Origin of the sequence: Bacillus sp. BS1807G30 (assembly GCF_040047675.1) — a bacterium.
In the GTDB taxonomy this organism is placed as follows: Bacteria; Bacillota; Bacilli; order Bacillales; family Bacillaceae; genus Bacillus; species Bacillus altitudinis.
Genome location: NZ_CP157353.1, coordinates 3,398,045 through 3,455,715 on the forward strand (window position 1 = coordinate 3,398,045; position 57,671 = coordinate 3,455,715).

The 57,671-nt window shown below is 42.7% G+C and carries 59 protein-coding genes and 1 pseudogene (1 of these 60 cut by a window edge); 19 read left to right on the forward strand and 41 right to left on the reverse strand.

The annotated features are described in order from the left end of the window. The 4 genes in view from ABG082_RS17540 to ABG082_RS17555 are tightly spaced (at most 17 nt apart) and all read left to right on the forward strand, a layout consistent with a single transcriptional unit that may run on beyond the window. Nucleotides 1-241, forward strand: partial view of a cupin domain-containing protein gene (locus ABG082_RS17540; protein ID WP_008343606.1) — the 3' portion only. It extends 467 nt beyond the left edge of the window; the window shows 241 of its 708 coding nt (coding positions 468-708); the start codon falls outside the window, past its left edge; the stop codon is at nucleotides 239-241. Next, nucleotides 238-999 carry an SDR family NAD(P)-dependent oxidoreductase gene (locus ABG082_RS17545; protein WP_008343608.1) on the forward strand — a complete coding sequence of 254 codons (762 nt, stop codon included), beginning with the start codon at nucleotides 238-240 and terminating at the stop codon, nucleotides 997-999. The genes ABG082_RS17540 and ABG082_RS17545 overlap by 4 nt, the downstream gene beginning before the upstream one ends. 14 nt (nucleotides 1,000-1,013) lie before the next feature. Continuing rightward, nucleotides 1,014-2,435: an ATP-grasp domain-containing protein gene (locus tag ABG082_RS17550; RefSeq protein ID WP_348936320.1), complete on the forward strand. Its 1,422-nt coding sequence runs from the start codon at nucleotides 1,014-1,016 to the stop codon at nucleotides 2,433-2,435. 17 nt (nucleotides 2,436-2,452) lie between these two features. After that, nucleotides 2,453-3,646 (forward strand): aminotransferase class I/II-fold pyridoxal phosphate-dependent enzyme, encoded by a 1,194-nt coding sequence (locus ABG082_RS17555; RefSeq protein ID WP_213407064.1) that lies wholly within the window; start codon nucleotides 2,453-2,455, stop codon nucleotides 3,644-3,646. Nucleotides 3,647-3,661: 15 nt separating this feature from the next. Here the strand turns inward: ABG082_RS17555 and ABG082_RS17560 are convergent, their stop codons facing one another. The 12 genes from ABG082_RS17560 to ABG082_RS17615 all read right to left on the reverse strand — a co-directional run bounded on the left by ABG082_RS17560 (nucleotide 3,662) and on the right by ABG082_RS17615 (nucleotide 14,699). Further along, complete coding sequence (locus tag ABG082_RS17560; RefSeq protein ID WP_348936321.1) at nucleotides 3,662-4,453, reverse strand: SDR family oxidoreductase; 792 nt, start codon at nucleotides 4,451-4,453, stop codon at nucleotides 3,662-3,664. A 92-nt stretch (nucleotides 4,454-4,545) separates the two neighbouring features. Further along, nucleotides 4,546-5,001 (reverse strand): dTDP-4-dehydrorhamnose 3,5-epimerase family protein, encoded by a 456-nt coding sequence (locus ABG082_RS17565; RefSeq protein ID WP_008343612.1) that lies wholly within the window; start codon nucleotides 4,999-5,001, stop codon nucleotides 4,546-4,548. After that, nucleotides 4,994-5,848 (reverse strand): dTDP-4-dehydrorhamnose reductase, encoded by an 855-nt coding sequence (gene rfbD / locus ABG082_RS17570; protein ID WP_213407066.1) that lies wholly within the window; start codon nucleotides 5,846-5,848, stop codon nucleotides 4,994-4,996. Before rfbD ends, ABG082_RS17565 begins: the two co-directional genes overlap by 8 nt. Nucleotides 5,849-5,851: 3 nt before the next feature. After that, entirely contained in the window at nucleotides 5,852-6,817 is a 966-nt protein-coding gene (rfbB, locus tag ABG082_RS17575; protein ID WP_348936322.1) for a dTDP-glucose 4,6-dehydratase, read from the reverse strand. Continuing rightward, entirely contained in the window at nucleotides 6,814-7,554 is a 741-nt protein-coding gene (locus ABG082_RS17580; protein WP_058213476.1) for a sugar phosphate nucleotidyltransferase, read from the reverse strand. Before ABG082_RS17580 ends, rfbB begins: the two co-directional genes overlap by 4 nt. 2 nt (nucleotides 7,555-7,556) lie before the next feature. Beyond that, nucleotides 7,557-8,585: a glycosyltransferase gene (locus tag ABG082_RS17585; RefSeq protein ID WP_348936323.1), complete on the reverse strand. Its 1,029-nt coding sequence runs from the start codon at nucleotides 8,583-8,585 to the stop codon at nucleotides 7,557-7,559. Continuing rightward, nucleotides 8,582-9,322, reverse strand: coding sequence for a glycosyltransferase family protein (locus tag ABG082_RS17590; RefSeq protein ID WP_212357102.1), 741 nt, complete (start codon nucleotides 9,320-9,322; stop codon nucleotides 8,582-8,584). Before ABG082_RS17590 ends, ABG082_RS17585 begins: the two co-directional genes overlap by 4 nt. Continuing rightward, a complete protein-coding gene (locus tag ABG082_RS17595) occupies nucleotides 9,312-10,436 on the reverse strand; it encodes an N-acetylneuraminate synthase family protein (protein WP_243824675.1) in 1,125 nt (374 codons plus the stop codon). Before ABG082_RS17595 ends, ABG082_RS17590 begins: the two co-directional genes overlap by 11 nt. A gap of 1 nt (nucleotide 10,437) precedes the next feature. After that, nucleotides 10,438-11,313, reverse strand: a complete 876-nt coding sequence (locus ABG082_RS17600) for a GNAT family N-acetyltransferase (RefSeq protein ID WP_348936324.1) — start codon at nucleotides 11,311-11,313, stop codon at nucleotides 10,438-10,440. Next, entirely contained in the window at nucleotides 11,310-12,488 is a 1,179-nt protein-coding gene (locus ABG082_RS17605) for a DegT/DnrJ/EryC1/StrS family aminotransferase (RefSeq protein ID WP_076821308.1), read from the reverse strand. Before ABG082_RS17605 ends, ABG082_RS17600 begins: the two co-directional genes overlap by 4 nt. Before the next feature lie 21 nt (nucleotides 12,489-12,509). Continuing rightward, nucleotides 12,510-13,922, reverse strand: coding sequence for a CDP-glycerol glycerophosphotransferase family protein (locus ABG082_RS17610; protein ID WP_348936325.1), 1,413 nt, complete (start codon nucleotides 13,920-13,922; stop codon nucleotides 12,510-12,512). 6 nt (nucleotides 13,923-13,928) lie between these two features. Then, on the reverse strand, nucleotides 13,929-14,699 hold the full coding sequence (locus ABG082_RS17615; RefSeq protein ID WP_035702641.1) for a glycosyltransferase family 2 protein: 771 nt from the start codon (nucleotides 14,697-14,699) through the stop codon (nucleotides 13,929-13,931). 175 nt (nucleotides 14,700-14,874) lie between these two features. Here ABG082_RS17615 and ABG082_RS17620 point away from each other — a divergent pair, with 175 nt between their 5' ends. The 3 genes from ABG082_RS17620 (at nucleotide 14,875) to ABG082_RS17630 (ending at nucleotide 17,064) form a co-directional block, all read left to right on the forward strand. After that, the gene (locus ABG082_RS17620; RefSeq protein ID WP_017360120.1) at nucleotides 14,875-15,549 is read left to right on the forward strand and encodes a YIP1 family protein; all 675 of its coding nucleotides are present in this window, start codon (nucleotides 14,875-14,877) and stop codon (nucleotides 15,547-15,549) included. 223 nt (nucleotides 15,550-15,772) lie between these two features. After that, a complete protein-coding gene (gene gerQ / locus ABG082_RS17625; RefSeq protein WP_007497781.1) occupies nucleotides 15,773-16,315 on the forward strand; it encodes a spore coat protein GerQ in 543 nt (180 codons plus the stop codon). A 131-nt stretch (nucleotides 16,316-16,446) separates the two neighbouring features. After that, nucleotides 16,447-17,064: a cupin domain-containing protein gene (locus tag ABG082_RS17630; RefSeq protein WP_007497783.1), complete on the forward strand. Its 618-nt coding sequence runs from the start codon at nucleotides 16,447-16,449 to the stop codon at nucleotides 17,062-17,064. 42 nt (nucleotides 17,065-17,106) lie between these two features. On the opposite strand, the gene ABG082_RS17635 is transcribed toward ABG082_RS17630, so the two are convergent. The 3 genes from ABG082_RS17635 to ABG082_RS17645 all read right to left on the reverse strand — a co-directional run bounded on the left by ABG082_RS17635 (nucleotide 17,107) and on the right by ABG082_RS17645 (nucleotide 19,222). Then, nucleotides 17,107-17,478 (reverse strand): DUF423 domain-containing protein, encoded by a 372-nt coding sequence (locus tag ABG082_RS17635; RefSeq protein WP_003215282.1) that lies wholly within the window; start codon nucleotides 17,476-17,478, stop codon nucleotides 17,107-17,109. A gap of 67 nt (nucleotides 17,479-17,545) precedes the next feature. Next, nucleotides 17,546-18,856 (reverse strand): purine/pyrimidine permease, encoded by a 1,311-nt coding sequence (locus ABG082_RS17640; RefSeq protein WP_007497786.1) that lies wholly within the window; start codon nucleotides 18,854-18,856, stop codon nucleotides 17,546-17,548. A 33-nt stretch (nucleotides 18,857-18,889) separates the two neighbouring features. After that, on the reverse strand, nucleotides 18,890-19,222 hold the full coding sequence (locus tag ABG082_RS17645; protein WP_017360122.1) for a YwdI family protein: 333 nt from the start codon (nucleotides 19,220-19,222) through the stop codon (nucleotides 18,890-18,892). Between the two features lie 172 nt (nucleotides 19,223-19,394). Here ABG082_RS17645 and ABG082_RS17650 point away from each other — a divergent pair, with 172 nt between their 5' ends. Further along, nucleotides 19,395-20,753, forward strand: coding sequence for an aldehyde dehydrogenase (locus ABG082_RS17650; protein ID WP_348936326.1), 1,359 nt, complete (start codon nucleotides 19,395-19,397; stop codon nucleotides 20,751-20,753). Between the two features lie 26 nt (nucleotides 20,754-20,779). Here ABG082_RS17650 and ABG082_RS17655 read toward each other — a convergent pair whose 3' ends face one another. Then, entirely contained in the window at nucleotides 20,780-21,466 is a 687-nt protein-coding gene (locus ABG082_RS17655; RefSeq protein WP_348936327.1) for a uracil-DNA glycosylase, read from the reverse strand. Next, the gene (locus ABG082_RS17660; protein ID WP_007497795.1) at nucleotides 21,463-22,290 is read right to left on the reverse strand and encodes a glycosyltransferase family 2 protein; all 828 of its coding nucleotides are present in this window, start codon (nucleotides 22,288-22,290) and stop codon (nucleotides 21,463-21,465) included. The genes ABG082_RS17655 and ABG082_RS17660 overlap by 4 nt, the downstream gene beginning before the upstream one ends. A gap of 127 nt (nucleotides 22,291-22,417) precedes the next feature. Here ABG082_RS17660 and ABG082_RS17665 point away from each other — a divergent pair, with 127 nt between their 5' ends. Together ABG082_RS17665 and ABG082_RS17670 are read left to right on the forward strand one after the other, a co-directional pair. Next, nucleotides 22,418-22,723, forward strand: a complete 306-nt coding sequence (locus tag ABG082_RS17665; protein WP_348936328.1) for a general stress protein — start codon at nucleotides 22,418-22,420, stop codon at nucleotides 22,721-22,723. A 126-nt stretch (nucleotides 22,724-22,849) separates the two neighbouring features. Continuing rightward, complete coding sequence (locus tag ABG082_RS17670; protein ID WP_060832744.1) at nucleotides 22,850-23,659, forward strand: bifunctional hydroxymethylpyrimidine kinase/phosphomethylpyrimidine kinase; 810 nt, start codon at nucleotides 22,850-22,852, stop codon at nucleotides 23,657-23,659. Between the two features lie 45 nt (nucleotides 23,660-23,704). Here the strand turns inward: ABG082_RS17670 and ABG082_RS17675 are convergent, their stop codons facing one another. The 10 genes and pseudogenes from ABG082_RS17675 to ABG082_RS17720 form a co-directional block, all read right to left on the reverse strand. Beyond that, complete coding sequence (locus tag ABG082_RS17675; RefSeq protein WP_046344729.1) at nucleotides 23,705-24,781, reverse strand: chitobiase/beta-hexosaminidase C-terminal domain-containing protein; 1,077 nt, start codon at nucleotides 24,779-24,781, stop codon at nucleotides 23,705-23,707. Between the two features lie 227 nt (nucleotides 24,782-25,008). Continuing rightward, complete coding sequence (locus ABG082_RS17680) at nucleotides 25,009-26,571, reverse strand: hypothetical protein (RefSeq protein ID WP_348936329.1); 1,563 nt, start codon at nucleotides 26,569-26,571, stop codon at nucleotides 25,009-25,011. Between the two features lie 59 nt (nucleotides 26,572-26,630). Continuing rightward, a pseudogene (locus ABG082_RS17685) lies at nucleotides 26,631-27,344 on the reverse strand (IS3 family transposase); the annotation flags it as partial. A gap of 130 nt (nucleotides 27,345-27,474) precedes the next feature. Next, a complete protein-coding gene (locus ABG082_RS17690) occupies nucleotides 27,475-27,729 on the reverse strand; it encodes a hypothetical protein (protein WP_008359596.1) in 255 nt (84 codons plus the stop codon). 426 nt (nucleotides 27,730-28,155) lie between these two features. Then, the gene (locus ABG082_RS17695) at nucleotides 28,156-29,274 is read right to left on the reverse strand and encodes a hypothetical protein (protein WP_008345471.1); all 1,119 of its coding nucleotides are present in this window, start codon (nucleotides 29,272-29,274) and stop codon (nucleotides 28,156-28,158) included. Between the two features lie 65 nt (nucleotides 29,275-29,339). Continuing rightward, nucleotides 29,340-30,149, reverse strand: coding sequence for a hypothetical protein (locus tag ABG082_RS17700; protein ID WP_008345472.1), 810 nt, complete (start codon nucleotides 30,147-30,149; stop codon nucleotides 29,340-29,342). A gap of 347 nt (nucleotides 30,150-30,496) precedes the next feature. Next, nucleotides 30,497-31,954, reverse strand: a complete 1,458-nt coding sequence (locus tag ABG082_RS17705) for a sucrose-6-phosphate hydrolase (RefSeq protein WP_348936829.1) — start codon at nucleotides 31,952-31,954, stop codon at nucleotides 30,497-30,499. Nucleotides 31,955-31,974: 20 nt separating this feature from the next. Continuing rightward, nucleotides 31,975-33,363: a sucrose-specific PTS transporter subunit IIBC gene (locus tag ABG082_RS17710; protein WP_007497804.1), complete on the reverse strand. Its 1,389-nt coding sequence runs from the start codon at nucleotides 33,361-33,363 to the stop codon at nucleotides 31,975-31,977. 255 nt (nucleotides 33,364-33,618) lie between these two features. Continuing rightward, nucleotides 33,619-34,452, reverse strand: a complete 834-nt coding sequence (locus ABG082_RS17715; protein WP_008345476.1) for a PRD domain-containing protein — start codon at nucleotides 34,450-34,452, stop codon at nucleotides 33,619-33,621. Nucleotides 34,453-34,503: 51 nt separating this feature from the next. Further along, on the reverse strand, nucleotides 34,504-34,782 hold the full coding sequence (locus tag ABG082_RS17720; RefSeq protein ID WP_348936330.1) for a hypothetical protein: 279 nt from the start codon (nucleotides 34,780-34,782) through the stop codon (nucleotides 34,504-34,506). Nucleotides 34,783-35,283: 501 nt separating this feature from the next. Between ABG082_RS17720 and ABG082_RS17725 the strand changes: the two genes are divergently transcribed. After that, complete coding sequence (locus ABG082_RS17725) at nucleotides 35,284-37,707, forward strand: S8 family serine peptidase (protein WP_048001147.1); 2,424 nt, start codon at nucleotides 35,284-35,286, stop codon at nucleotides 37,705-37,707. Nucleotides 37,708-37,788: 81 nt separating this feature from the next. Next, nucleotides 37,789-38,016 (forward strand): hypothetical protein, encoded by a 228-nt coding sequence (locus ABG082_RS17730; RefSeq protein WP_249669975.1) that lies wholly within the window; start codon nucleotides 37,789-37,791, stop codon nucleotides 38,014-38,016. 11 nt (nucleotides 38,017-38,027) lie between these two features. Here the strand turns inward: ABG082_RS17730 and ABG082_RS17735 are convergent, their stop codons facing one another. From ABG082_RS17735 to ABG082_RS17745, 3 genes are all read right to left on the reverse strand, one after another. Continuing rightward, on the reverse strand, nucleotides 38,028-39,032 hold the full coding sequence (locus tag ABG082_RS17735) for an LLM class flavin-dependent oxidoreductase (protein WP_348936830.1): 1,005 nt from the start codon (nucleotides 39,030-39,032) through the stop codon (nucleotides 38,028-38,030). 54 nt (nucleotides 39,033-39,086) lie between these two features. After that, nucleotides 39,087-39,836, reverse strand: coding sequence for an oxygen-insensitive NADPH nitroreductase (gene nfsA, locus ABG082_RS17740; protein ID WP_348936331.1), 750 nt, complete (start codon nucleotides 39,834-39,836; stop codon nucleotides 39,087-39,089). Nucleotides 39,837-39,946: 110 nt separating this feature from the next. Next, the gene (locus tag ABG082_RS17745; protein ID WP_008345489.1) at nucleotides 39,947-41,158 is read right to left on the reverse strand and encodes an FtsW/RodA/SpoVE family cell cycle protein; all 1,212 of its coding nucleotides are present in this window, start codon (nucleotides 41,156-41,158) and stop codon (nucleotides 39,947-39,949) included. Nucleotides 41,159-41,635: 477 nt separating this feature from the next. Here ABG082_RS17745 and ABG082_RS17750 point away from each other — a divergent pair, with 477 nt between their 5' ends. Continuing rightward, nucleotides 41,636-41,899, forward strand: a complete 264-nt coding sequence (locus ABG082_RS17750) for a spore morphogenesis/germination protein YwcE (protein WP_008345491.1) — start codon at nucleotides 41,636-41,638, stop codon at nucleotides 41,897-41,899. A gap of 77 nt (nucleotides 41,900-41,976) precedes the next feature. Here ABG082_RS17750 and qoxD read toward each other — a convergent pair whose 3' ends face one another. The 8 genes from qoxD to ABG082_RS17790 form a co-directional block, all read right to left on the reverse strand. Beyond that, the gene (qoxD, locus tag ABG082_RS17755; RefSeq protein ID WP_007497818.1) at nucleotides 41,977-42,357 is read right to left on the reverse strand and encodes a cytochrome aa3 quinol oxidase subunit IV; all 381 of its coding nucleotides are present in this window, start codon (nucleotides 42,355-42,357) and stop codon (nucleotides 41,977-41,979) included. A 1-nt stretch (nucleotide 42,358) separates the two neighbouring features. Beyond that, nucleotides 42,359-42,976, reverse strand: coding sequence for a cytochrome aa3 quinol oxidase subunit III (gene qoxC / locus ABG082_RS17760; protein ID WP_007497820.1), 618 nt, complete (start codon nucleotides 42,974-42,976; stop codon nucleotides 42,359-42,361). Continuing rightward, entirely contained in the window at nucleotides 42,976-44,934 is a 1,959-nt protein-coding gene (qoxB, locus tag ABG082_RS17765) for a cytochrome aa3 quinol oxidase subunit I (RefSeq protein WP_008345496.1), read from the reverse strand. Before qoxB ends, qoxC begins: the two co-directional genes overlap by 1 nt. A 27-nt stretch (nucleotides 44,935-44,961) precedes the next feature. Continuing rightward, nucleotides 44,962-45,918 carry a cytochrome aa3 quinol oxidase subunit II gene (gene qoxA, locus ABG082_RS17770; RefSeq protein ID WP_089374137.1) on the reverse strand — a complete coding sequence of 319 codons (957 nt, stop codon included), beginning with the start codon at nucleotides 45,916-45,918 and terminating at the stop codon, nucleotides 44,962-44,964. A 514-nt stretch (nucleotides 45,919-46,432) separates the two neighbouring features. Then, nucleotides 46,433-47,515 carry an aminopeptidase P family protein gene (locus ABG082_RS17775; RefSeq protein ID WP_348936332.1) on the reverse strand — a complete coding sequence of 361 codons (1,083 nt, stop codon included), beginning with the start codon at nucleotides 47,513-47,515 and terminating at the stop codon, nucleotides 46,433-46,435. Nucleotides 47,516-47,522: 7 nt separating this feature from the next. Then, nucleotides 47,523-49,043: a UDP-glucose--hexose-1-phosphate uridylyltransferase gene (galT, locus tag ABG082_RS17780; protein ID WP_348936333.1), complete on the reverse strand. Its 1,521-nt coding sequence runs from the start codon at nucleotides 49,041-49,043 to the stop codon at nucleotides 47,523-47,525. A gap of 31 nt (nucleotides 49,044-49,074) precedes the next feature. Then, nucleotides 49,075-50,067 (reverse strand): UDP-glucose 4-epimerase GalE, encoded by a 993-nt coding sequence (gene galE / locus ABG082_RS17785; RefSeq protein WP_348936334.1) that lies wholly within the window; start codon nucleotides 50,065-50,067, stop codon nucleotides 49,075-49,077. Continuing rightward, nucleotides 50,067-51,251 (reverse strand): galactokinase, encoded by a 1,185-nt coding sequence (locus tag ABG082_RS17790; protein ID WP_348936335.1) that lies wholly within the window; start codon nucleotides 51,249-51,251, stop codon nucleotides 50,067-50,069. The genes galE and ABG082_RS17790 overlap by 1 nt, the downstream gene beginning before the upstream one ends. Before the next feature lie 175 nt (nucleotides 51,252-51,426). Between ABG082_RS17790 and ABG082_RS17795 the strand changes: the two genes are divergently transcribed. Continuing rightward, the gene (locus ABG082_RS17795) at nucleotides 51,427-52,272 is read left to right on the forward strand and encodes an AraC family transcriptional regulator (protein ID WP_008345501.1); all 846 of its coding nucleotides are present in this window, start codon (nucleotides 51,427-51,429) and stop codon (nucleotides 52,270-52,272) included. Nucleotides 52,273-52,306: 34 nt separating this feature from the next. Here the strand turns inward: ABG082_RS17795 and ABG082_RS17800 are convergent, their stop codons facing one another. Together ABG082_RS17800 and ABG082_RS17805 are read right to left on the reverse strand one after the other, a co-directional pair. Then, a complete protein-coding gene (locus tag ABG082_RS17800; RefSeq protein ID WP_008345502.1) occupies nucleotides 52,307-52,564 on the reverse strand; it encodes a hypothetical protein in 258 nt (85 codons plus the stop codon). A 26-nt stretch (nucleotides 52,565-52,590) separates the two neighbouring features. Then, a complete protein-coding gene (locus ABG082_RS17805) occupies nucleotides 52,591-52,974 on the reverse strand; it encodes a GtrA family protein (protein WP_024719496.1) in 384 nt (127 codons plus the stop codon). 458 nt (nucleotides 52,975-53,432) lie between these two features. Between ABG082_RS17805 and ABG082_RS17810 the strand changes: the two genes are divergently transcribed. The 5 genes from ABG082_RS17810 (at nucleotide 53,433) to ABG082_RS17830 (ending at nucleotide 57,179) form a co-directional block, all read left to right on the forward strand. After that, on the forward strand, nucleotides 53,433-53,573 hold the full coding sequence (locus ABG082_RS17810; RefSeq protein ID WP_008345506.1) for an anti-repressor SinI family protein: 141 nt from the start codon (nucleotides 53,433-53,435) through the stop codon (nucleotides 53,571-53,573). A 298-nt stretch (nucleotides 53,574-53,871) separates the two neighbouring features. After that, entirely contained in the window at nucleotides 53,872-54,561 is a 690-nt protein-coding gene (locus ABG082_RS17815) for a class I SAM-dependent methyltransferase (RefSeq protein ID WP_348936336.1), read from the forward strand. Further along, nucleotides 54,554-55,222 (forward strand): glycosyltransferase family protein, encoded by a 669-nt coding sequence (locus ABG082_RS17820; protein ID WP_046526772.1) that lies wholly within the window; start codon nucleotides 54,554-54,556, stop codon nucleotides 55,220-55,222. The genes ABG082_RS17815 and ABG082_RS17820 overlap by 8 nt, the downstream gene beginning before the upstream one ends. Nucleotides 55,223-55,329: 107 nt before the next feature. Beyond that, nucleotides 55,330-55,644, forward strand: a complete 315-nt coding sequence (locus ABG082_RS17825; RefSeq protein WP_024719499.1) for a DUF485 domain-containing protein — start codon at nucleotides 55,330-55,332, stop codon at nucleotides 55,642-55,644. Then, nucleotides 55,641-57,179, forward strand: a complete 1,539-nt coding sequence (locus ABG082_RS17830; RefSeq protein WP_041091531.1) for a cation acetate symporter — start codon at nucleotides 55,641-55,643, stop codon at nucleotides 57,177-57,179. The genes ABG082_RS17825 and ABG082_RS17830 overlap by 4 nt, the downstream gene beginning before the upstream one ends. Nucleotides 57,180-57,209: 30 nt before the next feature. On the opposite strand, the gene ABG082_RS17835 is transcribed toward ABG082_RS17830, so the two are convergent. Continuing rightward, complete coding sequence (locus ABG082_RS17835; protein WP_008345523.1) at nucleotides 57,210-57,584, reverse strand: nuclear transport factor 2 family protein; 375 nt, start codon at nucleotides 57,582-57,584, stop codon at nucleotides 57,210-57,212. Nucleotides 57,585-57,671 lie beyond the last annotated feature (87 nt).

Here is a 57,671-nt window from a genome sequence, read left to right on the forward strand (position 1 = left end):
CGGAGAAATGCCTTTTCATAAACATAGAAATGAACAAATCGGCATTTGCATCAGCGGAGGGTATGATATGACAATCGAAGGCTTTACAGAAAAGATGGAATTTGGCACCACCTATTTCTGTGATCCAAGGGAAGATCATGGGGCCATCAATCCAAAGCCAGAAGCATCAAAGTCTATTAATCTCTTCTTCCCTCCTCGCTATAATCGCTTAAAACCAAAGGCATCTAAGGTGAAGAAATGAAGCTGGACGGAAAGGTTGTCCTTATTACAGGAGGTGCGTCGGGGATTGGGCTTGCTGCTGTCAAGCTCTTCCTCGAGCATGGAGCAAAAGTAGCTGTCGCTGACATCAATGAAAGTAGCGGCAACCAACTCATTGAATCATTGCCGCATGAGCACCTTGCATTTTTTAAAACAGATATTACGAAGGAGTCTGACTGTCACCAAACCGTTCAGAGCGTGTTGAGCCGATTCGGTGCCATTGATGTCCTCATTAACAATGCAGGCATCGAAATTGTCTCACCCATTCATGAGATGGCACTGGAGGATTGGCATCGTATTCTTCAGGTCAACCTGACCGGCGTCTTTCTCATGAGTAAGCATACATTGCCGCATATGCTTGAAAAGAAGAGTGGAAGTATTATCAATACCGGATCTGTCGGAGGTCTTGTGGGCTGGCCTGACATTCCGGCATACAATGCAACAAAAGGCGGTGTCATTCAGCTCACCAAATCAATGGCCATTGACTATGCCGCTCATCAAATCAGGGTAAATTGTATTGCCCCTGGCATCATTGATACACCATTAAACGAGAAGTCCTTTTTAGACAACCACACAGAAAGTCTCGAGATCGTCAAAAAGGAAAAAGCAAAGGTGAATCCTATGTTACGACTTGGAAAACCTGAAGAAATTGCTGGCGTGATGCTGTTTCTCGCCTCTGACCTATCCAGCTATATGACTGGAAGTGTCGTCACTGCAGATGGCGGTTACACCGCTAGATAAAAGGAGTGCTTTCATTGAGTAAAAAAACTGTACTTGTCATTGCTGATCTAGGTGGGTGCCCGCCCCATATGTTTTATGAAAGCGTGGCGGCATCATACCATATCGTTTCTTATATCCCAAGACCCTTTGCGATTACAAAGGGACATGCCAAGCTAATCGAAAAATACTCCATTGCCGTCATCAAAGACCGTGATTATTTTGAGACACACCCTTCTTTTGAACACCCTGATTCTATTTACTGGGCACATGATGATTATCCAAAATCAGAAGAAGAAGTTGTGGAAGACTTCATTCGAGTGGCTTCCTTTTTCAAAGCAGATGCAATCACGACCAATAATGAATTATTCATTGCACCGATGGCAAAGGCCGCTGAACGTCTTGGGCTACGAGGCGCCGGTGTCAAGGCAGCCGAAATGGCGCGTGATAAAAGCCAAATGAGGGCTGCATTCAACGCCTCTGGTGTCAAAGCGGTGAAAACTCAGCCTGTCACGACTTTATCTGATTTCCAAAAAGCCATTGAGTCTATCGGAACACCGCTCATTTTAAAGCCTACATATTTAGCCAGTTCTATTGGCGTCACCTTGTTTCATGACAAAGCCGGAAGTGATGACTTGTTTTTACAAGTACAATCGTATTTGGAAACCATACCAGTCCCAGACGCTGTCACGTATGAAGCACCGTTTGTCGCTGAAACGTATTTAGAGGGTGCTTACGAAGATTGGTATGAAGATGAAGGATATGCTGATTATGTCAGTGTAGAAGGGCTGGTCGTAGAGGACGAATATCTCCCTTTTGTCATACATGATAAAACCCCTCAAATCGGCTTTACAGAAACGGCTCATATCACTCCGACAATCTTAGACAATGAAGCCAAGCAAATCATCATTGAAGCAGCAAGGAAGGCAAATGAAGGGCTAGGTCTTGAACATTGTGCAACCCATACAGAAATCAAACTCATGAAAAATCGAGAAACTGGACTGATCGAATCAGCGGCTCGATTCGCTGGCTGGAATATGATCCCGAATATTAAAAAGGTCTTTGGCGTCGATATGGCCAAGCTATTGATTGATGTATTAGTTGATGGAAAAAAGGCTGTACTGCCAAAACAGCTGCTTTCTGGACATACATTTTATGTAGCGGACTGCCACCTGTATCCTCAGCATTTTAAAGAGAGTGGGCACATACCACCTGAATCCACACATATCACCATTGATCATGTGTCTATTCCGCAGGAAGCATTCGTTGGAGATACTGCGATTGTCAGTCAATCATTCCCTGCCAAAGGGACTATGGTGGATCTTGATTTATTTGAAGCTTTTAATGGAATCGTATCTCTTGAATTAAAAGGATCATCCTCACAAGATGTTGCCGCGTCCATCCGCAACATTCAGAAACAGGCAACGATTCAGTTAATGGATGAATTAGTGAAGGGATAGAAAGAGAGGCTGCTGTGGTGAAAATGTTAGCATCTAAAATGATTGAACGGCTGCCTGAACAGAAATTCGGCACCGTCTTTGAAAAAATAGCTCAAAAGACAAAAAACGGAGCAAACATCATGAATCTAGGTCAGGGAAACCCTGATCTACCAACTCCTCCCCATATCGTGAGTGCCCTACAGGAGTCAGCGGGTGTTTTGCCATTTCAACAATATGCCCCTTTTAGAGGCTTTGACTTTTTCAAACAAGCCATTGCAGATTTTTATAGATCGGAATTCGGTGCTGAGATTGATCCGCAGAAGGAAATTGCTCTTTTCACTGGCGGAAAAACGGGGCTGTATGTCATGAGTCAGTGTCTGCTTGATCCAGGAGATATCGCACTCGTTCCCGATCCAGGATACCCTGAATATCATTCAGGCATTTTGATGGCGGACGCCAAGCCATACAGTATCAAACTTGAAGAGAAAAATGGCTATTTACCAGATCTCTCCTCAATTGATCCTGACATAGTCAAAAAAGCAAAAGTACTGTTCTTGAATTATCCGAATAACCCCACGGGTGCTGTTGCAAATGAGGCATTCTTTGAAGAGGCTGCTGCCTTTGCGGCCACTCACGAGCTGTATGTTATTCATGATTTCGCCTATGGTTCATTTCATTATGAACAAACACCCGTGAGCTTCATGAATACTCCTCTCGGGAAAAGTGTAGGAGTGGAATTATATTCTCTATCAAAGACTTTTAATATGGCAGGATGGAGAGTCGCTTTTGCTGTTGGAAATGAGGAGATCATCCAAGCCATCAACACCTTCCAAGACCACGTGTTTGTCAGTATGTATGGCGGATTTCAACATGCAGCGACTGCTGCCTTGCAAAGTGATGACCGTCATATTCAATCATTAAAGGCGATATACCTTGAACGAATCAATTTCTTCATCCGGCAAGCGGCGAGAAAGCTTGGCTGGACAATCGAACGTCCACCCGGCGCCTTTTATTTATGGGCTCCGATTCCTGATGACTTTGAACATTCTCATGCCTTTGCTGACTATTTACTCGAACATGCCGATGTTGTCGTCACGCCCGGAGGAGTATTTGGAGCCAATGGAAGCCGTCATGTACGCATTTCAATGGTTGCCCCGATTGAGGAGCTTGCTCTCTTTATCGACCGCCTGTCCATCCTCCCCATTCGATTTCATCAAAAAACCCGCCTATAGCGGGTTTTTTTCAGTTTATATACTTTTCATCGTTCCACCGTCTACGGAGATTTGTTGACCTGTGATATAAGAAGCTTCCTCTGATGCCATAAAAGCTGCCAATGACGCCATCTCACTCGCTGAGCCCACTCTTTGCATTGGAATACCTGATGCGACAGCTTGTACAGCCTGCTCTCGTGACAATCCCTGATTCGTCATCATATTGCCGATAAATTGTTCATACCGATCGGTTGCAATAAAACCTGGATTTAAACAATTTACCGTAATACTAGACGACGCGAGCTGTGTCGCTGCATTTTTACTGGCATTAATAATCGCTGCATTCATCATACTATTCGTAAACATTTGTTCACCAGGTTCCTTCCACAGGTTCCCGACAATTTGAATGATCCGTCCATATTCATGTCTTTTCATCAATGCTGCTGCACGCTTCATTGTATCGACGTAAGCGATGGCTTTTTGGGAGAAAGCAGCCAGCATCTGGTCAGTTTCACATGAATCAAATGTATCTGGCTTTCCTCCTGGAATGTTATTGATCAGCACATCGAGTCTGCCAAACTCCTTTTCTATTTGTTCAAAGGCTTCTGACCTCACTGCTTCAAGCGACATATCTCCACAGAATAGAGACAGCGGTTCCTTTGTTTCTGTCATATCTTGAATGTGCTGTTTCGTCTGTTCAAGTGAGGCCATATTTCTAGAGTTGATGATCACCTTCACATCGCTCTGAGCGGCAAGTTTTATTGCGATTGCCTTTCCAATGCCTGTACTTGCCCCTGTTACAAATGCAATTCTTTTAGACAAACTCATCCACATCCCTTTTCATCAATATACATAAAATGACACATATAGAATGTATTTCAACAAAAAAAGACCTTTCTCCTGCGAAAGGCCTCTCTTCTCTATTTAAATGTCGTTTCCCAGTTAAATCCGATCGCCTCATCATTCCACGCAATTCTCTTCTCATCTGGGTTTTTTGGGTCGTACGATTCTGTTGTAAAATAAACAATCTGCAGCGGCGTCTCCCCTAATACGCGGTAGCCATGTGCAACTCCCTTTGGGATGAGGAGCAGCATCGGATTATCTTCCCCCATATAATACACATCGGTTTGACCCTTTGTCGGGGAATCTTCTCTCAAATCGTATAAAACGACCTGTGCATGACCTGCTGGGAAAAACCAAACATCGTCTTGTTTTTCATGATAATGAAAGGCTTTGATGACTCCCGGGAAACTTTTCGACCACGACGCCTGCCCAAAGCGCTTCAGCATCGGTTCGTCGTCTCGAATAAGCTCTGCGAAAAAGCCGCGATCATCACAATGTTTCATGAGTTTTTTCGTTTGTACACCATCAATCATGCTGCTCGAATCTCCCTTCTTTCTGCAAGTATTCGTGAAGTGCGTCTTTCCAGTGTCTTGGCTTCCAGCCTGTCGCTTCAATCGCTTGCAGATCTAAAACAGAGTAGGCGGGCCGAGGTGTTTGGTATCCATACTCTTCAGTGGAAATGGGTTCAATTGTCGTAGACAGACCGCTTGCTGCCACAATTTCTGTCGCAAAGTCAAACCATGAACAGCTAGCTCGGTTACTGACATGATAAATACCTGCTTTCTGGTCAAACAAGTGAATCAAAGCTTCTGCGGCATCCTTTGTATAAGTAGGAGACCCTAACTGATCATTGACGATGCGCAAATGATCCTTCGTTTCAGCCAGTCGAAGAATGGTATTCACAAAATTATGTCCCTCATGTCCATAGAGCCACGATGTCCGAATGATCTTCACTTCATCTGACACAAGATGAATCAATTCTTCTCCAAGTTTTTTACTCTTTCCATAAATGGTTTGCGGATCTGCTTGTGCATCAACTTGGTAAGGGGTATCCGCTTGCCCATCAAATACATAATCTGTGCTGACATGTAACACATCTGCCCCTACGTTCTTAGCCTCCAGCGCTGTATAGTAGGCGCCAATCCCATTCACAAGATAGGCTTTTTCCGTTTCTGTTTCGCATTGATCCACAGACGTATAAGCAGCCGCACTGACAACAATATCCGGACGGAAATGTCTCATTGCATGTCTGACTGCCTGTTGATCTGCGATATTCAGCATACTCCTTGTTAAAGCAATGACGGTGATGTCTTTTTCTTTCAGCTGTTTCGTCAATTCTTTCCCTAATTGGCCGCCTGCACCGGTGATTAAAACTTTCATCGGTCACCCTTCTTCACTTTGATCATATTTGGCACGATACCAATCGATCGTTTTTTCGATACCTTTTTCAAATGAAGTTGCCTGCACCCAGCCGAGCTCTTCTTTTAGCTTACTGGCATCAATGGCATACCGCCTGTCATGCCCTTTCCGGTCTTGAATAAACGCGATTTGGTCATGAGAGATGCCTAGATGTGTGAGAATGGTTTTGGTTAAATCAAGATTTGTTTTCTCGTTGCCTCCGCCAATATTGTACACCTGACCGACTGTTCCGTTTTCTACTACTTGTTTTACGGCTCTCGCATGATCCTCTACATAGAGCCAATCGCGAATCTGCTGGCCGTCTCCGTAAATCGGAATCTTTTCACCATTGACCGCTTTTCTAATAATGGTTGGGATTAATTTTTCTTCATGCTGATAAGGTCCGTAGTTGTTGCTGCATCTTGTGATCATTGCGGGTAATTGGTGGGTGTGGATATAAGATTTCACAAGCAGGTCTGAACTTGCCTTGCTTGCTGAATAAGGATTATTCGGTGAGAGTGGTGTTTGTTCTGTGAAAGCAGGATCATCCGGCTCCAAATCTCCATATACTTCATCTGTGGAAATATGAATGAGTTTATTCGCCTTTCCCTTTAAGACAGCTTCAAGCATACGATAGGTACCAAGGACATTTGTTTGGATAAAGGGTTCTGCTGACTCAATACTGCGATCGACATGTGATTCTGCTGCGAAATGAATGATGGCATCATAGGCTTCATCAAATACTTGATCTAGTTCGTCTTGCAGCGTGATATCTCCTTGGACAAAACGGACATGAGGCAGCTTTGATAAATGTTCCATCTCCTCTGGATGACTGGCATATGTTAATTTATCAAACACGGTCAGCCGGACATCGGATTCTTGAAGCAGCAGCTTCACAAAATTCAGTCCAATAAACCCTGCTCCACCTGTAATTAAATAAGACTTCGTCATTCGTATCCCTCTTTTTCCTTCATCGTTTCAAACATTTTTGTTGATGCTTCGTGGAGAGATTCATGTGTTCCTGCATCAATCCACCACCCTTTTAACATATCATAGGTCAGCTGGCTATTTGAGATGTAGAGATTGTTCACATCAGTAATCTCTAGTTCACCTCGATCTGACGGCGAGATTTCCTCGATATATTGAAAGACGTCTTGATCATAAAAATAGATGCCCGTGACGCAGTAAGATGACGTCGGATGCTCTGGCTTTTCTTCTATTGATAAAATTCGATGATGAGCAGGATCAATTTCTGCAATGCCAAACCGTTTTGGATCTGCCACCTCTTTCAATAGAACCTTGGCTCCGCTTTCTTGCTGCCGAAAGACGTCAACAAAAGGGCGTAATGAATCTTCAAATACATTATCACCAAGCATCAGCACAAATTTTTCCCCTTGAGCAAAGGGCTTTGCATAGGATAAACCATCGGAAATACCAGACGCTTCTGGCTGTACTTGATACACAATGTTCATCCCAAGTTCACGATCATCTTCCAATAACTTTTGAAACAACGGAATTTGTTCTTCCTGTGAAATCAGCATCACATCTACAATTCCTGCTTCTTTCAGTTTGAATAATGACCAATAAATCATCGGATATGGACCAACCGGCAGCAAATGTTTGTTGAAAATCTTCGTTAATGGTGCCAGCCGTGATCCCTTTCCTCCTGCTAAAATAACTCCCTTCACATCTACACATCCTTATGTTCTTTTTGGTGTGAATTCATGAGGTGTATAAGAATGTTTTTCACTCGTTCGATTCCTTTTCCATCAATGAGTGAACGTCCATTAAGATGAATGCTTCTGCGGAGAAAATAGCTGTCAGACAGTTTTTGAACAGCTTGCAACAGGTCTTTTTCTTCCACAAGGTCACCTAATCCAAGGTGAAAACAAGCTCCTTTTTGCGCAAACATGCTCGCTGTCACTGCTTGGTGGTCTACTTGCGATAGGACAATGCTGGGCACCCCGATACAAATTACCTCATATAACGTCATACCGCCTGCTACGATAGCCACATCAGCTTCTGATAAAAGAACCGGTAGTTGATCTGTATGTTGAATGAATTGGATATGTTCCGCCTCTACTCGCTCTTTGATGTGAGAGGCTTTTCCTGCGACCGCTAAAATGTCTAGGTGATTTGTTTGAAGAAGCGCCGATACAGCCTTTGATAACAGGCCGCACGGATCACTACCGCCAAGACTGATGACCACCTTTTTACATTCTTTCCGAACCTCATATGTGTCTTTGAATCGTTTAAACTCGTGATCTAACAATAAATAGGGCGTTCCATGATAATAAGCCGTGCCATTAAGCTGCTCGTGCTTCCCGTCCAGACCGCCATAAATGCCGTTTATGACCGTGTCCGCAAGCTGACAGGCTTCCTCTCTTTTTTCCTCAAATAAGACAAGCCTCGCACTGCCACAGGAGTCTTTGATCGTTTGAAGAAACTGAAGATCACAATCAAGCACATCTATGACTAAAAGGTCAGGCTTTAGCTTTTTGATGTCTTGTTGGACCTGGAGAAGCGCATTCGACTCATGCACCATGTGAACGTACCACTCTGGGTGCGAAAGCATTTCTACACAAATCTGATCATTTGTATAGAAATATAGGTCGTTCCCTTCTTGAAGCAGTTCTTTTGCCAAACGTTTCATTCTGACGACATGACCCATTCCTCTTAAAAAACCACCATAAACAACAATCATGATTTTTTTGTTCATTCAGCATCCTTCTGTCTCACAGATTGATTCAAACGAACAATGTCTGGATGTTGTTCACAGATGGAAATGAGCTCAGCTGTCGGCACAGCAATAGAACCACCAGCTTTCTCTAGTAAACGGGTAGCAAACACATAATCTTCTTCTGTATCAATCGTGAATCGATAAGCAGGATATGCAAGTTCTTTGGGCGGTGTGAATAATTGAAGGGAAAATTGCTCGGGATGCTTTCTGATATACAGCGTGACATGCTCACGTTCTGAATAAGTGAGGGGAAATTTGTCGATTTCACATAAAATAGATGCTTCAATCATTTCCCCGGAAATACCGAGTGGTGTTCCGTTCGTATATGTGTAATCAGCCTTTTCCTGTCTATGTTTTTCAAGCATTTTCGACAAAAGCGAAGGATCTATAAATGGATTGTCTCCCGTTAAACGTACAACCGTTTTAGGTTCAAACTGGCGGACAATCTGCGCAAACCGCTCAAGCACATCTGCCTCACTGCCTCGAAACACCTTATAGCCCTTTGACATACAATATTGAGCCAAATAGTCATCCTCTGGCTCGACCGTTGTGGCAATCATAAGGTTTTGCATTTTGTGATGGTAATTATCTGATTGCTTCACCCGCTCCACAATCCAATCAATCAGCGCCATGCCGCCGATCGGTTTCATCACTTTTTTGGGCAGTCTTGTTGACCCCATCCTAGCCTGAATGACAAAAAACACATCATGCATCATCATGAGACTCCTGCGTGAGTACGTCTTTCCACGAAACGCCTGTATGAGCTGGGATGTCTCTCACAGCCTTTGTGCCAAGTAAAATTGGCATATATCGCGGATGCAATCCCTGATTTTTTTGTCCGGGGCGCAGCACGGCTACATTTTCTGACGTGAGGGTCTCACCCTTTGCAATGCCTTTTGTCGTAAAAATTCCTCGATACGCAAATTCTCGAATCTGCCCTTCAATGGCTGTTGTCGTTTTATAAGAACTGCCAAGAAGCTCCTCTGGTAATGAATGAACGTCTATTTCTGCTTGATTCCGCTGCTTTTCTGCCGCTCGAATGTGCTGAACCATTTCCTTTAATTCTTCAGGATCAAGAGCAAATGAATGATCCGCTCCGGGTAATGTTTTATCTATTGTAAAATGTTTTTCAATCATTGCTGCCCCGAGCTTCACAGCGGCTACTGGCGCTTCCGTCGGGTGTTCACTATGATCTGAAAAGCCAATGACTGCTTCAGGGAAAGCGGATCTTAAGGTTTGAATCACCCGCAGGTTCGTATATGCTCTAGGCGCTGGATACTTTGCCACACAATGCATGATGGCGACTTGCTTATTTTGCTGGCTCGTAATCGTTTCGTATGCTTCATGAACATCTGCAATGGTGGCTCCAGCTGTTGAAAAAATGATCGGCTTTTGAAAAGAAGCCGTATGACGCAAAAGAGGCAAATGGTTGATTTCATAGGATGCCAGTTTAAAAGCAGGCGGATTCGTTTGATTCAATAAATCAGCCGATTCTTCGTCACACACGGTGCTTAAAAACATCAGTCCTTTTTCCTTACAACGTGTCAATAAGACAGGCAGCCATTCAGGCGGCAGCTCCATTTGTTCCACTAAAGAAAAAATAGACACTTCTTCTCCTTTGGCCGTTTCGTATAACCCCGGTTCCTTTTGATACATCCGATCCGCTTGAAACATTTGAAACTTCACCGCATCAGCCCCTGCTTCTTTTGCCACATCAATTAAAGCAAGTGCCTGATCCAGCTTGCCATCATGGTTAATGCCTGCCTCTGCAATGATAAAGACAGGCGAACCATCTCCCACTTTGCGATCTCCGATATAGAAATGCGCCATCTTACCTCTCTCCTTTTTTCGGCCACACATGGTAATACAAAAAGGCATTTGTTGTCCTAAACCCCATCTTTTCGTACAGCTGGATGGCTGTTGTATTATGAAGCTGTGTCCCCGCAGAAATGAAGTGATGCCCTCTGTCATGAGACACTTTCATCATCTCAATAAACAGCTTTTTTCCGATCCCTTTTCCTTGAACATCCGGTCTAATCGCAAAAAGCTCAAGCCCCATCTCATGACCCTTTGTCATACCTTGAATCAAACCAACCACTTCATCATTCACCTTGGCAACGAGGTTGATATCTGCGCGTCCAAGTAGGTTGTTTCTCATCCATTCTTGATAAAAATGCTGAACAACACGCTGGTCTAAATATGGGTCAAGGGCATAACGGCTTTTCACAAAAGCCTGATCACCTAGTAAGACCGCCTCATCGTAATCCTTCTTATCTGGCACACCCATCACCACATCTTGATCTGATAATGGCATCTCCATGAGGGCAGGCGGTGCCTCAAGCCTAGTCAGACCACCGACATAATACACATGTGATAGTTTTTGAACAATGCGGTTTTTTTCAAGATCAGCCGCCTCAAGCCGTAAAAAGAAAAAATCACATTTTTCTGTTCTCATCCAATTGATGAATCTCTCCATCAATTCTTTAAAGAGCAGCGCTGATTCAGCTTCCACAAACTTCACATGAAAAATATGCTTGTCAAAAATGCCGCTCTCCCATTTGGACCATTCGTATAACAGCACTGCTTTGAGCTTAGCGCCGCTGACAAGAGCAAACTGCTTGAATCCTGCCATGCGTTCCGCTTCATGATCATATGTTTTCAGCCAAGATGCGAGCACCTGATCGTCTATTGCATGAACGACTTTCATGAAGAGGCCTTCTTGTCTTTTAAAATAGACACGACTGCCGTGATGACATCCTGCACATCTTCATCTGTCATACTTGGATAGAGCGGAAGCGAGAGCGTTCGTTTGTAATAAGTGAGTGCCTCAGGGAAATCCTCTGGTGAATAGTTGTAGGTCTTCTCATAATATGGATGCAAGTGAACGGGAATAAAATGAACACTCGTGCCGATTTTATATTCCTTTTGCAGCTGATCAATCATGTCATCGCGTGTGATCAGTGCTTCTTTTGGATCAACTTGTAGCACATATAAATGCCACGCATGTCTTCCCTCATCATGTACAGGCGGCAAGATGAGACCAGCTTCATGTTGAAATGCCTGATTGTATGTCTTCGCAATCTGTTCTCTGCGTGTCTGCATCTCCTTCAACCGGCTTAGCTGAACGAGCCCTAACGATGCTTGCACGTCAAACATGTTCATTTTATAGCCCGGTTCCTCGACCTCGTAATACCATGTTCCCTTTTCTCCATAACGATTCCACGCTCCCTTACTCATGCCATGGAGCGCCAGCCTTCTGATTCTAGCTGCAAGGGCATCATCATTTGTCGTCAGCATGCCGCCTTCACCAGTCGCTATGTTTTTCGTTGCATAGAAGCTAAAAGCGGTCGCATCACCAATTGATCCAATCGGTTGATCGTGATAGGTCGTATAAAGGGCATGAGCGGCATCCTCCAGCACGAACAAATCATACTTTTTGGCAATCGCTAAAATTCGGTCCATATCACACGATTGACCAGCAAAATGTACAGGGACAACCGCTTTTGTATGTGGTGTAATAGCCGCTTCTAATTTTTTCGCATCTAGATTGAGTGTCGCCGGATCAATATCCACGAAAATAGGGGCTGCCCCCGTATGGATGATCGTATTGGCTGTTGCGCAGAACGTCAGAGGCGTTGTGATGACCTCATCACCAGCTCCAATGCCTCTCGCCTTTAACGCTAAAAATAGAGCAGCTGTACATGAATTGACTGCTATTGCGTGCTTCGCTCCAGTCAGCTGCCTAAACTCTTCTTCAAACTGTCTAACTTTTGGTCCGGTGGACAACCAGCCGGACTTTAATGTTCCAATGACTTCATCAATTTCTTCCTGTTCAATAAAAGGCAGTGCATAAGGAAGAAATTGTGCTCTCTTTTGTCCCATATCGCTTGCACACCCCTATCTTCATCTCTGAAAATCCATGCCTGTTTTTGTTTTGAGCAGAGAAAGCAGAACATCGGTCGATTGTGCATGCGGATAATGTTCTTGAATGAAACGAGCCCCTTGCTGTTTCGCCAGCTTTATTTCTTGTTCATCCGATAAAATACGGATCGCTTTCTCGGCCAGCTCAATAGGGTTTTCCATGTGGCAGCTGCCAAGCGACTCGTAATAAGGGTATCTTCTGCCTTCTGTCATTTTTCCAATCAGTACACTCTTTTTAAAGAGCATTGCTTCCAGACCAACTGTTGATGTGAGCGTTATGACCATATCCATATACGGCAGGAGGTCATACAAGTCGATCTCTTTTTTAATTAATCTCACATGGTTCCCCGCGCGCTCAATCGCTGTATAGTCATTTAAACGATTTCGAGCGATTTCCCACGGGTGCGGCTTCATAATCAGCTGAATGTCTTTCCGTTTTGCAATCGTTTTAAGAACATCACCGTAAAAGGCTTCTGAAAACGGCTGTGTTGCCACAAGCACAGTCTTTTTGGCAGGATTGAAGTTCAATTTACGAAAGACCACTTCCTGTTGAAGCGGTGTTCGCTCCTGCACCAAATCAAATCTCGGGTGACCTGTGATCTCCACCTGCTCAGGCTGACAGCCTTTGTCTACATACCAGTCCTTTTCATATTTTCCAAACACTCCGTGGCAGGTGGTGAAAATCGGCAAAAAGGCTTCGTCTCCCATGAGCGCACCGTGCTGAAGACAAATACTTGTGAGATGGCGCTTCACGGTTTGCAAGGCGAGCACACGGCTATAAGCATCCTCCGTCGTACCAACCACTACAGCTGCAATAGGCTGCATCTCAAATAGCGTTTCTATTTGGTCAATCACATCAATAAATTGCACAATGTCCTTCCGAAGCTTTTCTCTAAAAAAGACATTACCAAAGACAGGATGCTGGGCGTAAGGTTTCAATAGAGCATTTGCTTTTTCAATATATTCAACATGGGCTTCTTTATTAACCTCTCTGGCTAATTCAGGCTTACTGATCACTGGTAATCCGAAATAATCAGCCTTCTTCCAGCGCGCGAGCACCACTGTTTGGTTCGGATGGAACCGCGTGTAATTTTGTTCAGTAAAACGTAAGTGTTCAAAGTGAAGAAGCACCTTTCCATGACTCGGACGATAAGGGGTACGCTTGATCTGCTGTTTATGCTGATCAAAAAAGGGCTGAATGTCTTGCGGCTTTGGACAAGTCGTTGACAGCTCTTCACCAAACGCCTCATCTTCCATACGTTCTCTCACTTCTGGGCTGATGTATTGATAAAAATTACTGATTAACCCAAGGGGTATATGGCGATAGGATAAGTCTTTCATCAGATTCACATACTCAAAGTACACTTGCCAATAATGATGAATATAATGCGACACTTAAGGTCACCTCCCATGTCTCTGTTTTAATATATGGCGGAGCTCCCTGCAGGTAGACTGCGGAGGAAGTGCTTGAATAAAATCGCTTTTCTCATCTTCTGCCAACTGATAATGAATAGACTGTTCTGTGATGTAGTTTGTATCCAATACCTCATCAAAAGGGTAGAACGGATAAAAGTGATTTAATCTAAAAAAGAACCGGGCATCTCCTATTCGATAAAAATGCGGACTCTCGTCCCAGTAGGATCCAAACTCAGCACGAATCTTTGTTAAAATGGATGCACGATGTACAACCGAGCAGTGATCAATGGCACAAGGTGCATTCCACTGCACCGTTTGCGCAGGTCGAATCGTTTCCTTTACTGGCTCTTTTTCGCTATTTAAATAGATAACTTTTGAACTAGAATAGACAATTTCTTCATTCGGACGAGCATCTAAATATTTCGTGAGCTTCTCTAAACGGTCTGGTGCATAGACATTGTCATCTGTGGCATAGGAAATATACTCGCCCTTTGCCTGTTCTAATGCTTGATTAATGAGGACGGCATAGCGTGTTTTCGCCGTTCTTTCCTCCAGCGTTTTCACCCCGCTTTGGATAAAATGGACGCGTGGATCTTTACGGAAAGGCTCAATAGCAGCAAGGGTTTGTTCGTTTGATCCATCATCCATGATAAAAAGTTCAAGGTCTGACAAGGTCTGCTGCAGCACCGCTTCAATTGATCTGCCAACGTAGGCCGCTTTGTTGTAGCTCGTCATAATGACCGTTACTTTCGTCAATTTTTCCACCTCGGTCTCTTTTAAACTATGGTTATCATATGTGTCTCCTCTTAAAGAGACTGTAGAGTGACCTATTTTTTATAAAATTGGATTTTTTTCATGATCTATCTTTGAAAAACGTAAAAATTTTGGTAATATAAGTAATCATTTATGTGTATTAAAGGAGTAAAGAACATTGGAGTATATGAAGAGTGATCTCTCCCAAGAAGAGGAAGCAAAAGGTTTTTTTCGATTCTTTAAAATTTTTGTCGCGACAAAAACGATTATTCGCTCATATGAACATACCTCTATTCCCATGTGGCTGATGATACTCCTTGCAAGTATCGCTGGTACAAGCTGGATGTACGAAGGGTATTTTAGTGAGTATATGGGCAATCATATTCCATATCCTTTTATTCTGTTACACGGAGCAGGTTTTGGTATTTTAGTAGGCAATTTTCTTCTATTTTTTGGTTCATTCATTTTACAGTGGTTAGGACGACTGTTTTTTGGCAGTAAAGCGCCGTATCGAGATGTGCTCAAAGCTTGCACACTGACGGTCATTTTCCCTTCCACCTTATTTGCTCTTACTTGGATTTTTACTGTGGGGTTGCTTGGTCCGTATACATTTGTGAAAATCTCACCCTATTTAGACCAGCACTATGAAGTATGGTATTATCTCAGTGTTTTACCACTGGTTGATGCGTATACCAAAGCATGGATATTTGGGATGGCTGTTTTAGGCCTTGTTGCTGTGATGAAGCTGAGAATATGGCAGGCCTTTATCATTGCCATCACACCGATCGCCTTATTTTTTCTCATCATGACCCTTCTCTATGACGTCCAGCGGGCTATGAATTGGTTGATGTAAAGAGGCATTCCTTAGATTGTTGAAAACCTTTGCAGTCTAGGAATTACGAGTACGGGGTTTGCCTGAACACTGAGGAACTGCACAAAGCAGTTCCTTTTTTTCGTTCAATGTACATATTCTCTCTTCCTGTCTCATAGTGTGAAAGAGAAAAAGAATGCTATGGAAACAACAGGCGCTTTTCTGCCTTCTGTTTAGAACACCATGAGGAAAGAGGAGGAACGTTATGAAATTGAAAAATCAATTTGGGCAAGGTTCGGGTTTCGAAGGTCAAGATTTTCGCCAGCAACAATATGGAGCAAATCCGTATCCTGCGCAGCAGATGGGTTATTCAGTCCCTCCCCAAACGCAGGGTCAAATGCAAGGTCAAATGCAGCAGGGGTATTCGCCAATGCCGTCTACTGGTACTTCACAAGGAGGCCAAGGTGGGCAAAGTGGCGGGCAGCCCTATCAAATTCCTTCTGGACCGATTTATCAGCAGAACGTCACCGGTCAACTGCCGCTTGAGCAGTCCTATATTGAAAATATTTTACGATTAAACCGCGGCAAAGTAGCCACGATCTATATGACGTTTGAGGCAAGTAAAGAATGGAACTCAAAGATTTTTAGAGGAGTCATTGAGGCCGCGGGACGTGATCACATTATCATTAGTGATAACAAAACAGGGACACGATACTTATTGTTAACAATCTATCTTGATTACATTACGTTTGATGGGGAAATTCAATATGACTATCCATACTCGATGTCTACGTATTCCCCAAGATAACCTCAAGGTCATATCAGCAGCAAGGTGCAGACGCCCTTGCTTTTTTCTTTTGTCTAGGTTTTTGACACACCTTCGGGGGAAGGCTCATAAGATGCCTAGTAGTTTTTATTAAACGCCTAGAGGTGACATCAATGACTGTTGAGCTGGATTATACATCGCCGAATGTCAAATATTCATTTGATTTGAATCAAAGCCCCCTTGTGAAATATGACCAACACAACCTGATTAATGTTTTAGGAAAAAAACAATTAAATTCGCTCGATCAAGTATCTCTGCTGGATATATATTTGAGTAAAAGCAAAGTAGTAGAGCCTCATTATCATCAAAATGCTGCCGAGCTTGTTTATTGTATCGCCGGCTCTGCTGCTGTATCCATGCTGAACCCTTTTACAAAAAAGCTGTCCACCTACACCATTACCCCCGGGCAGGTAGCCAATGTGCCACAAGGCTGGTGGCATTACGAAGTCGCCTTACAGGACAAAACCCATTTGTTAGCCATTTTTAACGCATCGACACCAGAAGTCATCTTAGGTTCAGACCTTCTAACCCTCACGCCTTCTCACATCATGGCACATACTTATTGCATGAACGAAACGCAGTGGAAACAGGCGACGCAGCCTGTGAAACCTGGTGTGTTTATCGGACCTTTCTGCCATCGGGAGGAAGAGGCACAAACGCACCCTGTCCCCCCTTCTCACTATGTACCTTATTATCAAGCACCTCCGAACTATTCTCCTTATTGGAGTTAAGAAAAAAACCGATGCCCCTATGAGAGCATCGGTTTTCCTAGCTTATAAATTTTTTGCTGCTGCAATCACTAGCATGATCCAAGAAGCGATAAATGCCACTCCGCCAATTGGTGTAATGGCACCTAGAATCTTCACCTGAGTCAAGGCAAGCACATAAAGGCTTCCTGAGAAGAAAAGAATGCCTGCCAGCATCACCCAGCCAGCGGTCGGCACTAGGGAAACACCTGACAGCTTATCTGCCAGAAAGGCGACAATAAACAGGCCAATTGCATGGAACATCTGATATTGAACCCCTTTATTCCATATCTCAATATACTTTTCAGGAATTTTCCCTTCCAGTCCATGTGCACCGAAGGCTCCAAGACCAACCGCAAGCATGGCGTTAATGGCACCTAATATGAAAAATAGTTTCATTCGTCATTCTCCTTATCTCATCAATTATGTTTATCATAGCGCGGGTCTTATCCAACATTCAACTTTCCTATGATGCTGACACGAGATTGTCGGATTTCTTCTTCTTTCGCAGCAGCACTTGATCGACCACAATCGCAATCAGTGTGCCAAGAACAAGACCATTGCTCAATAAAGAAATCAGCACAGGATGCATGCCTTTCAATGCCCCTTGTGGCACAAACATTGCGCCCACGCCTGCTAAAACAGCGATGCCAAGCACAAATCGAATGCGCGGGATGTCTTCTTTTTCATACTGATCGAATTCTGACATGGCAATCCCAATCATAGAAGAGAACACTACAAAGTTCACAGCAAGCCCCACAGGTGACGGCAATGCAGAGAAAAAGCTCATCAATAATGGAAATAAACTAATGAGGACAATGAGCAGACTGCCAAGAAAAAATGGCTTTCTCGATGGAATTTTTGTTGTTTGTATAAAGCCCGCTGCCCCTGAAATAGGAACAGGCGCAATCGCACCAATCAGTCCGCTCAGCAAATGACCAAATGCGGCGACAAAACCAGCCGGTCTGGCTCGTTTCCGCTCACGCAGTTCACCAAATGCCTTGACGGAACTTTCCACAATTCGAATACTTGCCAGCATATTCACAATGAGTAAGATCGTAATAAAAAAGGACGTGACAAGCAGGCCACTGTCAAAGACCGGCATGCCAAACGGAAACAGTTTTGGAAACTCAATGATCTGCTCAGGAATGCGAACAGGCTTCGCTAGTCCGAGTAAAGCAAATAACAACCAGCCGCCTGCAAGTGCGAATAACACAGAAAACTGTCTTAAATAATGCCATTTTGAGCGGCTGATCATGAAGGTGATGACAATAATCAAGATCGATAGACAAAAGACAAGCCCATCTACCTGATTTCCCCGATAACCGATCCCCATCAGCCCTTTCATGATTGGCTGACTTAACTGCACAACAAGCAGCAGCAAATAAATACCTGTGACAACCGGCGTAAATAAAGACGCAAGCCAATTAATGATTTTAAAAAGACTAAAAATAAAAAAGAACGCCGCACTAAAAATTAACGCCCCTTGTAATGCTTGCAAGGTTTCAGGATATGTGGCAAAAATTGTCCCTGTCATGCCTGCATAAAGGGTATATACCCCCCACCACAGCCCTGCTGGACTTTCATTGATTGGCAGCATATGACCGCATAAACACTGCACCATCGCCACAAGTCCAAGTGAAAAGAATGTACTCTGAATCAGTTCCGCCGACTGCACTTGATTTAATTCAAATGCTTGTGCAATCGCAATCGGCACAGCAATAGAAGCTGCGATAAAAAATGCCATCCACTGAATGGCGCCCAAAAATAGTTTCAACCCGATCACCTTCCCTTTGTCGTGACAAGACCATTAAAAATCAAAAATAGAGTCACCGTTGCCCTCTTTCTCTTGTTGACCCTCTTCTTTATGCTGAAATTTCTTTGCACCGCTAGTGCCCATCAATTTCTCTAACATAGCTTGATCCGTAGACACAGCCGGAGCAGATGGTGTCTGTATAGATGGAGGTGGTGAAATAACCGAAGACTGCGGCATTTGCACCTGTGATGATGTGTCGAGAATGACATCACATAGTGAAGAGATGACCGCCGCTTGACGTTTCACCTCTTCATCATTTCCACTTTGTTTTGCTTTTTGAATGGCTTCCTCCATTTTTTGAAGCAGACTTGATATATGAATATTCAAGGGTAGACCCTCCAATCTAAAAAATTCGTTTTCCAACATTATTTTACCAAATGAACAAACCGAATGGGTTCATTTTTTCAAAGCTGTGTGCTTCTGTTCATCTTATTTGACCCTTACCCAAGATTCACACATAATAATAAAGAAACAATATCGTCTTTGAAAGGACTGAAAGATGAGCAAACTCACTGAACTCATTCACAAACAAAAAAACGTGCAAACACCAGCGGTTCAAGAACGAATCCGTCTTCTTAACGATTTGAAAGCAGCCATTAAACATCATGAAAAGGACATATTACAAGCCTTAGCCCATGATTTACATAAATCCGAACAGGAAGCCTATACAACAGAAATTGGCATGGTATATGAAGAGATCAATCATACCGTCAAACATCTTCACAAATGGGCCAAACCATCTCGCGCGAAAACACCTCTGACCCATATCGGATCAAAAAGTATGATCATTAAGGAACCGTACGGAAGTGTTCTGATTATTGCCCCTTGGAACTATCCTTTCCAATTGGCCCTTTCGCCATTAGTTGGAGCCATTTCTGCGGGAAATGCCGTTACTTTAAAACCGTCAGAATTAACGCCGCACGTCTCAAACGTGATTGGCACGATTGTGGAAAGCGTGTTTCAAGAAGATCTTGCAGCGGTCGTTGAAGGCGGTGTGGATGTCAGCACAGAGCTTCTGAAACTGCCTTTTGATTATATTTTCTTTACTGGAAGTGTAGCCGTCGGCAAAGTCGTCATGGAAGCGGCCGCAAAACATCTCACACCTGTCACACTTGAGCTCGGCGGAAAAAGTCCATGCATTGTCATGCCTGATGCAGACATCAAGCTCGCTGCAAAACGAATCACCTTTGGTAAATTCACAAATGCTGGTCAAACATGCATTGCACCAGACTATTTACTTGTTCATGAATCGATCAAAGAGGACCTATTGCGTGAAATGACGACCTGTATCCGTGACTTTTACGGGAACCAGCCTGAAACAAATCCGCATTTCGGAAAAAATGTCAGCCAGCGTCATTTTGATCGACTTTCACAATTTCTCTCAAATGGCACGATTGTGACAGGTGGACAGCGCAATGAACAAGAGCTCAAAATCGCACCGACCATTCTAGATCACATTACATGGGAAGACCCTGTGATGCAGGAGGAAATTTTCGGACCTATTTTGCCTGTCATCTCATTTGACTCTCTTCAAGAGGCAGCTGACATGATTAAGGCAAGACCGAAGCCGCTCGCTCTTTACTTATTTACAACAAATAAAGAAACAGAAGCTTATATTCTAGACAACCTCTCATTTGGCGGGGGCTGCATTAATGATACACTGATGCATGTCGCCACTCCATATTTACCATTTGGAGGCGTTGGTGAAAGTGGTATCGGACGATATCATGGAAAAGAAAGCTTTTTCACCTTTACGCATGAAAAAAGCGTCCTGCGCCAGACCAATCGCTTTGATTTTTCTTTCCGCTATCCAAATGCGAAAAACGGACTCGACATTGTCCGCAAATTTTTAAAATAAACAGGACGAAGGGATTTTCCCTCGTCCTATTTTGATTCGATGTCCTTGATACACCAGTTGATTTCATCGATCCCCATTTGCTTTAAATAGGCGTTTACTTTTGAGAACGGACGACTGCCAAAAAAGCCGTTTCTTGCGGAAAAAGGACTTGGATGAGGTGACTCAATGATGTAATGCTTACTTTGATCAATGCGTCCTTTTTTATTTTGCGCATGTCTGCCCCAAAGCACAAAAACGACTGGCTGATCTCGGTCATTCAGGACGTCGATGACGCGGTCTGTCACACGTTCCCAGCCTTTGCCTTTATGCGAGTTCGCTTCCCCTTTTCTTACAGTGAGCACGGTGTTTAACAGCAAGACACCCTGCTCTGCCCAGCTGACAAGCGAGCCATGGTTAGGGACCGGACAACCGAGGTCATCCTTTAGCTCCTGAAAAATATTTCTCAAAGAGGGCGGATGTTTGACACCAGGCTGAACAGAAAAGCTTAATCCGTGTGCCTGTCCCGGGCCATGATAAGGGTCTTGTCCCAAAATCACGACCTTCACAGCTTCATACGACGTCAAATGGAGGGCACGATAAATGTCATCTGGCTTTGGAAACACGATCTGCGTACGATATTCTTCCTTTACCCACTCACGTAATTCCTGATAATATGGCTGTTCAAATTCACTTTTCATCACAGCCCACCAGCTATCATTTAAAAATGGCTTCATTGCGGTTGTCCTCCTTCTGTCTGCTGTGCCAATCTTGAGATCATCGGTTTTCCATCCCATACAATCTCACTCTCTGATTCTCGTTTTTTCATCGCTGGTTCTTCTAATAGGACAGCAAAGTTCGCTGTCGGCAAATCACCGAGCCCATGCTTTTCACTCAGATCATCTAAGTAGTTCTTCCTTGTTTCACCAAGATCACTCGACTGATTGCCCCCACCATCAAAGAACGCATAGATCACACTGGCAGCTGGCACTCGTTTGGCTCGTGCATGCTGCGTAACACGCAGGAAAAAGTCCCAGTCCCAGTAGTGATGCATCGCTGGATCAAAATAGCCGATCTCATCATGTATGCGGCGTTTGTACATACTGCCAGAAGGAACGTATGTAGAAAAAACACGCATGTCCTCAATGTCCGCTGTATAAGCAAACAAACGTCTTGATACTGGAAAACGAGTCGCACCTCGTTCTTCAAACGAAACAATTTCCGCATCCGAAAAGACAAAATCAGCGTCTTCCAGCGCCTTGCTCATACGTTCAATATGACAAGGTGTAAAATAATCATCGTCATCACTCAGCATAATGACGTCACCTGTCAGCTCCCGCACCCCAACATTTCTTGCGTTCACATGCTGGACATTCTCATCTAAATGAATCAAGCGGATTGGCAGCTCGGGATAGAGTTCCTGAATCACGTCCACTCGCTCTCCTGCATCATTTACGACCACAATTTCAAAAGGCTGTACGCTTTGTCTCGAGATGGATTCAAGCAGTTCACACAATGCGCTCAGCCGGTTATGTGTCACAATTAGTAAAGAAATCTTCATATCGGCCTAACTCCTTTAATAGATTCGTCTTTTTCATTAAAACATAAATCGGCTTTCTTCTCATGATATAAAAGGCGGTTTGATTGATCGAGAAAATGGGAATTTTTGATGAAAAGGAGTGATGATGATGGAATTTTTCACAGTTGAGAATAGTAAAGAAGCCAAACAGACGATCGAACAGATACAATCAGCAAAGGACGATGTGTTTGTTTTTGCGTATGACCCCGAACGCTCTGATACCGTTACTGAGTACACGGAAGCAAAGAGCATGACAGTTGTTGATCAAGGGATTTTAGATCAAATCGCCAATATCATTCGCACCAGGGATGATGAACTGATGGCCAAAATCATGTCGACCGGCGCCGATCAAGAATTAGCCTTAACGCTTTTAGAGGAGCTGAAAAAAGGGAAATTGGTGATTTGTAAAAGATAAAGAATGAGGCGTTCCATGAAGAGTGGAACGCTTTTTTATGCCGTTTCATTGTGATAAATGGAAAAGCTGATTATAATAAGGGATAGAACAGTAACTGTTACACATCACATTGGAGGTTCAGCAACTATGTCTATGAATAAAGCACTCACCATCGCAGGTTCGGATTCAAGCGGCGGTGCAGGTATCCAAGCAGATTTAAAAACGTTTCAAGAAAAAAACGTCTACGGGATGACAGCTTTAACCGTTGTCGTTGCAATGGATCCTCATAACAACTGGGATCATCAAGTGTTTCCAATCGATACATCAACAATCCGCGCGCAGCTCTCAACGATCGTGGAAGGCATCGGTGTAGATGCGTTAAAAACAGGTATGCTGCCAACAGTTGACGTCATTGAACTCGCAGCTGAAACGATCAAAACATATGAGCTGAAAAATGTCGTCATTGATCCTGTTATGGTATGTAAAGGTGCGAACGAAGTCCTTTACCCAGAGCACGCTGAAGCATTGCGCGAAAAGCTCACGCCACTGGCAACAGTTATCACACCTAACCTTTTCGAAGCAGGTCAATTAAGCGGCATTGGCGAGATCAAAACTTTGGAACAAATGGAAGAAGCCGCAAAACGCATCCATGAACTTGGTGCAAAGTATGTGGTCATCACTGGCGGCGGTAAGCTAAGCCCTGATAAAGCGATTGATTTGCTTTATGATGGACAAACCTTCGAACGCCTTGAAACAGATAAGATCGACACAGAATACACACACGGTGCAGGCTGCACATTCTCAGCCGCAGTCACAGCTGAACTAGCAAACGGCTCAGACGTGAAAGAAGCCATTTATGCAGCAAAAGAATTCATCACAGCTGCCATTAAAGGCTCTTTCCAACTAAACGAATACATCGGACCAACGAAACATTCCGCACATCGTTTGGACAAATAAAACACTAAAAACCGATCCGCCGCTTGGGTGAATCGGTTTTTTTGTTTATCGTAAGCTGAGTCTCTGTGCAAATAACCAATCTGTTAAGCCTGGCGTCTCATAAGCAGGCGTCCATGATGCATGATCATACCCATACTTGCTTGCATACTCGGTATAAATCGGTCTTCCACCAGCTTTTTGAATCGCTTGAATTGTATTTCTCGCATAACTGATAGGAATAATGGAATCATCCTCTGCATGAAATGCCCATATTGGCTTGTGCGCTAAAATTCTTGCCTTGCTTGGATCTGCACCCCCCGCAATAGGAATCATCGCTGCAAACAAACGAGGATATGTGATGTTCAACTGATACGAGCCAAATCCGCCTTGAGATAAACCAGTCGCATAAATCCTTTTCTGATCAATCTTATAAGAAGTTAACACATGCTGAAGCACTTCATACGCTTTGTGTAAATCTGGTGAAAATTGAAACACATTTGTCAGGTCGATCTCATTTTGCGCGTTTCTTGTTAAAGCAAAACCCCCATCCACAGCATTTCGAGCCTGAGGTGCTAGTACGTATGCAGGATGTTTCTTTTGAACTTCAGGAGAAGCCCATAAAACTGCACCATCATTTGCAAGTAACTGCTTTTGATTATCGGTCCCCCGCTCCCCTCCTCCATGTAAGAACAGGACGAGAGGATAAGCTTTACCCCTCTTATGATTTTTCGGAATGTATAACCGATAAGGCATTCCTTGATATTCAAAAGATAAAAAAGATGAGGCAATGTCCTCTCGTGTGACAAAACGATAGTTGTACGTAGACGTAGCAAGGCGATGCTTATTTTTGTAAACGCTTACTTTTAAAGTCGTATCGGTATCAATTTGAATAGGCTTTTTATATCGCTGACTTTGAGTTGTCGGCTGGCTGCCATCTGTTGTGTAATAAAGAGAAGCTTTTGGCACCTGGGAATGGAGTGCCACCTCTTGCGAGCGATAATATTGACCAGATGGTACGGAGGCAGTAGGTGTAAAAAATGATGTGTGTTGCGTTCGGGCAGATGAAACGGAAGGATGAAGAAAACTCATAGAAAATAGCACAATGATAAAGGTGATCAGACATTTCTTGGTTGCATGGTTCATATCGTTCCTCCTGTATATGCTCAGATGAATTTTTATTTATTTTGTACCATGACAAAAGGAATGTCAACGCTTTCATTTAAATTTCTGAATGATCTGACTAAAATAAAAAAATTCACAAGTAGATATAAAAAAGACCTGACTGAGTTTCAGCCAGATTCATGAAGGGGTCAATCTAATTCTATCAATACACAAAGTATAAAGTTACCCAACTATCTATCGTTGCTAAATCAAATAGTTTCACCGATTTTGTTAAGCGTAAGTCTTACATAATCTGTTGTAATAGCCTGCCCACTAGTATTCGTTAATCGAATTGTCTGTCCTGCAAAAATTGCACCTGTAAAACCGATAGCTGTTACTTCTTGACCAGCTGTGGTTCCCCTAACTCTACCACCAGCGATTGATGTAATACCATCGATTACTACATCAATTCCAAGAGGACCAGCTTGCCCAGCGACAGCAGAAACAATTGCATTTATATCATAATTACCACTTTGTTGTATGGTAAAAGTATCTGGTGCAGTAAAAGTTACATTATTCAAGAATTGAGTCCCTACTAGTGAGAAATTACCATCATTAGCAACAGTTTGAGTATCAGTATTAACAGTAGAAGCAGCGGCAGTTACTAATAGTATTGTAACTCCTGTGGCTCCTGTGGCACCCGTATCTCCTGTGGCGCCGGTCGCTCCGGTAGTACCTGTATCTCCTGTAGCACCGGTTGCTCCTGTTCCTGTTGCTCCCGTGGCACCCGTATCTCCTGTGGCTCCCGTGGCTCCTGTAACACCCGTATCTCCTGTGGCGCCGGTCGCTCCGGTAGTACCTGTATCTCCTGTAGCACCGGTTGCTCCTGTTCCTGTTGCTCCTGTAGCACCGGTCGCTCCTGTTCCTGTTGCTCCAGTTGCGCCCGTATCTCCTGTGGCCCCTGTTGCTCCAGTTGCGCCCGTATCTCCTGTGGCTCCTGTCGCTCCGATTGCGCCTGTATCTCCTGTAGCACCGGTCGCTCCTGTTCCTGTTGCTCCAGTTGCGCCCGTATCTCCTGTGGCTCCTGTCGCTCCGGTTGCTCCTGTATCTCCTGTAGCACCGGTCGCTCCTGTTCCTGTTGCTCCAGTTGCGCCCGTATCTCCTGTGGCTCCTGTCGCTCCGGTTGCTCCTGTATCTCCTGTAGCGCCGGTCGCTCCTGTTCCTGTTGCTCCTGTGGCACCCGTATCTCCTGTGGCTCCTGTCGCTCCGGTAGCACCTGCATCTCCTGTAGCACCAGTCGCTCCTGTTCCTGTTGCTCCCGTGGCACCCGTATCTCCTGTGGCGCCGGTCGCTCCGGTAGTACCTGTATCTCCTGTAGCACCGGTTGCTCCTGTTCCTGTTGCTCCCGTGACACCCGTGGCGCCCGTATCTCCCGCAGCTGCTAACAATGTATAATCTGGAGACGTACCTGGCGTACCTGTTGGTGAAGCTGTATTCGCCACATACGTACTTCCATCAAATGTCACCACTTGACCTTCTGGATAGGTTGGGGCATCCGCTGGATCAAATGCTACGATACCAGTTAAGCCTACACCGGTCGCTCCTGTTGTACCTGTTGGACCTGCTGCACCCGCTGGGCCTGCTGCACCCGCTGGACCTCTCCTACCTGTCCGACCTTGAATAACACACACACACGGATCCTTTCCACAACATGGGTTTTTCCTTACTCTCTTACAGGTATCACACTCCCAACCGTAATCTTCATGCGAGTCATACCAACTTCCTCTTTTATTAGATGGACATGATTTTCTACAATGTCTACATCTTTTCATAAGATCACCTCAAGATCATACTATTAAGTAATATGATTTTGGTTCTGATCAATTAACCGCAAATACGTGATGTCCGTGACTAGTTTTTCAAGAGGGCAATCAGACTGAAAATTCCGATCCAGTATATTACCAGCCACTGCATAGGGCTGCCCATTCTTCTTACGGCTTTTCATTTTAACCCAGCATTGCCACTGGTTTTTCTGCATGATACGTTGAACAGTTTTATGGTTAATACGCATTCCCATTTTTAGTATGGCTGTGATTTTCCGATAACCATATCGATATTCGTGCTTTCGGCACAACGTGCCGACCTGTTTCTCTAGTTGTCTTTTAGAATGATTCTGAGTCAGATTCTTTTTCCATCTATCATACGAAGTGCGCGAGATGCCTAAATGGAAACAGATGTCCTGTACCGTCATCGTTTTGCACAATTCATCTACCAGTTTGATTGACGTTTCCTTATCAACTTCCTTTCCAATTCGTTGTACTTTTTTAAAACTTCATTCTGTTGACTCAAATAGCGATTTTCTGCCCGCAGTCTCTCTAATTCGGAAGAGTACTCGGGGCCCTTTCCATACATAGGAATATTGTTTTCCAACAGGTTGTTCGAACCGGTGTGTATCCCCAGCTTTATGCCATCTCACCCATGTCTGAACCTGCGTCTTATTCTTGATATTCAATTCCTGCATGATCTCTTTCATAGGTACGCCTGCCAATCTCATTTCCACAGCCTTCTTTTTGACTTCAACCGGATAACTCACTCTTGTCCCCATAGAAAAAACACCTCCATGTTTTATTTCGGATCACAACGATCTGTTTTCAAACTTGAAGGTGTTTTTTATTTGTCTCATCTTATGGGGTCAGTCCCGCACCCAGGTACACTCTTTCACCATACTTTTTTACCTACTTTTGCTGATCAGATTCTTTCGCCATTTTTCGAATAAAGGCTTCAATAGATTCAACAAATAAGGCATATTCTTTCATTTGTTTATACGTATCTGACAGCTTCTCTTTTAATTCTTCCTGCTCTAGAGAAGGTTCACCGAGAATAGATTGGACTTGAATCAGCAATTCTTTATATTCTTCACGTTTATCTTCAACATGATCTGCCATTGTCTCCAAGCGTTTTCTAGTCGTCGGCTGCTGTTTTGAATTCAAGTAAACAACCCCTTTTTGTCCTACCGCATTTGGATAAACGTCAGCCTCAGCTGTATATATTTTAAAATGATACCATAATTGAACCTGTTATCATATATGTAAAACGTCATCAAACCGCTTTAGGCTAACCTTGTATATACATGATATAGGCTTTAAGATACAGGCTGATCTCACTAGAAAAAAGCAGATCATTGATCTGCTCAGATTGTAGAGAAAGCCATGTTTTTCTACAATTTTTTGCGTAAGTATGATGAAGTGCTTTAATGAAAAAACTCTCCCATAAACCGAACATTTTTTGACAAGCAACATTTATTTTTTGCAAAAATGAACGACAGTTCCGATTGAGTTTATCCTCTTTCTTTCTATTGACAACTGTAAGACTAAGTATAATCATATGAAAATGGTTGATGTGATAAATGTGATCAGCTATCTTATAACTTCCATGCTTGTCATTTCCCAATCTTTATCAGATTTTAGTGATATCTCTTTAGATTCCTTGCTTTCAATATTATATTCAATAATTCTGCCAATAGTCCCATTCTTATCCCTGTCAGACATCTTTACCAATGCAAAAACCTTGTCATCTAAAATCTTAACATCTTCTAAATGCTCGTTATCTGATTTTAAATTAAGTGGAAGCTTTTCAGAAGATATCTCTTTGAGGTCTTTGTTGAATGTCTTGACTTCTCCTTCATAGGAGGCTATCGTGACTCTATCCTTGTCTACATTAGTCTTGTAGATAGTGAAGCCTTCATCCATGACAATCTTTCTTTTCGTATCTAGAGTTTTCTTGTCGAGTATAACCAACATAGAATTTTGCTTACTGTCAACGGCATCATTTACGGCAACCAACAATTCTTTATTGTTTAATGACTTCAAAGATTCATTGTTGTCAGGGAAGAAGACCGAGTCCATGTCTATCTCTTTTCGTTTTTCTTTATGATTTTTTGGGTCTATGGAAGACGCTATAACACTATCGTTATTATTATTAATAACGGCATATATTTTCCCATCTTCAAATACTGCCGAAGTCAACGACCCTTCAAGTTCAATCTGTTTCTTATCATCGCCATCTTCTTTCCAGTAGACTAATTCTCCTACTAAGCCATCCTCTGTAAAACCAACGTTAATGTCGTGTAAAACATACCCATTAGAGTAGTTAATAAAGAATGCACCCTCGTCATCTGTAGATTTTGAAAGTGATTTTGTACTCAAAGCCTTTACCTTTCCAGTCTTCTTATTTAAAGACACATGATAGTTAGACCTGTTGGATGAAAAGTAGATATTATGATTGCTCTGAGTAGATGAGGTAAATCCCACGCAGTCTTTCATTATTATACTCGACAATTTCTTTCCTTCATCGTTGTAGTTAACCATCTCGCATCCTCTGTCCATTGCTTGCGAATATATGATAGCAAATTTACTATCTTTCATATGGCTCAATTCTCCCTTAGGAGAGTCCCCCGCAGCCTCCTCTTTTTTTGAACATGCTGAACAAACAAGTGCTATGGCGCAAGCAAATAAAAATAACTTAAAGTATTTCATTCAATCATCTCCTTTCGATTTTAAACAAGCAAAGCAATCGGGGAAATCCCCGACTGCTTATTAACTTACTTTTTATGATAAAAGACCTTCGTGTTGTTAGAGTTTACTAATTCCATTGGCGACACGATTAAATCGTTTTTATAATGGTCAATATCGTGACCTTGATTTTTCCAGGCTCTCCAAGCTAATTGAGAGCAATAGAATTTTTTTGTAGTTTTCTTGTCAAACCAGTTCAGATTGTATGGCTTCTTTTGATTAGCTTGTTTTTCAGCATACTTAGCTGCATTTACATATTTGGTATTATTAGACTTCTTTACCCACAGCCCATATACCTTCTTTCTTTTTCCCCAAGTATTATTATAGAATCTAACTCCATGCTGTTTAATTGGACTCCAACTTTTGTGCCAAGACTCTACGGTATTTGTCTTAGTTCTCGACACAACAGCAGCATGTCCAAAGCCAAACGCCGAACTACCTGAATTCAAGTCGTAGCTAACCAATACATCGCCTTTAGTCCCTAATGCAGTAGCATTTGTATTCATCTTTTCTTTTTCTTCATTGTACTTAGGTAGATACTCGTCAATCACATCATCTTTGATATATTGTTCGATATCTTTCTGCGACTCTTCGAATATCTCTTCTGCTTTTGCTTCCGTAGAGACAGAATCATATTCCTTTTTGCTCATCTCTTGAAGTTCTTTAATCTGTTCAGAGGTCATTCCCTCTGCCTTCATTTCTTCTATTTCTTCTTTGACTCTTTCATCGTTCATAGAAGGAAATACATCTTTCGCTTGCGCATTTCCCTCCAATCCAAATCCAGTGAATAATACAGATGCCGACAACAAGGATGTGACAATAACATTATGTTTTTTCATATTACTACCTCCAATTACTTTTTAGCGTGGTCCACATTTACCATATTATTAGTTAATATGGATTATGTAAACATAAATAGAATTTTAAGGATATTTTAATATGTAATGAATTGACATGTTAATTTTGAGAGAATTTTTAAATTAAAAAAGAGACTATAATAGTCTCTTCTTCACACAGGTACATTTTCTTATTGTCTACTCGATCCAACATCTTGATAACTCTCTCGTAATGACAACCTGTTTCCTCTAATTCTCTCTTGAAACATCAATGTCTAGGAGTGGCTTTTTTTCTTTAGAATTAACCAAGGCGTAGCAGACGTAGACATTTTCTCTACTTGTTTAGCAGATCAATGATCTGCTTCTTTTTGCAAATGCCACGTCTTCAATTTAAGCTTCGTTTCATTTCTACCACTGATGGAGATTGATTTATTTCCCGGGGAAGGAAAGTAACGTGCAGTAAATACTTCCCGGCCTCCGTTGACAAAAATCTCAATCGATGATGCATCAATAAAGATATGCAAATCCTGTAATTCCTCAATTTCTACTTCACGAACTTCCTTTGTTCGATCTTCAAATCGATCTCGCTCTAACGTTAGTTTGCCTTCATCTTTATCATAAATGATACGAGCAGCAGCACGGATACAGCATTCAAATCCTTTTTGTGTTTCAATTTGATCAATGAATACCTCTGCGCTCGTCAAATCTTCAACAGGAATGGAGTGAACAGATCGTTTAACGTGAAAAACATGCTCCTGCTCATTTGTCCGCATAGATCGAAGTTCACTTACCGGCTGTTGAATAAGACGTCCTTCATCATCTAAACGAAGCTCTCTCGGAATCGTCAAGCAATGGATCCATTGATAAGAGATGGTTGGATGATGCTCTTCCCCTTGATCTGGTACACCCATCCATCCCATTAAAATGCGTCTGCCCGATTCATCTTGGAAAGTCTGCTGTGCATAAAAGTCAAAGCCACGATCCAGCTCCTCAAACGCTCCATGCGTATATTGGTAGGTACGATCATCCAATGTACCAACAAAATAACCAGATTGATGTGTATTGTTGTATTTGAATCCATCAGGCTTCAGCCCCTGTGGTGACACGATCAATACATCCTGACCGTCTAATTCAAACAGATCTGGACATTCCCACATGTATCCGAAATGATCTAATCCATTCTTTCCACTGCCTGCAATAATGCCTTGAAACGTCCAATTGTCTAATGTATCAGATGTGAATAAGACAAGATGTCCTTTGAGATCTTCACTTTGTGCTCCAAGGACCATGTACCACTTTCCATTCCGCTTCCACACCTTCGGGTCACGAAAATGTGCAGTAAATCCTGCTGGCAAAGTCGCCACGACACCTTTTTTCTCAAAATGAACCCCATCCTCTGACACAGCTAAACATTGATATGTCTCACGATTTCCTTGCTCATCACGGACATTTCCGGTATACATCACATACATACGACCATCGTCAATGACTGCACTGCCAGAATAACAGCCATTTTGATCAAACCAATCACTTGGCGTGAGGGCAGCCTCTTCATGCTGCCAATTCACTAGATCGGTTGATGTGTAGTGACCCCAGAATTTTGCACCATGTCCTGTTTTAAATGGCTGCCACTGATAAAACACATGATAGACTCCCTTCCACTGAATCAATCCATTCGGGTCATTTAAAAGACCAACTGGGGGCATTAAATGGAAGTTCTGACGGTACACATCTTTTTTCACCAAATGCTCATAGTTTCGAATACGATCTGTTACCTTTTGACGAAGTGCTGCGTCCGTTATTGTCATCACTGGTGACCACTCCTTGATTATTTTTCGACTTCTTTGACTTTAAAGATGATGGTAAGAATAAATGAAACAGCAACAGCTATTAACATACCAATAACATAATTTACCACATTTTGTAAACCGAATGGGGCTGCAATGGCAATCATCGGAATCCCTGTTAAACCATAAGCGTTGGCGGCTACCTTCGTGAAGACGACAAACGCCCCGCCTAATGCACCTCCGATCATTGCAGCAATAAATGGCTTACGATAACGAAGATTCACACCAAATATGACCGGCTCTGTAATACCTAAGAAAGCAGAAAATGCTGCTGGTAAAGCAATTTCTTTCGTTTTTGCTCGCTTTGCTAAGAAAAAGACCGCCAGCCCTGCTCCGCCTTGAGCGACGTTGGACATGGCCCAGATCGGCAGCAAATAATTCCGTCCAATATCATTCAGAAGTCCTGCCTCAATCGCATGGAAGCTATGATGAACACCTGTCAGTACAATTAAAGAATAAGCTCCTCCGAAAATCAGTCCAGCTAAGAATCCTGCATGGTCATAAACATAAGTGAGTGCATTTGAGATTCCTGTACCGAGCATTCTTCCTAGCGGTCCTACAGCAATAAACGTCACAAATCCAGTCACAATCACCGTCACAAACGGTGTCACAAGTAAATCAATACTGTTCGGCACAACTTTTCTTAAATTCTTTTCAATCACGCACATGATATACACAGTCAATAACACGGGAATGACCGTTCCTTGGTAACCAAGAAGAGCAATATCAAAGTTGAATAGATGCATATATTCTGGTTTTGCGTCTGTCAGTCCCCATGGATTCAGCAAGCTCGGGTGAATCATAATGCCCCCAATGACGGCTCCTAAATATGGATTTCCACCAAACTCTTTGGCTGCACTAACCCCAATTAAAATCGGTAAAATGATAAAGGCAGCACTTGAGAACATATCTAGCATTTGGAAGATGGCAGAGCTTGGATCAGCCCATTTGAAGGCTTTCATCATGCCTAATAGGCCCATTAATAAACCGCTTGCTACAATCGCTGGAATGATTGGTACAAAAATATTCGATAGCGTCTTGGCAAAACGTGCAAGTGGATTCATTTTTTGCTTCACGGCTTCATCATGGCTGGCAGGTTTTTGATTCTCGTCGTCTGCCTCAAGACCCGTCTCACGAGCAAAAGGCTCATATACTTTGTTGACAGAACCTGTTCCAAATATGATCTGGAATTGACCCGAGCTTGAGAAGGCACCCTTCACACCCTCAAGTTCTTCAATGGCATCTTTGTCAATCAACGCCTCATCTTTCATCACCAATCGGAGTCGTGTGGCACAATGTGTTGCGCTAATGACATTTTCTTTGCCGCCTAATAATGTTGTTAATTCTTTGGCTGTTTTTTGATAATCCATGTTGTCTCCCCCTTTTTTTAAAACAAAAAAGACCTAAAATTCACCAACGATGAAAGGACATACACGTCCCCTCGTTACGCAAATTTTAGGTCTTGCCTGCCTGACAGTCACAATCCCACGATATTGGTTTTTGATTACGCTTTCATCATAGTATAAGAGCGTGACCTGCGTCAACCTATTTTTTCGAATCAAATGACCCATATACACTAATTAGAGTAGTGTGCATAAAAAAAAGCCTGCGGACAGGCACAACCTTTACACCAATTCGGCATCCTGCAGACGCTGGACATGCAGCGTGATGTAGCCGATCTCCGATTTAGGGAGATGAAGTCCATATTCTTTTTTCAACAAATCAGCCAGTCCAAGTGCACACCGGTAAGCCGAGTCATACTTTGTTTGGATAAAAGTCAGCATGTCATCGTCCATGATTTGAAATGCTTCATTCGATTCCAACCTGCCTAATGCATACCTCAAATGTGTCACAAGCCGCTGATATGAAATACTATCCTCATCAATCGAGCGCTCAAAAACGCTTTCGATATGCTCGATCATTTCTTTGATCATCGTTGTGTATTTGACCGTCTTCTTCATGGACTCCGTATTCATTTTGGCCGTATGAATATGAAGTGCCACATACCCTGCCTCATCGTCCGGCAGGTCAACCCCAAGCCGCTCCTTTACATAACGAATGGCATATTTTCCAATATCATATTCCTGCTTATATAAGACTTTGATCTCACCAAGCAATTTATTATATAAGACAATGCCTTTTTGAACGCGTTCAATGGCAAAGGATAAATGATCTGTCAGTGAAATGTGGATATGATCACTGAGCGGCATCATGAGTTCACCCTCTGCATAACTAATAATATGCTCTGCCACCTCAATATGCGCTTCTGGCAATGTCGCAAGAATTTGTTTGAATTTCTCATTTTCTTCACGCACAACAAAAATCTTCTCTATTTTTTGAACGGGAACGACGTCATTTTTCCCCTTCTGAAAAGCAATTCCGGGCCCCATCACAATTTTCTCCTGATCACCCTCCTTTACAACCACTGCATTGTTATTCAATATTTTATATATCTTCAAGGGGCATCCTCTCCCACAGATAACGTGTCTTATGTGGGATTTTACCCTGTTTCAACTTTTCTGTAAAGATAAGAACGGACCGGCACGAGCCTCTCTCGTTGTCTTTTCATAAAGCATCATCAGACTTTCTTGAAACGGCTTTTCTATCCTGCGCTTCTTCTTCTTTTCATCTGCCAGTTTCTCTAGCTTTCTCTCATTCACCACAAGAAAGAATCCTCCATCCACTGCTGTCACTTTCACCCCTTGCTTCTTCAGCAGCTCACCAGGATTCACAAGCACATTCATCACAAAACCAAACCATACACTCAACCAGTTCTTCCATTTCTTCACTGAACATCCCTCCGATTTACTTAGAATCTAGCAGTTCTAGCAAATTAACTGTTCCTATCATATCCCGAGAAAATAGAGAGGTTTGTCACAATCTGGGTGAAAAAACGAACTAGTTTTCAGAAGTTTTGTTGAAAAGTGCAGAAGATGATCATGTTCCACAATGTTTCTATGAAAATTTTATACACACACTATCCCAAAGATAAGCACACCTTATCAACAGGGTTTATCCACATATCAACATCCTCTTACTAGATTTTGTGTATGAGATTTTTTTATTTTCCATATATATATCTGAATAATCGAGTTATCAACAGATTATTGTGCATAAGTGTGACTTTATAAACAAAATAGTTCTTTATGACTATGTAAAATAAGACCATTTTAGTAAAGGAATTGGTTTCATCGTATGGAATACTTAATAACGGGCAGTGAATCTTTCCTATTTATCCACAAAAAGAAAGGCTATCTCCCTAAATACACAGCTAGAAAGGGGAAAATTAATTGAAAAAAGTAATCTCTCGTTCTTCTGTTCTATTGTTCTCCACTATTTTTACCTTATCCACATTCTTTTCAGGTCAGGCTGCTGCCGCTCCATCGAACAAACAGGTGGAACTGGAAAAAGCAGAAATCTTCGGCGAAATCAATGTTAAGTCTAGAAAACACACCACTGTCATTGTTGAATTAAAGGAAAAATCCTTAGTTGAAGCCAAGCAAGAAGGCGAAGCACAAACAAAGGCCTCCCTCAAAAAATCTCGAACGAAAGTAAAGAATGCAGCACTCAAAAAGCTAGATAAAGCGAGTGTTCATCAAGAATATGAAAAAGTCTTCTCTGGTTTCTCTATGAAACTTCCTGCAAACGAAATCCCGAAACTACTCGCAGTTGACGGAGTAAAAGCCGTTTATCCGGATGTTACATATCAAACAGATGAAGTGAAAAAGAAAAGCGTCCAGCTTCCAAATGAGGATGTCTCTCCACTCATGGATAAAAGCGCCCCATTTATCGGTGCACCAAAAGCTTGGGATGCCGGCTACTCTGGAAAAGGAGTAAAAGTCGCTGTCATTGATACTGGAGTAGATTATACCCACCCTGATTTAAAAGGAAACTTCGGATTATACAAAGGCTATGACTTTGTTGATAATGACTATTCTCCACAAGAAACACCAAAAGGAGATCCTAGAGGCGAATCGACAGATCATGGTACACACGTCGCAGGAACAATTGCGGCAAATGGACAAATTAAAGGTGTCGCAAAAGATGCTACCCTTCTCGCCTACCGTGTCCTTGGACCAGGCGGATCAGGAACAACTGAAAATGTCCTAGCAGGCATCGACCGGGCTGTCACTGACGGAGCCGATGTCATGAACCTCTCTCTTGGAAACAGTGTGAATAACCCTGATTATGCAACAAGCATCGCACTGGATTGGGCCATGTCTGAAGGGGTTGTCGCTGTGACATCAAATGGAAACAGCGGGCCAAACAGCTGGACCGTTGGATCTCCTGGGACATCAAGAGATGCTATTTCTGTCGGAGCCACTCAGCTTCCGTACAGTCTATACAACGTGAAATTCCCGAACTATTCAACGGCAAAAGTGATGGGCTACTATCAAGAAAATGATTTAAAAGCACTTGACCAAAAACAAGTCACACTCGTCCAAGCAGGCATCGGTGACGAAAAAGCTTTTGAAAACATCGATGTCAAAGGAAAGGTGGCAGTGATTGAACGTGGAGCCATTGCCTTTGTTGATAAAGTGGACAATGCGAAAGCTGCTGGTGCGATCGGCGTTGTCATGTACAACAATACCGATGGAGAAATCCCTGTGGATGTACCAGGTCTGGCCCTTCCGACGATTAAGCTGTCAAAAGCAGAAGGAACAGCGCTTGTTAAAGCCATTGAGGCTGGTAACAATACAACGACTTTCTCGATTCAATTTGTGAAAGAGTTAAGTGAACAAGTCGCTGACTTCTCATCTCGCGGACCTGTTGTCGATACGTGGATGATCAAACCAGATCTTTCAGCACCTGGCGTGAGTATTGTCAGCACCATTCCGACACACGATCCTTCTCAGCCATACGGCTATGGATCGAAGCAAGGAACAAGCATGGCATCTCCTCATGTAGCCGGAGTAGCAGCGATTATTAAACAAGCAAAACCATCGTATTCTACAGAGCAAATTAAAGCGCTGATGATGAATACAGCAGAAACATTGTATGACCCAAATGGCAGCCCGTTCCCTCACAATACGCAGGGCACAGGCAGCGTTCGAATCATCGAATCACTTCAAGCGTCTTCTATTGTGTCTGATGCAAGCTATTCGTACGGCACTTTCTTAAAAGAAAAGGGCGTTCAAATCAAAACGAAGAAGTTCAAGGTAGAAAACCTGTCAAAAGCACCGAAAACCTATACCATTGATTACAAGTTCGATGGCAACGGCATTAGCACAAACGGCACGAAAAAAATCACAGTAAAAGGGAATTCCACAGGGTCCTTTACTTCCGCAGTACAAGTGAATTATGGAAAAACGAAAAAAGGAACGTACCAAGGCAGTATCACCATTCGCGAAAATGGCAGAAAGGTCACTGAAATCCCTACTTTATTGATTGTAAAAGAGCCTGATTACCCGCGCGTCACTTCGGTTTCCGTAGAGCCGGATAACCGTGCTGGAAGCTATGTCATTAGCAGCTATCTCCCAGGCGGTGCTGAAAATCTTGCATTCCTCGTCTACTCGACAGATGGAGAGTATTTAGGTGAAGCAGGAGTTTATCAACATGTTGATAAAGGAGAGCATCGTGTGAAATGGAATGGCACGATCAATAAAGGACAGAAGTTAGAAGCAGGTGAGTATACAATGCTTGCGTATGCAAGCCTGAAAGGCAAATCAGATACGGTTCAAACGAAAGAACCATTCGATATTTATCCTGAATAAATAAGAATCACATAAAAAGCCTTGTATGAGCCCATCAGCTCAACAAGGCTTTTCTATCATGTATGGAGGAAAGAGAAATTCATGTTGATATTACTATGGATCGTTTCTTTTATGACAGCTTTTTTTCTCACGATCACCTTGGTTTATTTTTTTATCTTTTTACATGCAAAACAGCCTCGTCCTTTTCATCAAGCATGTGAACTGACTGTCTATACCACCTGCATTTATCCGCTTAGCTTGGCGGTGACAGCTGCCTTTATTCTCACCATGATGCTCCTCTATCCCTTTTATTGGCTGCGCAGACGGTAAATTTACATACGTTATGCGTCAAAAGCTTCTTTTAATAAACGATACGATGTGAGACGGTCTTGCATGTGATGTGTGATGGTCACAGCGATCACTTCATCTGTACGATACACCTTTGCGAGTGCTGTCAGCTGCTGCTTCACAGAAGATGGTGTTCCAACAACCATTCTCTGTCGATTGGCTGCTACTCGTTTTTGTTCATATGGACTGTAGGAATAGGCCTTTGCCTGTTCAAATGAAGGAAAGCTGCCAAGGGTCTGTCCTTGTTCGCTAGCTAATAATGATAAATCTAAGCTGACAGCCAATTTTTCTGCCTGTTCCTCTGTTTCTGCACATAAAACGAAGACCGCAAGACTGACACGCGGCTCATCACCAAATTCCGAAGGTTCAAATCGGCTGATATACTGCGACACAGAGTCTTCTCCGCCTTCTCCATTAATGAAAAGAGCAAACGTATAGCCTGCACCTGCTTTTGCGGCAAGCCGTGCACTTCCTCCAGAGGAACCTAACATCCATACCTCTGGGGCAGTTTCTACTTTCGGAGAAGCGCTCAGGTGAGGCAGCGGATAAAATTCATCGGCTAAATCATGTAAATACACCCTTAATTCTTCTACCTGCTCAGGGTATTGATCACCAAGTCGCTTCCGTTCTCCATGATGAAGGGCAATGGAGGAGATCGGCATACCTCCAGGAGCACGTCCAATGCCAAGATCGATTCTGCCCGGAGCCAAGGCTTCGAGCACTCTGAAGTTCTCTGCTACTTTATAGGCACTGTAGTGGGGAAGCATGACGCCGCCTGAGCCAATACGGATATGTGACGTCACAGCTGATAAATGACCGAGAAGCACCTCTGGACTCGATCCTGCGAGCCGGTTTGAAAAGTGATGCTCTGATACCCAAAATCGATGATAACCCCATTTCTCTACCTGCTTCGCCAGCTCGACTGTTTGCTTCAGCGCCTCAGCAGGCGTCGCATCTCCAATCAAAGGAGATTGATCCAGTATACTTAATTTCATGATGTCGCACCTCTTACAGAAATCCCCCTCTCTCACTCGAAAGGGGGATTTCCTGATTTATTTTCGATTAAAGCCCTTCTCTTTCACAAAATCTCCGAGGAAGGCACGTTTTGGCTGGCTAAAGCCTCGAAGCATTTGCTCAGACCATGTATCTTTTCTCTCACCGTTTGTTCGTTCTTCATAATATGATGAAATACGATCATCGTATTCTTTTAAATAACGATCCACATGAGCTTCGTCTTGCTGATATGTGTTTTCATGGTAGATCAGCTCAACGGGCAGCCGTTCCTTTTGAGATGATGGATTGGCAGGATGTCCTATGGCCAGGCCGAATAGCGGCAGCACATAGGAAGGCGTTTCAAGTAATTCGGATACTTCCTTCAGCTGATTACGCAGTCCGCCGATATAGCAGATGCCAAGTCCCATAGATTCTGCTGCGACACTGACATTTTGCGCAGCGAGCGCCGCATCAATCACACTGATAAGAAAGGCTTCAGTATTCTCAAGCGCTTCTTGATGGTTTTTCCCTGCTTTTTTTGCGATATAGTCGTGGCGTTTCAAGTCTGCACAAAAAACAAAAAAATGCCCATTCTTCTCAACGTATGGCTGATTTCCAGCCAGTTCAGCAAGCTTAGCCTTCTTAACCTGATCTGTTACACCAATGATACTATACGCCTGTACATAGCTTGATGTCGAAGCAGCCTGCGCACTTTTGATAAGTGTCAGCACTTCTTCGTCTGTCAGACGCTCATCTGTAAACGAACGGATGGACCGATGATTTAAGATGGTTTCTATCGTTTTATTCAATTCGAAGACCTCCTTCACTCCTACTATCATAAGTCAAATGAACATTGCTTTTCAAAAGTTAGAACTCACGCCAAAAAGGCAGCCTACGCTTAGACTGCCCTTTACCCGTTTTATTTAAATAAATAACTTTGATATTTCGTTAACTGAACACTTGCATTATAGGCGATACCAAATCCAATAAGAACTGATAAAACAGAGCTTCCCCCGAAGCTGATGAATAAGAGTGGTATCCCCGTTACAGGCATGACGCCTATGTTCATGCCAATGTTCTGGAATGTATGGATGACAATCAATGCTGTATATCCTACACAGAAAAATGACGCAAACCGGCTATAAGGATGGATACGGTCAATCAACACAACAAGCCTGTAAATCAGGAAGAAGAACATGATCACCACAAATGCGCAGCCGACAAAACCAAAGGCTTCCCCTATGATAGAGAAAATCATATCTGTCTGTGCTTCTGGAACATAAACTTTTAAGTTTTTAACACCGTTCCCGAATATTTGTCCTGCCCCAATTGCCATAATGGCCTGCTCGACTTGATATTTATCAGATCCAGATGCATCCTGTGTCTGGGCTTGGTTGGCTGTCGAAGAACTATCAGGCAGCCAAGCGGTAATCCGGTTGATCTGATACTGCTGAATCCCGATCTTTTGTGCGAAATCAGGGAATAGAATAATCACGGCTAACACAGCGGCAACTAAGAGCACAACCACTGAACCGATGAGAGAGATCAATTTCCAGTTGACCCCTGATAAAAAGACCATGACAACGACAATAAACATACATACCGCAGCCGTACCTGCATCTTGCAAAAAGATGAGTCCGACTGGTACAGCAGCCACGCCGGCAATTTTTAATAGTAGGAAAATATCATCTTCTAATGTTCGTTTTCCTCTTGGGGTTGCCTTCCCAATGACAGAGGCGAGCATCATAATCAAACCAATTTTCATGAACTCTGAAGGCTGAAATGTTCCAATTCCAGGTAACACAAACCAACTTTTTGCACCATTTTTAATTGGAGCAAAATCATGACCTGCAATTTGTGCAGGAGCAATTTTCAAAAGAATTAAGAGCATAATGCCGCCTATAAAAATATATAAGCTCAACTTTTCTAATTGTTCCAGATCGAAGTAATTAATAGCCACAATACATATGACCCCGACCATGTAGTAAATGATCTGTCTGGTCCATGCATTAGATCCATATTGCCCAAACTGTCCCGCAGCATAAATAGCGATGACACTGATGGCAAAGAAGGCTAAAAATATAAAAATCAAATCTCCCTGATAGTAAGGAGATGTATTCTGCTTGTTCATGAACTAACCACCCTTATTACAAAACATAAAAGCCCTTATTTATATTAGATTGAAATTTTCACAAAAGCAACTCATCTTAAATATGACGGAAGTGACACCTGAAAGGTTCCATTCTATTTTCAAAAAATGAAATACTTTTCATCCTAACAATAGGAAAAAATTCCTTTCCACTCTATCATGACAACCGATCATAAGTCCTTTAAAAAGATTATTTTACAGATTTTAAGGGGAAAATTCAATGACTTATGTGGCGATATGAAAGGTGAACATCTTGCCAGCATAAGCTTAACTGAGGTATAAGAAAAAAAACAAATTCTGCGGAATAAGGCCCATTTTCCAATTATTGAGTTTACTTCAAAGTCAATTGTGGTATAATATTTGTAACAAAATGTTCACAATATCTCCTAAAAACAGACACAATTGCATCCTGACCTCTCATTTGAATTTGGACATCAACTTACAAAGGAGTTGGATACGATGGATATGTTCTTTGCGTACCTATGTATTGCAACAGCTACACCCCTGTTTTTATGGTTGGAAAACAGAAAGATTGCATTAGCATCTATTCCACCCATCATGATTATGTGGATTTTCTTCGGTCTTTACATGACAAGCAGTTTATCTCCAGCAGGACATACCTTCATGATCGCATTCTTTGCCATTAACGTGATTCTGGCTCACATTGCAGCTTTCCTCATCTATGGACTTCCATTCATTCGCAAAAGATTCAGCAGCAGATAGATTTCGCATCATCAATTGGAAGCGTTATCACAATCAGCATAAAAACCACTCACCTATGAAAGATGAGTGGTTTTTTATTATTTCTCTGAATGCTCAGACTGCTTTGGCGCAGATGGTGAATAACCGTCTTTGCTGTTCTCTCCATGGCTGTAGTGAGCCGCGAAGATCCAAACAGACCCGATGACGAAAATGATCGCACAGAACAGACCAAACAAAGTATTTCCGACTTGAACAGTCCCGTTCTCACTCTCTGTCATGTGCATGAACATGAACAGCTGCAAGAATGCTTGAATGAAGGCAAAACCAAAGATAATCCATAGTTTTGCGGAACTGCCAATTTCAGCTCCGATAGCAATCCAGAATGCTAAGATGGTTAGCACAATGGAGAGAATGAAGCCGACTACGTGTTTCCAAGGGAAGTGTTCGTGCTCTGCTGAGGAATGTGTTTTTCCAGCCATATCACAAAAGCCCCCCTAATCCGATCAAGTACACAGCTGTGAAGATGAAAATCCATACAACATCAAGGAAATGCCAGTATAGACTTGAGATAAAGATCTTCGCTGCTGTTTGTGGTGTTAATCCACGTTTTTTAATTTGGAACAAGACGCCCGTAATCCAGAAGATACCAATGGATACGTGTAATCCGTGAGTTCCTAAAAGAACAAAGAATGCAGACCAGTATGCACTTGTATGGATGCTCGCACCCTCATGTACATAATGGAAGAATTCGAAAATCTCAAAACCAACGAAGCCTGCACCTAGAAGCAGTGTCAGAATCGTCCAAATGACAACCCCTTTTGTACTTCCACGGCGCATTTCATGAACGGCAATCCCGCATGTAAATGAACTCACCAATAGCAGGAATGTCATGATCAATACAAGCTTCATATCAAATAGCTCAGCTGGCAAAACGCCGCCAGCTGTTCTGCCATGAAGAACAAAGTAGGTCGCAAAAAGTGTTGAGAATAACACGATTTCCGCGCCAAGGAATATCCAGAAACCAAGGATGTTTAAACGTCCTGTTTCAGACTGATATTCAAGCGGTGCATTTGCATAGCTGCTATCATTATGTCCCATTACTTCTGCGCCTCCTTATTCTTTTTCTCTGTTTCAATCACTTCTTCAACAGGAATATAGTAGCCATCGTCATATTCAAATGAACGTAAAATCATTGTTGCGAATACACCGATTAAGCCGATAACGCCAATCCAGTACCATTCAAATACAAGACCGAATGCACCAAGTCCGAAGAATGCAGACATGATAAGCGGTCTGCCTGAATTGTGCGGCATGTGAATTTTCTTGAATTCTTTTTCAGGATGAACGTCTACATTGTTTTGCTTCCAATGATGGAATGCATCTGGTGACGTCACTTCTGGAAGTGCTGCAAAGTTATAATGCGGCGGAATTGCAGAAGATGTCGCCCAGTCAAGCGTACGTCCTTCTCCCCAGCTGTCTCCAGACACTTCACGTTTCGCATGTCTCCAGCTGTAGTAAATGTTATAGCAAAGGATGATGAATCCGATACCCATCATGAATGCACCAATTGTTGAAATAAAGTTTAGTGCAGTCCAGCCATCTTCTGGTCCATACGTATAAATACGTCTTGGCATTCCTTGCAGTCCTAAGAAGTACTGCGGGAAGAAACAGATGTTAAATCCGATCATGAATACCCAGAAGAACCATTTGCCGATTCGTTCGTTTAACTTGTAACCAAACATTTTCGGATACCAGAAAACAAGACCTGCAAAACAAGCAAATACAGTACCTGCGATTAATACATAGTGGAAGTGGGATACTAAGAAGTACGTGTTATGGTACTGGTAATCCGCAGCTGCCATCGCAAGCATAACCCCAGTCACACCACCGATTACGAAGTTCGGGATGAAACCAAGTGCCCAAAGCATTGGGGATGTAAAACTGATACGGCCTCGATACATTGTAAAGAGCCAGTTAAAGATTTTCACACCTGTTGGTACAGAAATCGCCATTGTTGTGATTGAGAAGAATGAGTTAACCGCTGCACTGTTCCCCATTGTAAAGAAGTGGTGAACCCACACAAGGAAACTAAGAACAGAGATTGCCACAATCGATACAACCATCGCTTTGTAACCAAACAACTGCTTTCTTGAGAACGTCGCAAAGATTTCTGAGAAAATACCGAAAGCCGGCAGGATAACGATATATACCTCAGGATGTCCCCAAATCCAGAAAAGGTTCGCCCAAAGCATTGGCATTCCGCCCGCTTCGAGTGTAAAGAATGCTGAACCGAATAAACGATCGAATGTCATAAGTGCTAAAGCAACTGTTAAAACAGGGAATGCGAAAACGATAATGACAGACGTGATCAATGTTGTCCATGTAAACATCGGCATACGCATAAGCGTCATACCTTTGGTACGCATTTTTAAGATGGTCACCATGAAGTTAATACCTGTCATTAGTGTACCAATACCTGCAATTTGGAGCCCGAGCAAGTAGTAGTTCTGTCCAGGTCCTGGTGAGAAATCATTTCCGGCGAGCGGCATGTAACTCGTCCAGCCTGCACTTGGTGATCCTCCAATAACGAAGGAAATGTTGAACAGCATTGCTCCGACCATAAATGTCCAGAAGCTCAAGTTGTTCAAATACGGGAATGCAACGTCACGTGCACCAATTTGAAGAGGAACCACGACGTTGATTAAACCAATTAAGAATGGCATCGCCATGAATAAAATCATGATCGTACCATGCGTTGTGAAAATTTCATTATAGTGGTTTGAATCTAAAAACGTATTATTAGGAAGCGCCAGCTGCGCGCGCATCATCAGTCCGTCTACCCCACCGCGGAAGAACATAATCACAGCAGCAAGGATATACATGATTCCAAGCTTTTTATGATCAACTGATGTCAGCCATTCTTTCCAGAGCCATTTCCACTTTTTGAAGTAGGTTAAAACAAACACAATGGCAATGGAAGTAAGAGCGATAGAAATTTGCGCACCAAGAATTAATGGGTCTCCAGTTACAAAAAACTCATCCCATTTTAAATGCATAACGGCCTCCTCCTTTCCTTAGTCAGTTTATTCGTTTTCTAGTTTTCTTTTATAGTTCTTCACATTCTCGAAAGGATCTGTCTTGGAATGCGGAGAAACTGATTGGTAACCTAAACGTTTGCGTGCTTGGAGTGCATATTCAGAATCCTCTCCGTGCTTCGCAAAAGATAAATGTGTTGATGAGAATGTCTGCACATCTGCAGCATCAGGAAGCATCAAGTAGTCATACGTTTTCTTCGTTAACTTTGGTGCTTCTTTTTTCGTTTTATTTACCCATTTATCATAGTCAGACTGCGTCATCGCATTGACTTTGAATTTTTGCTGAGCAAAGCCTTCGCCTGTGAAGTTGGCGTTTCTTCCTTCATATGTGCCTACTTCATCAGCTTGAAGATATTGTTCCATTTCCATTCCAGCCATCGCATACTTCTCCCCGCCTAGCTGAGGAATCCATAGTGATGCCATTGTATCAGCAGAAGTGATTTTAAATAAAACCGGCTGATCTTTTGGAATGTTTAAGTAGTTCACTGTTTCAATATTTTCCTCTGGATAGCTGAAGATCCATTTCCAATCAACTGCTGTAGCATAAACGACAAGTGGATCTTTATGACTTGTTGCTTGAGGCGCCTCTTCCAAAGAGTAAATGGTTTTTACAGTTGGAACTGAAAGGGCAGCAACGATTAATATTGGGATCACTGTCCAGACAACTTCTAGAAGCGTATTCCCGTGTAGTTCTGGGTTATAAGAGGCGTTTCCAACGTCCTTACGCTCACGGTATTTAACCAAAATGATGGTAAACAGTACAAATACCGCACCAACGATAAAGAGCATGAATCCAATAGATAAAAGGATTAAGTCTTTTTGTTGTGCTGCGACTGGTCCTTTAGGATCTAAAACAGCGATATTGCTGCAACCTCCTAATACAAAAACACTCACGAGCATCGCTAATAAAAGCATAGGTTTAATGGCTCTGAACAAGAAGATCACCATCCTTCCTTAAATAATGTATAAATTGCTGAATAATTGTGAAAAGCCATCTGCCTTCGAAAACTTTTCTTCCCTTTGTAATGCTATCAAAATCTGTTGGAGTTAGCTTCCCTTTTTTCAAAAGTTCATTTATTTTTCAACAGATTTCTATTAAAATGTCATAAATTCGACATAAATATATATTATTGCACACACAATAAATTTCTAGGATTTTGAAAAGTTGAGAGTTGAAGGCAAAGGACATACAATCAAGAACTTTGTCAAATTTAGGTTTACCACAATAAAAAAGTTTGGTCAAATTTCAATTTAACTTTATGAAATTTTATCTAGGTAAACAATTCCGAAATAGGTATCCCCATATTTAACAAAAACCTTACTCATTTTAACGCAAGTCGACAAGAAAAGAAAGTATCGATCGCTCGCCTATGCGCTGTAATGATTGGTAATGGTGATAAATGAGTGGAAACTCACTAAAGACTTCCAGCAAAAAACCGGCTCATCGCCGGTTTCTCATTTATTCATCTCTCACCAAAATGTCTGGTCGCCTATAGATGCTTCCTTCATGTTCTATGTCTATATACGTCCACTTGCCTGTATAGGTTAAAAAGCGATTCCCCTCTTTCTCTACGACCATCGTATCCTCTGATTTCAATCCTGGTAAGGAAGGATTCCAAGTGAATACTTGATGAAGCTGGATCTCTTCCACGGATGAAGGAACTGCAATGATCTCTCTAGACACAAATCCAGTCTTCCCTCCTTGGTGAAGCTTTTTCCAGCTATCAGGAAATCCTTCTTTTTCATATTGAGCAATGCCTGCCTTCAATACATCTCCAATGGTGTTCCCTGGACGAGTGGCTGCATTCATGACCGTGTCAATTCGCGCAAGCCTTTCCTTGTTTTCTTCAAGCTCCTTTGGTAGCTGTCCAAAGTAAACGGATCTTGTGACATTTGCCACGAGTCCATGCCGTTCAGCACAAAGGACAACCAGTGCATGCTTTTGAAGTACTTTTTCTGTTGGGATCGGGTGGCGATATTGATGAATCCGGTCATCTGTCGCCACGAGCAGCACTTCTATCGTCATCCCCTGCCCGATCGCTCTTTGAGCAACAAGCGAAGCAATTTCATGCTCCGTCTGTCCTGGAACGATTTCTTTACAGACACTTTCTACAATAACAGCTGTGTCATGACAAAGGGTTTCGTATTGGCTGAGCTGTGGTGCTGAAAGGATTGATCGAACACGAGACAAATCGGGTTCGATCCATTCCACTCCTTCCATGTGAATATCCGCACCGATTCGTTTGTCTTTTATGAGTGTTTGAATGTAAGGAGTCTCATCCTCAAACCAATCCATTGTGACGACTTGAAAGGGATGGTCAAAATACGCCATTTCTTCTTCAATGATTCGTTTTTCTTCCATTTGATTCACAACTAGGACAATATCGTCTTTCAACACAAGTAGCTGACAAACGCCCTCTGGCGTGTTTAACACAATGTGGTTTCTTCTTCCTCCTGTAAGCCAAGAAAAGTTATTACGCTTTTGAATGAGAACACCGTCGAGTTGTTTTTCTTCCATTAAAGTTCTTACCTGTTCAATCATCAACTCATCACCTGCCTGTATGGAGTGTTTGAATGAAACGTTTAAATGCTGTTTTCCCTTGCTCTGTTCTTTTAAACACACCCGCCTGCGCGAGTATACGAGAAAAAATGAGTCCGATTTCTTTTTGTAAAATGGTTTCTACGTTGTCCTTCGTAAAGGTATTCTCTTCGATCAGACGCTCTGCCCATGACTCGTGCTTCATGATAGGCGGACAGGCTTTGATTTCTTCAAGAGGGTTTTTGGATAGCAGCGCCGCTTTTAGCTGGCTTAATTCCTCTGCTAATCTTCCAGGAAGGACGGCGAGACCCATGACTTCGATTAATCCGATATTCTCTTTTTTAATATGATGAACTTCTTTGTGCGGGTGGAAGATTCCGCCTGGGTGCTGCTTGTCTGTACGATTATTTCGTAGCACGAGATCTAATTCGTACTCATCCCCATGACGGCGTGCGATTGGTGTAATGGTATTGTGCGGGGTCTCTCCTGTATGAGAGAACAGCCCCGCTTCTGGATCTGAATACATTTTCCACTCATTTAATATAAAATCCGCTGCCTCCGCAAGTGTCTGCTGGTCGCTGCTTTGAAGCCTGATCACTGACATCGGCCATTTCACAATACCTGCCTTCATCCTCGGAAACTTTTCGAGAGAAAACACTTCTTCCATCTCTGCTTTCGCCATCGGAAATTCATGAGCACCACCTTGAAAATGGTCATGACTTAATATGCTACCTCCAACAATGGGAAGATCAGCATTTGATCCTATGAAATAGTGCGGATATATAGATATGAAGGAAAGCAGACGCTCGAAGGTCTTTTTAGATATCTGCATTGGTTCATGCTCGCCCTTGAACACAATACAATGTTCGTTGTAATACACATACGGCGAGAATTGCATAAACCACGACTCATTTGTAAGTGTCACCGGAATAATCCGGTGATTCTGTCTTGCTGGGTGATTGATGCGTCCCCCAAACCCAACATTTTCTTTACAAAGGAGACAAAGAGGATATTGCTTTTGACTCAGCTTTTTGGCTTCAGCGATCGCTTTTGGGTCCTTTTCCGGTTTCGATAGATTAATCGTAATCTCAAGCTCACCATCTTCTGTCGGTGTAAACCACTGCACATTTTTGGCGATTCTGCCTGTATGAATATAGTGGGCATGCTGCTGCATTTCATAAAACCAGCTTGTCGCTGCCTTTGGTCCGTCATGTTGGCGTTTCTCTTCAAACTTTGCATAGATGACACTCGGAGGCGCCACCAAGCAGCCCATGATTTTGGCATCTAATAAATCACGATACGTATCTGTCCCGTCAGGAATAAGACCTGTTTCAACTGCCCAATCGAGCATCGGCATTAAGATGTCTTCAAGGTCGCTGTCTCCTGAGACTGTTCTTGCCTCAGCATCATCGAGACCAAGCACCTCTAGCAGCCGGTTCCTTGTATAATCCATATCTAGTGGTGATATTAGCTCTGTATTGATCCCGTACTGAATCAGCTGTTCTAGCTTTTCAAAAATATCAATCGCCATTCCCTTTGTCTCCTCCCTTGCCTGCTACACGTTACTCACTTTGATAGCCATCTGGATGTTTCTGAAACCAATCCCATGCACTTTGAATGATGGTGTGGAGATCTGCATATTGCGGCTTCCATCCTAGTTCTTTCAGCGCTTTTTCTGATGAAGCAATCAGCTTAGCTGGATCACCCGCACGTCTTTCTGCCACCTGTGCTGGAATGGCATGCCCCGTCACTTCTCTTGCAGCTTCTACGACCTGCTTCACAGAGAAGCCTGTGCCGTTCCCTAAGTTGTACGTCGCGCTTCCTTTTCCTTCACGCAGACGCTCAACCGCTAGAATGTGCGCCTCTACTAAATCCATGACATGAATGTAGTCTCTAATGCATGTACCATCCTCTGTTTCATAATCATCACCGTAAATCATGATTTGATCACGCTTTCCTAAAGCCACTTGTAGAATAATCGGGATTAAATGCGTTTCTGGCTGATGATCTTCACCGACAATCCCTTCTGTATGAGCACCGGCTACATTAAAATAGCGAAGCACAACATATTCAATACCATATGCCTGCTCAGACCACTTCAGCATTTTCTCAATCGCGAGCTTCGTTTCCCCATAAGGATTTGTTGGGTTCGTCTCATCCGTTTCAACGATCGGTACACGCTTTGGTTCACCATATGTCGCAGCAGTTGAAGAGAATACAATGCGTTTCACATCAAATTCATTCATCACCTGAAGTAAAGCCGTTGCCCCTCCGACATTGTTGTCATAGTACTTCAGCGGGTCTGTTACACTTTCTCCAACAAGAGAATCTGCCGCAAAGTGCATGACCGCTTCTATGTCATGCGTTTGAAAAACCCGTCTTAAAAAAGCATGACCCCTTAAATCTCCCTCTTCTAATACGGCATCCTTTACGACTGCCTCTTTATGACCTGTCTGCAAATTATCCACAATTACTACTTGTTCTCCTTTAGCCAAAAGAGCCGCTACCGCATGACTGCCAATAAAACCTGCTCCCCCACATACTAAAATTGCCATCAAAATTCCTCCTTCGTTAATTCTCTAGCGCCGCCTCCAATTCCAGCTGTGTAAAAAGAGGCTTGAATGCCTGTTTTTTCTTGATAAATCGCACCTGTTTCTTCTATAAATGAGTCCAGAAGCTCTTCAATCACAATGCTGACGGTACAGCCCCCAAAGCCAGCACCTGTCATACGGGAACCAATCGCCCCTGGATGTTGCCATGCGGCTTCGGCCAGTGCATCTAGCTCATGCCCAGTGACTTCATAATCATTCTTTAAAGAAAGGTGAGATGCCTTCATGAGTGCACCTAGTTCTTCCATTTTATCATCTTTCAGAAAATTTACTGCTTTCATGGTCCTCTCGTTTTCCGTGATGGCATGTCTTGCACGTTTTCTACACGTTTCATCTTGTATCAAATGTTCATGCTTAGCGAATTCATCCACCGTGAGCTCACATAAATGCGCAATATCTCGTTCTTTTCTAAGATCGTTTAAAGCAGATTGACATTCTGAACGGCGTTCATTGTATTTGGAATCTGCAAGTGTTCGTTTTTTATTTGTATTGGCAATGACAAGTGCCAGACCCTCTTGCCGAAATGGGCTGTATTCAAAGGAAAGCGTGTCACAATTGAGCAAAATAGCGTGACCTTCTTTTCCAAGACTAATTGAAAATTGATCCATAATGCCGCAGTTCACGCCAATAAACTCATTTTCAGCACGCTGCGCAAGAAGGGCTAGGTCGATTTGCGTTACGCCGAATGACGACCATTCATTGATCAAGACAGCCGTGACGAGCTCAATAGAGGCAGAGGATGACAGGCCTGCGCCATTTGGGATATTGCCGGCATATACAATATCAAAGCCTTCTTTCACATCCATGCCTGCTTCGATAAACTGTTGGAATACTCCCTTCGGATAATTCGCCCAGCCGTCCGATTCTGAGAAAGCGATTTCAAAAAGGTCGAACTCTTTCACACCTTCTTCTTCAAAATTCAAGGAATACATTCTGACGCGTCCATCTGATCGTCTTGCTCCCGCAGCATATGTACCAAGAGTGAGTGCACATGGAAAGACATGGCCCCCATTATAATCTGTGTGTTCACCAATCAGATTGACTCTGCCTGGGGCGAAAAAATAGCGGAGTTCTTCCTGATCTCCAAATTGCTGGTGAAATGCTGCTCGTAATGTGTCGATCATATCCATTCCCCTTTTCTCTTCTGATAATCTTATTTTAGTTGCCCCGTCAGCTGAAGTTCAATGGTAAAAAAATCGTTAAAAAATACCCTTTTTTTGCTGTGAATGGTACGATGTGATATGAGGTGTAACATGATTCAAAATAGAAAAAGGTTGTTTTTTGCTGTGAAGGAGGGTTTCCAATTTGAAGAAGGAAGCATTTGCATTTCGTTTTCACCATTCTGATGTGACATTGCCGGCCCAAATCTGGTCTGTTGGCTGGGAAGTTCAATCATCTTCGTTATACAGCTGGAATGGCGTAGAGCGGAAGGATCAGGGCAAGTGCATCTTTCAGCTCACACTGTCTGGACACGGCATGATTGAAATCGGACAGAAACGATTCAAAGTATTGCCTGGACAGGCCTTTCTGGTGAAAAGCCCCAGTGCTTATCAATACTATTTTCCAGAAGACAGTGAACATTGGGAATTTCTCTATTTAACACTTTATGGGGAAGCCTGTGACCTTTGCTTTGATCAATTTATCGATCAAGGAAAGCAGGTCATGCGTTTTCATCCGAATTCCAAACCGATCCGCCTGCTAAAGAAGATTTATGATGAAGCCAGTGAAAGACGGATTACCAATCCATTTGAGGGGTCTAGCCTTGCTTATCAATTTGTCATGGAACTGTATTCATATTTGCCAAAGCTTGAGGGACAAATGGAGAAATGGCCTGAGCCCATCGTCCAAGCGGCCTTATTTGCAAGCCACCATTTTCACGAGGAGATTGGGCCTGACGATATGGCAGCTGCGGCACGTTTATCCAAAAGTCATTTTACGAGGGAATTCAAAAAGGCAACTGGCTTCACACCGATTCATTATTTAACCAATATTCGTTTAGAGAAGGCGGAAACGTTACTGAAAACAACGAAATACTCGATTGAAGAAATCGCCACACAGTGCGGCTACCGAAACGCGAATTACTTGAATAAAGTCTTTCGAAAGAAAATCGGCATGTCTCCAAAGCAACTCCGGGAAACAAGCGATGCATAATAAAAAGCAGCCGCTTTTCAATTGGCTGCTTCTTTTACGCTTTCGTCAGGTCAACACGAATTCTCCCTTGTCTTAAAACAATGGTCATTTGCGTATCAGGGGTCATTAAATTTTCTAAAATGTCCGTCGCTGTTTGAAGCGCAATGTCCATTCGGTTGATCTTTTCCTTTTCTTGTTCAGAAAATGCTTCTGGATGTGCGGTCATTTCTTTGACTAGCCTCAACACTTGTTCATGCTGCTTTTCTGTTTGTTGATATATGGCATCATATAATTCGTCTGGCCTGCTGCTCATTTCACATCACCTATCTTTTTCATGTGTTAAATCGCATCTTCTTTTGTTTTCTTGAAGACGAACCATTTACTGGCGACATAATTGACCACGACAATCACAAAGTTAACAAGAATTTTTGCGACGGTTTCGTTGAGCGCCATTTGGCTCACAAATAAAATCATCAGCCCCAGATCTACACCTAGAGACATGAGACGGACACTAAAAAATGAAGAAAGCTCACGCATCAGGCTTTTTGTGTCACGAGCCTTTTGCTTGAAGACATACTTCTTATTGGTGATATAAGCAAAGAGCACAGCAAATACCCATGAAACAACCGTTGCTGTTTTGTAATCCATAGAAAACATCTCAACGAATAAATAGAAGCTGACTATGTTGACAATGGTTGTACACACACCCATGATCAGATACATGACAACTTCTTGATACTTTTGAAAAAGGCTATACATGTCTTTCTTCATTCCTTCTTGGTGAATTCTGTTTCTTTTAGAATACCATCTTAAGAAGAACTTCCCAAACGCACAATATGTGCGTCCTGCAAAGATGAAATTTGTTCACGCTGATGGCATATGTCAACCTTATTGGTTTATATGAGTCAAATGATTTAGGTCTTTATCATTATTTTAATTTATAATCTTTTAACTGACTTTACAATTGTTTATTATGAGAAGTAAGAATTCAATATTTATGGGTTTTTTAGTCATTTTTTTAGGAACGTGGTAGGTGATAGATTTTACAAAATAGGTTAAATGTCATCATTTTTCGACAAAAATCTATTTTTGTACTCCATTCACATACACGTACAGTTACTAGACGGTTTGTTCAAGTCATTGGTTGCAGATGAATATGTCTTATTGAACTGGAGGATATTATGGATACGCAAGTGAAAAGAAGAGTTGACGAAGAGTGGGTTTATTTGATTCAAGAAGCGAAAAAAATTGGACTAGGCATCGAGGAAATACAAGCTTTTTTAACATCCAACGGTGATCAGAAGATGATAAACAAACCGTAATCAACGCCGTTATCCTTTGTCTTTCAGATTGCTTTGGCTAAAGTTCTAACCTGTCAATTGACCTTTTAAACATCCTTTCATGACGATACGCTACAATAATTGAACACCTCATCATACCAATCCCTTCCACTCAATGGGGTTCTGTCTTTCTATTTTTAGGAGGACAGTCCGTTCCCTGTTCTTTATATGACCCCTTTTTAGCTGTCATTCATGGAAATTGCCCATTTTCGTTATAAAACCAAGCTCCCCACCCATATATTAAGCATGAGACACAAGAAAGAAGAAAGGTGGGTGGCGCGTGAGTTCAGATTCCCTATCTTATTATCATCAAAAGAAGGATCAATATTATCACGGTGTGAACCCTGTGATTGTCCATCGTATTCGTAAGGAATGGACGTCTATCTTGGATATCGGATGCGGCACAGGCCAGCTTGGCAAAGTCCTAAAACAACAAGACCGTACCATATATGGAATTGAATCTTTTGAAGATGCGGCAAAGCAGGCTGAGAAAGCGCTGGATCATGTTTTATGCGGCAATATTGAACAGATGGCGCTGCCTTATCAGCATGAACAATTTGACTGCATCATTTTCGGAGACGTCCTTGAACATTTATTAGACCCTTGGGCCGTTTTAAAAAAGGTCAAACCTTTTCTGAAAAAGGAAGGGGTCATCTTGTCTTCCATTCCGAATATTGGTCATATTTCAACGGTTTTAGAATTACTGGCTGGGAGATTTTCTTATACAGATGCAGGATTAATGGATCAAACACATTTACGCTTCTTTACCCTTCACGAAATTCATGCCCTCTTTCAGTCAGCCGAGTTCCATGTTCGTGAGCTTGAAACCATTCGTGTACAACACCCTTCCTATACGGGCGTCATGAATGATCTACATGAATTACTCGTAAAACATGGCATCCGTTTTGATTTTAACGAGGCAGCGACAGCCTATCAATACGTGGTTGAGGCGGTTCAACTCAATGAGTAGCCCCACCATCTTATTTGTTTTATGTGTAAATGATGAGTCGATGTTTCAAGCTTGCTTCCGGCAGCTTGCTTCACTTCCTGCTCCGCACGGGTATCATGTAGAGGTTTTGCCCATTAGACATGCATCAAGTATGGCCTCTGGATACAATGAAGCTCTCACTCATCCTGCACAGTTTAAAATTTATCTTCATCAAGATACACTCATCGTCAAACAGCATATGCTTCTCGAGCTGATCCCACTTTTCTTGCAGAATCCGTCACTTGGCATGCTTGGGGTAATAGGTGCAGAAAGTGTGCCAGACAATGGAATCTGGTGGGAGAGCCATGATTGCAGAGGGAAAGTCATTGAATATCGGCACGACACCTATCAGCTGCTAACGTTTGAATCTGGTCATCCACAGACAGAGCCCCAAGGTTATATCAAAGCTTCTGCTATTGACGGTCTTTTTATGGCAACACAATATGATATCAAGTGGCGTGAGGACCTCTTAGACGGGTTTCATTTTTATGATGTGTCACAGTCTTTTGAGTTTGCACAGCAGGGATATGAGGTTGGGATTGCAAGGCAAGTGGAGCCCTGGTGTATTCACAAATGCGGAGATCATTTTGATGCAGAAGCATATGAAAAAGCAAGACAAACATTTCTTGCAAATTATCGATAGAAAGCACCCTTTTTGGGTGCCTTTTTTATGATATACTGTCATAAACAACCAGATCGTCTCATATGCATTGGAGTACCTTGTCCCTAATTCGTACAAAGGAGGAAACAATGGCAGACAAAAACGTTCATTATAAGAAGGTTGCCGCTTCAAAGGATTTTCGAAAACTTCTTGAGGAAAAACGCAGATTTATCGTACCGATGACGATTTTCTTTTTTCTCTTTTACTTTTCACTTCCGGTTGCTACATCCTACTTCACCTTTTTGAACACGCCAGCAATTGGAGCGATCACGTGGGCTTGGTTATTTGCCCTCACGCAATTTGTGATGACATGGGTTTTATGTGGGCTTTATGCAAAAAAAGCAGCTCAGTTTGACAAATATGTAAGCGCTTTAAAAGTTGAATCAAGAGGTGATGACGAATGAGTATGACCGCTTTTATTTTATTCATAGCGATCGTAGGTCTCACATTGGTCATCACGTATTTTGCTGCGAAAAAAACAAGCAATGCGAGTGATTTTTACACCGCAGGCGGCGGACTGACTGGATTTCAAAATGGCCTTGCCATCGCCGGGGACTATATGTCTGCTGCTTCATTTTTAGGGATCGCCGGCATGATCGCCTTAAATGGATTTGACGGCTTTTTCTATAGTATTGGCTTTCTTGTAGCGTATCTTGTCGTCCTTTATGTCGTGGCTGAACCGCTTCGAAATCTAGGAAAATATACGATGGCTGATATGATTGCTGCACGATTTAAGCGTCCTGCCATTCGAGGGGTAGCCGCATTTAACACAATCACAGTCTCAACTTTTTATATGATTGCACAGCTTGTTGGGGCAGGTGCATTAATTAAGCTGCTTCTTGGCATTGATTACTGGATTGCGGTGCTGATCGTAGGTGTCTTGATGACTATTTATGTCGTGTTTGGCGGCATGATCGCCACCAGCTGGGTACAGATCACGAAAGCTGTGCTTCTCATGCTGGGCACGCTGATTATTTCGCTGCTTGTGTTTGCCAAGTTTGATTTTAGCCTGCTGAAGATGTTTGAGCAGATGAAAACAGCGACCCCGCTTGGTGAAGCTTTTCTTCACCCGGGAAATAAATATGATGTGCCTTTAGAGACCCTGTCTCTGAACCTTGCCCTTGTGCTAGGAACAGCAGGTTTGCCGCACATTTTGATCCGTTTTTATACGGTAAAGGATGCCATTTCTGCGCGTAAATCTGTTCTATCCGCTACGTGGATCATCGGGATTTTTTATTTAATGACGGTTTTCCTCGGCTTCGGTGCCGCTGCTTTTGTCGGAACAGAAGCGATCACGGCAGCCGATGCAGCAGGAAACATGGCCGCTCCACTACTCGCCCAAGCGCTTGGAGGAGATTTATTATTTGCCTTTGTTTCCGCTATTGCCTTTGCGACCATTTTAGCAGTGGTGACCGGTCTTGTTTTATCCGCCGCGTCTGCCTTTGCCCATGATTTTTATAGCCAGATTATCCGCAAAGGAAAAGCGAGTGAACGGGAACAGGTGAAGGCGGCACGCTTTGCTTCCATCGGCGTGGCCATCCTTTCCATCATTCTTGCATTATTTGCGCAATCTTTAAACGTTGCTTTTCTTGTGTCACTTGCCTTCGCAGTGGCAGCAAGTGCGAATTTACCGTTGATTATCTTCACTGTCTTTTGGAAACGATTTAACTCAACAGGTGCTATCGCAGGAAGCTTAACAGGTCTTCTGAGCGCACTCCTGATCGTGTCACTCAGCCCAAGCGTCTGGGACCCATCAGGGGCAGCAATTTTCACAGGAGAGCCGCTTATCCCACTATCGAACCCTGGGATTATCTCGATCCCGCTCGGATTCCTTGCGGCTTACTTAGGCACCATTTTCTCCTCTGAAAAAGCAGATGAAGACACCTTTACAGAAATTCAAGTAAAAGCACACACAGGCATGCATATGGATACAGATTGATGAGAAAAAGCCGGCTGCTCTGCCGGCTTTTTAATATCGCTGGAATAACTCTGGGTTTTTCGGGACGTTTTCTAAATAAACGATCTTTCCTTGATCATCCAGCTCCGCAATATCAATGCCTTCTGCTGTATATACACGACCGTCTGTTAACTTTCCGCAAACAGCCCAGTTTGTTTCATACTTCCCATCTTCTCGTTTCACCCAGCCATCCCACATGTGCTTAATGTCTTCATGTACGTGGAAAAATGTGTTCAAAAACTGTGTGAACGCTTGGATGCCAGGCTTTTCAGCACCATTTAAGACAATCATGACATCATCAGAAAACAATGCCAGCAATTCGTTCATTTGCTCTTGCCCTTTTCCCGCTTCATCATATCGGCGAAAATACGTATCGAGCACTTCCATGATTCATTCTCCTTTATTTACCTGTCATTTCGAAAACAATCAAACAATTAGATTGTACACAATTGTATCTCTTCTGTCTATTTTTCA

What these genes read in the sequence shown, in the direction of transcription:
- ABG082_RS17545 (WP_008343608.1), top strand. Translation starts at nt 238, where the DNA reads ATGAAGCTGGACGGAAAGGTTGTCCTTATTACAGGAGGTGCGTCGGGG.
- ABG082_RS17560 (WP_348936321.1), bottom strand. Translation starts at nt 4,453, where the DNA reads ATGAGTTTGTCTAAAAGAATTGCATTTGTAACAGGGGCAAGTACAGGC.
- ABG082_RS17565 (WP_008343612.1), bottom strand. Translation starts at nt 5,001, where the DNA reads ATGATTGATGGTGTACAAACGAAAAAACTCATGAAACATTGTGATGAT.
- rfbD (WP_213407066.1), bottom strand. Translation starts at nt 5,848, where the DNA reads ATGAAAGTTTTAATCACCGGTGCAGGCGGCCAATTAGGGAAAGAATTG.
- rfbB (WP_348936322.1), bottom strand. Translation starts at nt 6,817, where the DNA reads ATGACGAAGTCTTATTTAATTACAGGTGGAGCAGGGTTTATTGGACTG.
- ABG082_RS17585 (WP_348936323.1), bottom strand. Translation starts at nt 8,585, where the DNA reads ATGAACAAAAAAATCATGATTGTTGTTTATGGTGGTTTTTTAAGAGGA.
- ABG082_RS17590 (WP_212357102.1), bottom strand. Translation starts at nt 9,322, where the DNA reads ATGATGCATGATGTGTTTTTTGTCATTCAGGCTAGGATGGGGTCAACA.
- ABG082_RS17595 (WP_243824675.1), bottom strand. Translation starts at nt 10,436, where the DNA reads ATGGCGCATTTCTATATCGGAGATCGCAAAGTGGGAGATGGTTCGCCT.
- ABG082_RS17600 (WP_348936324.1), bottom strand. Translation starts at nt 11,313, where the DNA reads ATGAAAGTCGTTCATGCAATAGACGATCAGGTGCTCGCATCTTGGCTG.
- ABG082_RS17605 (WP_076821308.1), bottom strand. Translation starts at nt 12,488, where the DNA reads ATGGGACAAAAGAGAGCACAATTTCTTCCTTATGCACTGCCTTTTATT.
- gerQ (WP_007497781.1), top strand. Translation starts at nt 15,773, where the DNA reads ATGAAATTGAAAAATCAATTTGGGCAAGGTTCGGGTTTCGAAGGTCAA.
- ABG082_RS17630 (WP_007497783.1), top strand. Translation starts at nt 16,447, where the DNA reads ATGACTGTTGAGCTGGATTATACATCGCCGAATGTCAAATATTCATTT.
- ABG082_RS17635 (WP_003215282.1), bottom strand. Translation starts at nt 17,478, where the DNA reads ATGAAACTATTTTTCATATTAGGTGCCATTAACGCCATGCTTGCGGTT.
- ABG082_RS17650 (WP_348936326.1), top strand. Translation starts at nt 19,395, where the DNA reads ATGAGCAAACTCACTGAACTCATTCACAAACAAAAAAACGTGCAAACA.
- ABG082_RS17655 (WP_348936327.1), bottom strand. Translation starts at nt 21,466, where the DNA reads ATGAAGCCATTTTTAAATGATAGCTGGTGGGCTGTGATGAAAAGTGAA.
- ABG082_RS17660 (WP_007497795.1), bottom strand. Translation starts at nt 22,290, where the DNA reads ATGAAGATTTCTTTACTAATTGTGACACATAACCGGCTGAGCGCATTG.
- ABG082_RS17665 (WP_348936328.1), top strand. Translation starts at nt 22,418, where the DNA reads ATGGAATTTTTCACAGTTGAGAATAGTAAAGAAGCCAAACAGACGATC.
- ABG082_RS17670 (WP_060832744.1), top strand. Translation starts at nt 22,850, where the DNA reads ATGTCTATGAATAAAGCACTCACCATCGCAGGTTCGGATTCAAGCGGC.
- ABG082_RS17675 (WP_046344729.1), bottom strand. Translation starts at nt 24,781, where the DNA reads ATGAACCATGCAACCAAGAAATGTCTGATCACCTTTATCATTGTGCTA.
- ABG082_RS17680 (WP_348936329.1), bottom strand. Translation starts at nt 26,571, where the DNA reads ATGAAAAGATGTAGACATTGTAGAAAATCATGTCCATCTAATAAAAGA.
- ABG082_RS17695 (WP_008345471.1), bottom strand. Translation starts at nt 29,274, where the DNA reads ATGAAATACTTTAAGTTATTTTTATTTGCTTGCGCCATAGCACTTGTT.
- ABG082_RS17700 (WP_008345472.1), bottom strand. Translation starts at nt 30,149, where the DNA reads ATGAAAAAACATAATGTTATTGTCACATCCTTGTTGTCGGCATCTGTA.
- ABG082_RS17705 (WP_348936829.1), bottom strand. Translation starts at nt 31,954, where the DNA reads ATGACAATAACGGACGCAGCACTTCGTCAAAAGGTAACAGATCGTATT.
- ABG082_RS17710 (WP_007497804.1), bottom strand. Translation starts at nt 33,363, where the DNA reads ATGGATTATCAAAAAACAGCCAAAGAATTAACAACATTATTAGGCGGC.
- ABG082_RS17730 (WP_249669975.1), top strand. Translation starts at nt 37,789, where the DNA reads ATGTTGATATTACTATGGATCGTTTCTTTTATGACAGCTTTTTTTCTC.
- ABG082_RS17745 (WP_008345489.1), bottom strand. Translation starts at nt 41,158, where the DNA reads ATGAACAAGCAGAATACATCTCCTTACTATCAGGGAGATTTGATTTTT.
- ABG082_RS17750 (WP_008345491.1), top strand. Translation starts at nt 41,636, where the DNA reads ATGGATATGTTCTTTGCGTACCTATGTATTGCAACAGCTACACCCCTG.
- qoxD (WP_007497818.1), bottom strand. Translation starts at nt 42,357, where the DNA reads ATGGCTGGAAAAACACATTCCTCAGCAGAGCACGAACACTTCCCTTGG.
- qoxC (WP_007497820.1), bottom strand. Translation starts at nt 42,976, where the DNA reads ATGGGACATAATGATAGCAGCTATGCAAATGCACCGCTTGAATATCAG.
- qoxB (WP_008345496.1), bottom strand. Translation starts at nt 44,934, where the DNA reads ATGCATTTAAAATGGGATGAGTTTTTTGTAACTGGAGACCCATTAATT.
- ABG082_RS17775 (WP_348936332.1), bottom strand. Translation starts at nt 47,515, where the DNA reads ATGATTGAACAGGTAAGAACTTTAATGGAAGAAAAACAACTCGACGGT.
- galT (WP_348936333.1), bottom strand. Translation starts at nt 49,043, where the DNA reads ATGGCGATTGATATTTTTGAAAAGCTAGAACAGCTGATTCAGTACGGG.
- galE (WP_348936334.1), bottom strand. Translation starts at nt 50,067, where the DNA reads ATGGCAATTTTAGTATGTGGGGGAGCAGGTTTTATTGGCAGTCATGCG.
- ABG082_RS17790 (WP_348936335.1), bottom strand. Translation starts at nt 51,251, where the DNA reads ATGGATATGATCGACACATTACGAGCAGCATTTCACCAGCAATTTGGA.
- ABG082_RS17800 (WP_008345502.1), bottom strand. Translation starts at nt 52,564, where the DNA reads ATGAGCAGCAGGCCAGACGAATTATATGATGCCATATATCAACAAACA.
- ABG082_RS17805 (WP_024719496.1), bottom strand. Translation starts at nt 52,974, where the DNA reads ATGTATCTGATCATGGGTGTGTGTACAACCATTGTCAACATAGTCAGC.
- ABG082_RS17810 (WP_008345506.1), top strand. Translation starts at nt 53,433, where the DNA reads ATGGATACGCAAGTGAAAAGAAGAGTTGACGAAGAGTGGGTTTATTTG.
- ABG082_RS17820 (WP_046526772.1), top strand. Translation starts at nt 54,554, where the DNA reads ATGAGTAGCCCCACCATCTTATTTGTTTTATGTGTAAATGATGAGTCG.
- ABG082_RS17825 (WP_024719499.1), top strand. Translation starts at nt 55,330, where the DNA reads ATGGCAGACAAAAACGTTCATTATAAGAAGGTTGCCGCTTCAAAGGAT.
- ABG082_RS17830 (WP_041091531.1), top strand. Translation starts at nt 55,641, where the DNA reads ATGAGTATGACCGCTTTTATTTTATTCATAGCGATCGTAGGTCTCACA.
- ABG082_RS17835 (WP_008345523.1), bottom strand. Translation starts at nt 57,584, where the DNA reads ATGGAAGTGCTCGATACGTATTTTCGCCGATATGATGAAGCGGGAAAA.